At 73.4% G+C, this 56,557-nt stretch carries 48 protein-coding genes and 2 riboswitches (2 of these 50 only partly in view); of the genes, 29 read left to right on the top strand and 19 right to left on the bottom strand.

The features are described from left to right. Both IEZ07_RS23280 and IEZ07_RS23275 read left to right on the top strand, forming a co-directional pair. On the top strand, positions 1-80 hold the 3' end of the coding sequence (locus tag IEZ07_RS23280; RefSeq protein WP_191896664.1) for a response regulator. 622 nt of this gene lie to the left of the window's left edge; only the last 80 of its 702 coding nucleotides appear in the window; its start codon lies beyond the left edge, outside the window; it ends in the stop codon at positions 78-80. A gap of 67 nt (positions 81-147) precedes the next feature. Continuing rightward, on the top strand, positions 148-567 hold the full coding sequence (locus IEZ07_RS23275) for a hypothetical protein (protein WP_191896663.1): 420 nt from the start codon (positions 148-150) through the stop codon (positions 565-567). 82 nt (positions 568-649) lie between these two features. Here IEZ07_RS23275 and IEZ07_RS23270 read toward each other — a convergent pair whose 3' ends face one another. Then, positions 650-2,299 carry a methyl-accepting chemotaxis protein gene (locus IEZ07_RS23270; RefSeq protein WP_301549341.1) on the bottom strand — a complete coding sequence of 550 codons (1,650 nt, stop codon included), beginning with the start codon at positions 2,297-2,299 and terminating at the stop codon, positions 650-652. A gap of 203 nt (positions 2,300-2,502) precedes the next feature. Then, positions 2,503-4,233, bottom strand: coding sequence for a phosphomethylpyrimidine synthase ThiC (gene thiC / locus IEZ07_RS23265; protein WP_204054570.1), 1,731 nt, complete (start codon positions 4,231-4,233; stop codon positions 2,503-2,505). Further along, a riboswitch (TPP riboswitch) is annotated at positions 4,226-4,338 on the bottom strand. (Overlaps the previous gene by 8 nt.) Positions 4,339-4,640: 302 nt before the next feature. On the opposite strand from thiC, the gene clsA reads away from it, so the two are divergent. The 8 genes from clsA (at position 4,641) to IEZ07_RS23225 (ending at position 14,605) form a co-directional block, all read left to right on the top strand. Further along, a complete protein-coding gene (gene clsA, locus IEZ07_RS23260) occupies positions 4,641-5,231 on the top strand; it encodes a cardiolipin synthase ClsA (protein WP_191896661.1) in 591 nt (196 codons plus the stop codon). Positions 5,232-5,242: 11 nt separating this feature from the next. Continuing rightward, complete coding sequence (locus IEZ07_RS23255) at positions 5,243-7,744, top strand: mannose-1-phosphate guanyltransferase (RefSeq protein WP_191896660.1); 2,502 nt, start codon at positions 5,243-5,245, stop codon at positions 7,742-7,744. Between the two features lie 323 nt (positions 7,745-8,067). After that, entirely contained in the window at positions 8,068-8,580 is a 513-nt protein-coding gene (locus IEZ07_RS23250; RefSeq protein ID WP_068900670.1) for a double zinc ribbon and FHA domain-containing protein, read from the top strand. A 26-nt stretch (positions 8,581-8,606) separates the two neighbouring features. After that, positions 8,607-9,257: a transcriptional regulator FtsR gene (gene ftsR / locus IEZ07_RS23245; protein WP_239320497.1), complete on the top strand. Its 651-nt coding sequence runs from the start codon at positions 8,607-8,609 to the stop codon at positions 9,255-9,257. A 78-nt stretch (positions 9,258-9,335) separates the two neighbouring features. Further along, positions 9,336-9,815 (top strand): bifunctional nuclease family protein, encoded by a 480-nt coding sequence (locus tag IEZ07_RS23240; protein ID WP_153054485.1) that lies wholly within the window; start codon positions 9,336-9,338, stop codon positions 9,813-9,815. 144 nt (positions 9,816-9,959) lie between these two features. Continuing rightward, positions 9,960-10,580 (top strand): MerR family transcriptional regulator, encoded by a 621-nt coding sequence (locus IEZ07_RS23235; protein ID WP_068900674.1) that lies wholly within the window; start codon positions 9,960-9,962, stop codon positions 10,578-10,580. Positions 10,581-10,595: 15 nt separating this feature from the next. Then, a riboswitch (glycine riboswitch) is annotated at positions 10,596-10,688 on the top strand. Positions 10,689-10,849: 161 nt separating this feature from the next. Then, positions 10,850-13,705: an aminomethyl-transferring glycine dehydrogenase gene (gene gcvP / locus IEZ07_RS23230; protein ID WP_191896658.1), complete on the top strand. Its 2,856-nt coding sequence runs from the start codon at positions 10,850-10,852 to the stop codon at positions 13,703-13,705. Between the two features lie 114 nt (positions 13,706-13,819). After that, positions 13,820-14,605: a hypothetical protein gene (locus tag IEZ07_RS23225; protein ID WP_191896657.1), complete on the top strand. Its 786-nt coding sequence runs from the start codon at positions 13,820-13,822 to the stop codon at positions 14,603-14,605. A gap of 189 nt (positions 14,606-14,794) precedes the next feature. On the opposite strand, the gene IEZ07_RS23220 is transcribed toward IEZ07_RS23225, so the two are convergent. Further along, positions 14,795-15,172 carry a hypothetical protein gene (locus IEZ07_RS23220; RefSeq protein ID WP_196468160.1) on the bottom strand — a complete coding sequence of 126 codons (378 nt, stop codon included), beginning with the start codon at positions 15,170-15,172 and terminating at the stop codon, positions 14,795-14,797. Between the two features lie 81 nt (positions 15,173-15,253). Here IEZ07_RS23220 and IEZ07_RS23215 point away from each other — a divergent pair, with 81 nt between their 5' ends. Beyond that, a complete protein-coding gene (locus IEZ07_RS23215; RefSeq protein WP_191896656.1) occupies positions 15,254-15,856 on the top strand; it encodes an alpha/beta hydrolase family protein in 603 nt (200 codons plus the stop codon). Positions 15,857-15,948: 92 nt separating this feature from the next. On the opposite strand, the gene IEZ07_RS23210 is transcribed toward IEZ07_RS23215, so the two are convergent. Next, the gene (locus tag IEZ07_RS23210; protein ID WP_068900681.1) at positions 15,949-16,140 is read right to left on the bottom strand and encodes a DUF5999 family protein; all 192 of its coding nucleotides are present in this window, start codon (positions 16,138-16,140) and stop codon (positions 15,949-15,951) included. A 421-nt stretch (positions 16,141-16,561) separates the two neighbouring features. Further along, positions 16,562-17,155: a TetR/AcrR family transcriptional regulator C-terminal domain-containing protein gene (locus IEZ07_RS23205; protein ID WP_191896655.1), complete on the bottom strand. Its 594-nt coding sequence runs from the start codon at positions 17,153-17,155 to the stop codon at positions 16,562-16,564. Between the two features lie 307 nt (positions 17,156-17,462). Between IEZ07_RS23205 and IEZ07_RS23200 the strand changes: the two genes are divergently transcribed. Beyond that, complete coding sequence (locus tag IEZ07_RS23200) at positions 17,463-17,858, top strand: hypothetical protein (protein WP_231647512.1); 396 nt, start codon at positions 17,463-17,465, stop codon at positions 17,856-17,858. A 70-nt stretch (positions 17,859-17,928) separates the two neighbouring features. Here IEZ07_RS23200 and IEZ07_RS35885 read toward each other — a convergent pair whose 3' ends face one another. The 3 genes from IEZ07_RS35885 to IEZ07_RS23185 form a co-directional block, all read right to left on the bottom strand. Further along, positions 17,929-19,338, bottom strand: coding sequence for an RNA polymerase sigma factor (locus tag IEZ07_RS35885; protein WP_239320503.1), 1,410 nt, complete (start codon positions 19,336-19,338; stop codon positions 17,929-17,931). Between the two features lie 211 nt (positions 19,339-19,549). Further along, the gene (locus IEZ07_RS23190) at positions 19,550-19,933 is read right to left on the bottom strand and encodes a hypothetical protein (protein ID WP_191896654.1); all 384 of its coding nucleotides are present in this window, start codon (positions 19,931-19,933) and stop codon (positions 19,550-19,552) included. 49 nt (positions 19,934-19,982) lie between these two features. Beyond that, entirely contained in the window at positions 19,983-21,182 is a 1,200-nt protein-coding gene (locus IEZ07_RS23185; protein WP_191896653.1) for an AMP-binding protein, read from the bottom strand. A gap of 447 nt (positions 21,183-21,629) precedes the next feature. Here IEZ07_RS23185 and IEZ07_RS23180 point away from each other — a divergent pair, with 447 nt between their 5' ends. From IEZ07_RS23180 to IEZ07_RS23170, 3 genes are all read left to right on the top strand, one after another. Beyond that, positions 21,630-22,583, top strand: a complete 954-nt coding sequence (locus IEZ07_RS23180; protein WP_191896652.1) for an o-succinylbenzoate synthase — start codon at positions 21,630-21,632, stop codon at positions 22,581-22,583. Continuing rightward, complete coding sequence (menD, locus tag IEZ07_RS23175; RefSeq protein WP_191896651.1) at positions 22,580-24,241, top strand: 2-succinyl-5-enolpyruvyl-6-hydroxy-3-cyclohexene-1-carboxylic-acid synthase; 1,662 nt, start codon at positions 22,580-22,582, stop codon at positions 24,239-24,241. The genes IEZ07_RS23180 and menD overlap by 4 nt, the downstream gene beginning before the upstream one ends. Before the next feature lie 158 nt (positions 24,242-24,399). Further along, the gene (locus IEZ07_RS23170) at positions 24,400-26,919 is read left to right on the top strand and encodes an ATP-binding protein (RefSeq protein ID WP_191896650.1); all 2,520 of its coding nucleotides are present in this window, start codon (positions 24,400-24,402) and stop codon (positions 26,917-26,919) included. 12 nt (positions 26,920-26,931) lie between these two features. On the opposite strand, the gene IEZ07_RS23165 is transcribed toward IEZ07_RS23170, so the two are convergent. Continuing rightward, positions 26,932-27,429: an STAS domain-containing protein gene (locus IEZ07_RS23165; RefSeq protein ID WP_191896649.1), complete on the bottom strand. Its 498-nt coding sequence runs from the start codon at positions 27,427-27,429 to the stop codon at positions 26,932-26,934. 177 nt (positions 27,430-27,606) lie between these two features. Between IEZ07_RS23165 and IEZ07_RS23160 the strand changes: the two genes are divergently transcribed. Next, complete coding sequence (locus tag IEZ07_RS23160) at positions 27,607-27,930, top strand: helix-turn-helix transcriptional regulator (RefSeq protein WP_191896648.1); 324 nt, start codon at positions 27,607-27,609, stop codon at positions 27,928-27,930. 118 nt (positions 27,931-28,048) lie between these two features. After that, positions 28,049-30,688 carry an ATP-binding protein gene (locus IEZ07_RS23155; RefSeq protein WP_191896647.1) on the top strand — a complete coding sequence of 880 codons (2,640 nt, stop codon included), beginning with the start codon at positions 28,049-28,051 and terminating at the stop codon, positions 30,686-30,688. 80 nt (positions 30,689-30,768) lie between these two features. Here the strand turns inward: IEZ07_RS23155 and IEZ07_RS23150 are convergent, their stop codons facing one another. Further along, positions 30,769-31,503: a PIG-L deacetylase family protein gene (locus IEZ07_RS23150; protein ID WP_191896646.1), complete on the bottom strand. Its 735-nt coding sequence runs from the start codon at positions 31,501-31,503 to the stop codon at positions 30,769-30,771. Between the two features lie 249 nt (positions 31,504-31,752). Here IEZ07_RS23150 and IEZ07_RS23145 point away from each other — a divergent pair, with 249 nt between their 5' ends. The 3 genes from IEZ07_RS23145 (at position 31,753) to IEZ07_RS23135 (ending at position 35,721) form a co-directional block, all read left to right on the top strand. After that, the gene (locus IEZ07_RS23145; protein WP_191896645.1) at positions 31,753-34,098 is read left to right on the top strand and encodes a hypothetical protein; all 2,346 of its coding nucleotides are present in this window, start codon (positions 31,753-31,755) and stop codon (positions 34,096-34,098) included. Between the two features lie 27 nt (positions 34,099-34,125). Further along, positions 34,126-34,752 carry a YigZ family protein gene (locus tag IEZ07_RS23140; RefSeq protein ID WP_191896644.1) on the top strand — a complete coding sequence of 209 codons (627 nt, stop codon included), beginning with the start codon at positions 34,126-34,128 and terminating at the stop codon, positions 34,750-34,752. A gap of 330 nt (positions 34,753-35,082) precedes the next feature. After that, positions 35,083-35,721 (top strand): DedA family protein, encoded by a 639-nt coding sequence (locus IEZ07_RS23135; protein ID WP_191896643.1) that lies wholly within the window; start codon positions 35,083-35,085, stop codon positions 35,719-35,721. A 103-nt stretch (positions 35,722-35,824) separates the two neighbouring features. Here IEZ07_RS23135 and IEZ07_RS23130 read toward each other — a convergent pair whose 3' ends face one another. Beyond that, positions 35,825-37,054, bottom strand: a complete 1,230-nt coding sequence (locus IEZ07_RS23130) for an isochorismate synthase (protein ID WP_191896642.1) — start codon at positions 37,052-37,054, stop codon at positions 35,825-35,827. A gap of 187 nt (positions 37,055-37,241) precedes the next feature. On the opposite strand from IEZ07_RS23130, the gene IEZ07_RS23125 reads away from it, so the two are divergent. Beyond that, positions 37,242-38,120, top strand: a complete 879-nt coding sequence (locus IEZ07_RS23125; RefSeq protein WP_239320507.1) for an SGNH/GDSL hydrolase family protein — start codon at positions 37,242-37,244, stop codon at positions 38,118-38,120. An 82-nt stretch (positions 38,121-38,202) separates the two neighbouring features. Here the strand turns inward: IEZ07_RS23125 and IEZ07_RS23120 are convergent, their stop codons facing one another. Next, positions 38,203-39,000: an alpha/beta fold hydrolase gene (locus IEZ07_RS23120; protein WP_191896640.1), complete on the bottom strand. Its 798-nt coding sequence runs from the start codon at positions 38,998-39,000 to the stop codon at positions 38,203-38,205. A gap of 85 nt (positions 39,001-39,085) precedes the next feature. On the opposite strand from IEZ07_RS23120, the gene IEZ07_RS23115 reads away from it, so the two are divergent. Continuing rightward, the gene (locus IEZ07_RS23115) at positions 39,086-40,033 is read left to right on the top strand and encodes a helix-turn-helix transcriptional regulator (protein WP_191896639.1); all 948 of its coding nucleotides are present in this window, start codon (positions 39,086-39,088) and stop codon (positions 40,031-40,033) included. Between the two features lie 57 nt (positions 40,034-40,090). Here IEZ07_RS23115 and IEZ07_RS23110 read toward each other — a convergent pair whose 3' ends face one another. Then, positions 40,091-43,240, bottom strand: a complete 3,150-nt coding sequence (locus tag IEZ07_RS23110) for a S41 family peptidase (protein WP_191896638.1) — start codon at positions 43,238-43,240, stop codon at positions 40,091-40,093. A gap of 590 nt (positions 43,241-43,830) precedes the next feature. Between IEZ07_RS23110 and IEZ07_RS23105 the strand changes: the two genes are divergently transcribed. Then, complete coding sequence (locus IEZ07_RS23105) at positions 43,831-44,115, top strand: DUF3040 domain-containing protein (protein WP_068900719.1); 285 nt, start codon at positions 43,831-43,833, stop codon at positions 44,113-44,115. A 33-nt stretch (positions 44,116-44,148) separates the two neighbouring features. Here IEZ07_RS23105 and IEZ07_RS23100 read toward each other — a convergent pair whose 3' ends face one another. The 4 genes from IEZ07_RS23100 to IEZ07_RS23085 form a co-directional block, all read right to left on the bottom strand. After that, the gene (locus IEZ07_RS23100) at positions 44,149-45,789 is read right to left on the bottom strand and encodes a penicillin-binding transpeptidase domain-containing protein (RefSeq protein WP_191896637.1); all 1,641 of its coding nucleotides are present in this window, start codon (positions 45,787-45,789) and stop codon (positions 44,149-44,151) included. 72 nt (positions 45,790-45,861) lie between these two features. Next, on the bottom strand, positions 45,862-46,512 hold the full coding sequence (locus tag IEZ07_RS23095; RefSeq protein WP_191896636.1) for a lysophospholipid acyltransferase family protein: 651 nt from the start codon (positions 46,510-46,512) through the stop codon (positions 45,862-45,864). A 370-nt stretch (positions 46,513-46,882) separates the two neighbouring features. Continuing rightward, on the bottom strand, positions 46,883-49,309 hold the full coding sequence (locus IEZ07_RS23090; protein WP_191896635.1) for a PAS domain-containing sensor histidine kinase: 2,427 nt from the start codon (positions 49,307-49,309) through the stop codon (positions 46,883-46,885). 122 nt (positions 49,310-49,431) lie between these two features. Next, on the bottom strand, positions 49,432-50,409 hold the full coding sequence (locus IEZ07_RS23085; protein ID WP_191896634.1) for a tyrosine-type recombinase/integrase: 978 nt from the start codon (positions 50,407-50,409) through the stop codon (positions 49,432-49,434). Positions 50,410-50,520: 111 nt separating this feature from the next. Between IEZ07_RS23085 and IEZ07_RS23080 the strand changes: the two genes are divergently transcribed. From IEZ07_RS23080 to IEZ07_RS23065, 4 genes are all read left to right on the top strand, one after another. Then, positions 50,521-51,066 carry an MOSC domain-containing protein gene (locus tag IEZ07_RS23080; RefSeq protein ID WP_068900732.1) on the top strand — a complete coding sequence of 182 codons (546 nt, stop codon included), beginning with the start codon at positions 50,521-50,523 and terminating at the stop codon, positions 51,064-51,066. 63 nt (positions 51,067-51,129) lie between these two features. After that, positions 51,130-52,218 carry a winged helix DNA-binding domain-containing protein gene (locus IEZ07_RS23075; RefSeq protein ID WP_191896633.1) on the top strand — a complete coding sequence of 363 codons (1,089 nt, stop codon included), beginning with the start codon at positions 51,130-51,132 and terminating at the stop codon, positions 52,216-52,218. 149 nt (positions 52,219-52,367) lie between these two features. Next, positions 52,368-53,009, top strand: a complete 642-nt coding sequence (locus IEZ07_RS23070; RefSeq protein ID WP_191896632.1) for a LysE family translocator — start codon at positions 52,368-52,370, stop codon at positions 53,007-53,009. 150 nt (positions 53,010-53,159) lie between these two features. Beyond that, on the top strand, positions 53,160-53,987 hold the full coding sequence (locus IEZ07_RS23065; RefSeq protein WP_191896631.1) for an SGNH/GDSL hydrolase family protein: 828 nt from the start codon (positions 53,160-53,162) through the stop codon (positions 53,985-53,987). 84 nt (positions 53,988-54,071) lie between these two features. Here IEZ07_RS23065 and IEZ07_RS23060 read toward each other — a convergent pair whose 3' ends face one another. Further along, complete coding sequence (locus tag IEZ07_RS23060) at positions 54,072-55,010, bottom strand: helix-turn-helix transcriptional regulator (protein WP_191896630.1); 939 nt, start codon at positions 55,008-55,010, stop codon at positions 54,072-54,074. An 87-nt stretch (positions 55,011-55,097) separates the two neighbouring features. Here IEZ07_RS23060 and IEZ07_RS23055 point away from each other — a divergent pair, with 87 nt between their 5' ends. Next, positions 55,098-55,517, top strand: coding sequence for a VOC family protein (locus tag IEZ07_RS23055; protein ID WP_191896629.1), 420 nt, complete (start codon positions 55,098-55,100; stop codon positions 55,515-55,517). Beyond that, entirely contained in the window at positions 55,514-56,056 is a 543-nt protein-coding gene (locus IEZ07_RS23050) for a YdeI/OmpD-associated family protein (RefSeq protein WP_191896628.1), read from the top strand. Before IEZ07_RS23055 ends, IEZ07_RS23050 begins: the two co-directional genes overlap by 4 nt. Positions 56,057-56,058: 2 nt before the next feature. On the opposite strand, the gene IEZ07_RS23045 is transcribed toward IEZ07_RS23050, so the two are convergent. Further along, on the bottom strand, positions 56,059-56,557 hold the end of the coding sequence (locus IEZ07_RS23045) for a hypothetical protein (RefSeq protein WP_191896627.1). 989 nt of this gene lie beyond the right edge of the window; only the last 499 of its 1,488 coding nucleotides appear in the window; its start codon lies beyond the right edge, outside the window; it ends in the stop codon at positions 56,059-56,061.

The raw sequence follows: 56,557 nt of genomic DNA, 5'->3' as shown, positions 1-56,557 counted from the left end.
GGATCGGCCTGGTCGGCGCGGACTTCCGCCCGGTACGGAATCCTCCCCGCGGCGGATCGGCGGGTCCGCCCCCGGGCTGACGACGGGAGCGTCCTCTCGCGGCCACGATGTGCTGCCAGGCAACCACCGCGAGGAAGGACACCTCTCATGCAGGAGGTCATCACCCAGGGCTCCGCCGCCCAGACCCGCCCGGTCTCCACCGGCCTGCTGTACGGCCTGCGCGTCCTGGTCACCGCGCAGGCGGCCGGGCTGATCGTCGCGGCCTCGTTCGCCGGCCAGGCCGTGAACGGCGGGGCGGACCTGGCCGAGACCCACGTGATGGCGGGCATGGCCGTGCACCTGATCGCCCTGCTGCAGATCGTGGCGGCCGTGCTGGTCTGGCGGCCGGGCCGCGGCGCGGGCTGGCCCGCGCTGGCCAGCCTCGGCCTGTTCCTGATCGGCATGGGCCAGCACTTCAGCTGGGAGGCGCTCGGCACCCACGTGCCCAGCGGGCTCGCGCTGTTCGGGCTGACCGTGGCCGTGCTCGTCTGGGCCTGGTCGCCCCGCGCCGCCGTGCGCCGCTCCTGACCCTGCGGCCGGACTGCGGCCGGACTGCGGCCGGACCGCGACCGGGCTCGGCCGCCCATCCGTGGGCGGCCGGGCCCGGGTCTCAGTAGCGGAAGCCGGAGACCAGCGTGTGCAGCCGGGCCGACAGCCCGGCCAGCTCGGCCGCGGCCCGCTGGCTCTCGCTCACACCCTCGGCCGTCACGCGCGCCGCCCCGGCCAGCACCGAGATGTTGACCGCGATGTCCGCGCTGCCCTGCGCGGCCTCGGCCACGCTGCGGTTCATCTCCCCGGTGGTGGCGGTCTGCTCCTCCACCGCACCGGCGATCGTCAGCTGGTAGTCGTTGATCTTCCCGATGATGGCGGAGATCTCCGCGATGGCCGCGACCGCGCTCTCGGTGTCGGCCTGGATCGCCTCGACCCGCTTGGAGATGTCCTCGGTCGCCTTGGCCGTCTCCTGCGCCAGGTCCTTGACCTCGCCCGCCACGACCGCGAAGCCCTTGCCGGCGTCCCCGGCCCGCGCCGCCTCGATGGTGGCGTTGAGCGCGAGCAGGTTGGTCTGCTCGGCGATGCTCGTGATGGTCTTGATCACACTGCCGATCTCCGCCGACGAGGCGCCGAGCTTGGCGACGGTCTCGTTGGTGGAGGCGGCGACCTCCACCGCCTTCGAAGCGACCTTGGCGCCCTCGCCGGCGTTGTGCGCGATCTCCCGGATCGAGGCGCCCATCTCCTCGCTGCCGGCCGAGACGGTCTGCACGTTCTGCGAGACCTGGCCCGCGGCGGCGGCGACGTTGCCGGCCTGGGTGGAGGCCTCGTCCGCGCTGGCGGCGATGCGGTTGCTGACACCCGACAGCTCGGTCGAGCTGGCGGCCAGCGTGTCGGCGCTGGTGGCCAGCGCCTCGATGGCCTCGCGGATGGCCGTGTTGGCCTGGTTGACCGCCACCGCCATCTCGCCGACCTCGTCGCGGGAGGTCACCTCGACGGTCCGGGTCAGATCACCCTGGGCCATCGCGGAGAGGGTCTGCGACAGGTTCCGCAGCGTGCCGACCATCGTGCGGGCGATCAGCAGGGCCACGACCACGGAGAGCGCCAGGCCGACCGTGAGCAGCACGATGACCGAGACACGGGCGTCCTCGTAGCCGGCGTTGCCGGCGGCGACCATCGCCTCGCTCGCCTTCCGCTCGTTGTCCACCATCCTGTCCATCAGGACGTTGAGCTCCATGGAGGCCTCGCCGAGCCGGGTGGCGGCCGCGGCGGGGTCCATGTGCGATCCCGCGGGCAGGGGCTCACCGAACATCACCGCGTCACGCAGGACCTCGAACTCCTGCCACACCTCCTCGAAGGCGGTCAGGTCCTGCTGCAGGGGCCGGTACTCCGCGACGTCCGCCTTGTACGCCTCGAACGCGGCGGTCACCTGGTCGGTGTAGTCGTGCACCTGCCGGGTGCGCTCGGCCCGCTTCTCGGGGGCCCGCTCGACGACGGCGCCCACCGAGGTGTTGTACATGTCGGCCATCCGGGCGCGGACCTCGCCGAGGGCGGCCTGGTTGGTGTTGGCCCTTCCCATCGACCGCATGTCGTCGTTCATCGTCGACATGCGGCTCAGCGCGGTCACGCCGATCACGCCTGCCATGACGGCCACCAGCGCCACGGCGACGAGCATTTTGGTGCTGATGCGCAGGTCGGCGAAGCGGCCGCGCAGCGCGTTGCGGCGCACGGTCACCGCGGGGGGTCCGACTCGGTCAAGAGGGGGGTTCACGGCAGGTCCTTTCCAGCGCTGAACCGGGGGAGGGCTTACGACGATCCCGGACGGGGATGTCGCCGTTCCATCGGCGCAGGGGGAAGGGAACTGAGGAGAGCCGCGGGATGCGACGGAGGTCACCCGGACCGCCGTCCGCCGCGGAGCCCGGCGCACGCGGCCCCGCGGTCCGGCGGGTTCCGGACGGCGGGGCCGCGCGCCGGTCAGTCGGCCAGGGGCAGGTAGACGCGGTTGCCGTTCGCCGCGAACTCCTCGGCCTTGGCCCGCAGGCCGGCCTCGACGTCGTCGCCGGACAGGCCCGCGCCGCCGCCGTACGCGGCCGCGATGTCGTGGCTGATCCGCATCGAGCAGAACTTCGGCCCGCACATGGAGCAGAAGTGCGCGGTCTTGGCCGGGGCGGCGGGCAGGGTCTCGTCGTGGAAGGACCGGGCCGTGTCGGGATCCAGGGACAGGTCGAACTGGTCCTCCCAGCGGAACTCGAACCGCGCGTCGGACAGGGCGTCGTCCCAGGCCTGGGCCCCCGGGTGGCCCTTGGCGAGGTCGGCCGCGTGCGCCGCGATCTTGTAAGTGATCACGCCGGTCTTCACGTCGTCCCTGTCCGGCAGCCCCAGGTGCTCCTTGGGCGTGACGTAGCAGAGCATGGCGGTGCCGTACCAGCCGATCATCGCCGCGCCGATGGCGGAGGTGATGTGGTCGTAGCCGGGGGCGACGTCCGTGGTCAGCGGGCCGAGAGTGTAGAACGGCGCGTCGTCGCAGAGTTCGCGCTGCAGGTCGACGTTCTCCTTGATCTTGTGCATGGGTACGTGGCCGGGGCCTTCGACCATCACCTGGACGTCGTGCGCGTGGGCGATCTTCGTGAGCTCGCCGAGCGTGCGCAGCTCGGCGAACTGGGCCTCGTCGTTGGCGTCGGCGATCGACCCCGGGCGCAGGCCGTCGCCGAGCGAGAACGCCACGTCGTAGGCGGCCAGGATCTCGCAGATGTCGGCGAAGCGCTCGTACAGGAAGCTCTCGCGGTGGTGGGCCAGGCACCAGGCCGCCATGATCGAGCCGCCCCGGGAGACGATGCCGGTCCTGCGGCCCACGGTCAGCGGTACGTGGGCCAGCCGTACCCCGGCGTGCACGGTGAAGTAGTCCACGCCCTGCTCGCACTGCTCGACCAGGGTGTCGCGGTAGACCTCCCAGGACAGCTCCTCGGGGCGGCCGCCGACCTTCTCCAGCGCCTGGTAGAGGGGGACGGTCCCGATCGGCACCGGGGAGTTGCGGATGATCCACTCGCGGGTGGTGTGGATGTTACGGCCGGTGGACAGGTCCATCACGGTGTCGGCGCCCCACCGGGTCGCCCAGGTCATCTTGTCGACCTCCTCGGCGATGGTGGAGGCCACGGCCGAGTTGCCGATGTTGGCGTTGATCTTCACGAGGAAGTTGCGGCCGATGATCATCGGCTCGCTCTCCGGGTGGTTGACGTTGGCCGGGATGATCGCCCGTCCGGCGGCCACCTCGTCGCGGACGAACTCCGGGCTCACCCCCTCACGGACGGCGACGAACCGCATCTCCTCGGTGATCAGGCCGCGCCGGGCGTAGGCGAGCTGGGTCACCGGCGCCCCCGCCGCTCGCAGCGGCCGATGGCCGCCGCCGGTGAAGACGGTGTCCAGCGAGCGCAGGTCGCGCGACCGGGACTCGGGGTCCCGGTAGCCGTCGTCGCCCGGCTCGACCGGGCGGCCGCCGTATCGGACCACGTCGCCCCGGCCGGTGATCCACTCCTCGCGCAGGCGGGGCAGGCCGCGGGTGATGTCGACGGTCACCGCGGGGTCGGTGTAGGGGCCCGAGGTGTCGTACAGCGTGACGGACTCGCCGTTGGTCAGCCGGACCTCGCGCATGGGGACGCGGAGGTCACCGCAGTAGATCTTGGAACTGGTCGGGCGCGCGTCGGACATCGCGCAAACTCCCTTCGCCGGCATTACCCGGAGCAGGTTCTGGCGGTCGGCGGCCGTTCCAGCCGTCCTCTCAGCCCGGTTCTCCGGGCTCCCGCGTTGGTCGGCGAAACCATAACGCGATCTTCACGCCGATCGCCAGCCCGCACGGCGGTGAGGGATATGTCACTCCTCCGCTGGAGGGAACCGCTCCTGCCTCCCCGGGGGTCGGCCCGCGAGGGGGCTCCGGCGTCTGGACTGAGGAGCGCGCGCAGCCTGCGAGGGGGCTCCGGCGTCTGGACTGAGGAGCGCGCGCAGCGAAGCGAGCACGCGACGAGGGAAGACGGCGGTTACCGGCCCCCGAGCCGCGGCGCGCAGCGCCGCCATGGGCACAGTAGTGTCACCCTCAGGTACGGGGAGGGGACGAACGGGTGAATGCGGAAGTTTCGGGGACCGAGGACCGGATCTGGACGGTCCCCAACGCGCTGAGCCTGGCCAGGCTGCTGGGCGTGCCCGTCTTCCTCTGGCTCGTGCTCGGTCCCGAGGCCGACGGCTGGGCCGTCGCGCTGCTGATGCTCGCCGGGTTCTCCGACTGGCTCGACGGCAAGATCGCCCGAGCGTGGAACCAGACCAGCAGGCTCGGCAGGCTGCTGGACCCGCTGGCCGACCGGCTCTACATCCTGGCGACCCTGCTCGGCCTGGCGCTGCGCGACATCATCCCGTGGTGGCTGGCGCTCGTCATCCCGCTGCGGGACGTCATGCTGCTGGGCATCCCGCCGATCCTGCGCCGCCTGGGGTACGGCCCGGCGCTCCCGGTGCACTTCCTGGGCAAGGCCGCCACCGCCAACCTGCTCTACTCCTTCCCCCTCCTCTTCCTCGCCCACCACGACGCGTGGTACGCCGACCCCGCCCGGATCCTCGGCTGGGCGCTGGCCATCTGGGGCGTGGGGCTGTACTGGTGGTCGGGGGTGCTGTATTGGGTACAGGTGCGGCAACTTCTCAAAGGAGCTGGAACGCCTTAATGAGGTGATTCGTGAAGGCCGTCGTGATGGCGGGCGGGGAGGGGACACGGCTCCGGCCGATGACCGCCAACCAGCCCAAACCGCTGCTGCCCGTGGTCAACCGGCCGATCATGGAACACGTGCTGCGGCTGCTGAAGAGGCACGGGTTCACCGAGACCGTGGTGACCGTGCAGTTCCTGGCCGCCCTCGTCCGCACCTACTTCGGCGACGGCGACGAGCTCGGCATGGACCTGTACTACGCCACGGAGGAGACGCCGCTCGGCACGGCCGGCAGCGTCAAGAACGCCGCGGACGAGCTCCGCGACGACCGGTTCCTGGTCATCTCCGGTGACGCGCTCACCGACATCGACCTGACCGACATGGTGCGGTTCCACCGGGAGCAGGGCGCGCTGGTCACCATCGGGCTCAAGCGCGTGCCCAACCCGCTGGAGTTCGGCATCGTCATCGCCGACGAGCGGGGCCGGGTCGAGCGCTTCCTGGAGAAGCCCACCTGGGGCCAGGTCTTCTCCGACACGGTCAACACAGGCATCTACGTGATGGAGCCCGAGATCCTCGACGAGGTCGCGGCAGGGGAGCCGGTCGACTGGTCGGCGGACGTCTTCCCCCGCCTGCTGGCGCGCGGGGCCCCGATCTTCGGCTACGTGGCGGAGGGCTACTGGGAGGACGTCGGCACCCACGAGAGCTACCTGGCGGTCCAGGCCGACGTGCTCTCCGGCCGGGTGGCGGTGGACCTCGGCGCCTTCGAGCTCTCGCCCGGCGTCTGGGTGGCCGAGGGCGCCGTGGTGGACCCGGACGCCGTGCTCAAGGGCCCGCTGTACATCGGCGACTACGCCAAGGTCGAGGCCGGCGCCGAGCTGCGCGAGTACACCGTGCTGGGGAGCAACGCGGTGGTCCGCGAGGGCGCCTTCCTGCACCGGGCCGTGGTCCACGACAACGTCTACGTCGGCCCGGGGGTCCACCTGCGCGGCTGCGTCATCGGCAAGAACAGCGACCTGATGACGGGGGCCCGGATCGAGGAGAGCGCCGTCATCGGGGACGAGTGCGTCATCGAGGCCGAGGCCTACGTCTCCTCCGGCGTCAAGGTCTACCCGTTCAAGACCGTAGAGGCCGGGGCGGTGGTCAACACCAGCGTGATCTGGGAGTCCCGCGGCCAGCGCAGCCTGTTCGGTCCCCGGGGGGTCTCCGGGCTCGTCAACGTCGAGATCACCCCCGAGCTGTGCGTACGGCTGGCCAGCGCCTACGCCACGACGCTGCGTAAGGGCGCCTCGGTCGTCACCTCCCGCGACTCCTCGCGCGCGGCGCGGGCCCTGAAGCGGGCGGTGATCAGCGCCCTGAACGCCAGCGCCATCAACGTGCTGGACCTGGAGGCCACCCCGCTGCCCGTCTCCCGCTTCCACACGGCCAAGGAGAACGCCGTCGGCGGGATCGCGCTGCGCACCACCGCGGGCGACCCGCAGAGCGTGGACATCGTCTTCATGGACGACAGCGGCGCCGACCTGTCCCGGTCCGCGCAGCGGAAACTGGAACGGGTCTTCTCCCGCCAGGAGTTCCGCCGGGCCTTCCCCGGCGAGATCGCCGAGCTCGGCTTCCCTCCGCGGGCGGTCGAGGACTACACCCACGAGCTGCTGCGCCGGGTGGACATGACCGGCGTGCGCGACGCCGACATGAAGGTCGTGGTCGACTGCGCCGGAGGCACCTCCTCCCTGGTGCTGCCGAGCCTGCTGGGCAGGGCCGGGGTCGACGTGCTGACCGTCAACAACCGGCTGGACGAGGCCTCGCCCACCGAGACCTTCGCCGAGCGCCGCCGCGACCTGCAGCGCCTGGCGGAGCTGGTCGGCTCCTCCCGGGCGGCGTTCGGGGTGCGGTTCGACCCGGTGGGCGAGCGGGTCTCGCTGGTCAACGAGACGGGCCAGCTGATCAGTGAGGAGCGCGCCCTGCTGGTCGTACTGGACCTGGTCGCGGCCGAGCGGCGCGGCGGCCGGGTAGCGCTGCCGGTGACCACCACGCGGGTGGCCGAGCAGGTCTGCCGCTTCCACGGCGTGCAGGTCGAATGGACCTCCACCGCGCTCGACGCGCTCACCGCGGCCTCCCGCGCGCCGGACATGGTGTTCGCCGGGGACGGCCGCGGCGGGTTCATCGTGCCGGAGTTCGGCCCGGCGGTGGACGGGCTGGCGGTCTTCCTGCGCCTTCTCGGCCTGGTCGCCAGGACCCGGCTCTCGCTCAGCCAGATCGACGCCAGGATCCCCGTCGCCAGGCTGCTGCGCCGTACGGTGCCGACCCCCTGGGCGGCCAAGGGGGCGGTGATGCGCTCGGTCATCGAGGCGGCCGAGCGCCAGCGCATCGACACCACCGACGGCGTGCGGGTCGTCGGCGAGGACGGGAGCTGGACGCTGGTCCTGCCCGACCCCTCCGAGGCGGTCACCCACCTGTGGGCCGAGGGGTCCGACGCCGACTCCGCGCAGGTCCTGCTGGAGCACTGGGCCCGGATCGTGGAACGGGCGGCCGGCCCGTGAGCCGGGCGGCCCCGCCGGGCGGGCGGGGATCGAGAGCCTGCGGGGCGGAGGGAGCCCGGGACGGGAGAGGTCTGAGGGACGTGGGAGAACCCGGCAGGCGGCGCGACGCGCCCGGCTTGGCGAAGATATGGACCTTGGGCCTTCCCCGCCTGTAACTTTGTCCCCGACCGAACCCCCGGTCCAGTGCTCGCCTTGACCTTTGCGCCTCAGCGGCGTAAGTTGCGGCATTCGCAGTTTGAGCAAACACTTGAGAAGCGAAGAAGCGAGGCGCGCATCCCCGAGCACCGTTGCCGCGCCTTCGCGGTAGGAGGCCGAGCCGATCGATGCCGAGCGTCTACTGCACGCAGTGCGGTCATGCCAACCCCGAGGACGCGCGTTTCTGTTCTCGCTGCGGGTCGCCGCTGACCAGAGCCGAGACACCCGGAGACAGCACGTCGACGATCTCCCTCTCCGGGATCGAGGCCTACGAGGCGGAGACAGGGGAGGCGCTCCTCGCCGAGCGGCAGGCCGTCGAGCAGTTGCCCCCGGGCACGGCCCTGCTCGTCGTCCAGCGCGGTCCCAACGCCGGCAGTCGCTTCCTGCTGGACAGTGACCTCACCACCGTGGGCCGCCATCCGGAGAGCGACATCTTCCTGGACGACATCACCGTCTCGCGGCGCCACGTGGAGTTCTACCGGCGCGGCGGCGGCGTGTTCACCGTCCGCGACGTGGGCAGTCTCAACGGCACCTACGTCAACCGCGAGCGGATCGAGGAGGTCCCGCTCTACGGCGGTGACGAGGTGCAGATCGGCAAGTTCCGCCTGGTGTTCCTCACCCGCGGCGCCGCTGGAGGATGATGAGCCCGCAGGCCGCTCGTGCGCACATGAGCATCGGGGAGGTGCTCGCCCTGCTGCAGGGCGAGTTCCCCGACGTCAGCATCTCCAAGATCCGTTTCTTGGAGGGCGAGGGGTTGATCGAACCGGAGCGCAGTCCGTCCGGCTACCGCAAGTTTACCTACGCCGACGTCGAGCGGCTCCGCTACATCCTCAGCGAGCAGCGTGACCGCTACCTGCCGCTGCGTGTGATCAAGGACCGGCTGGAGGAGGCCGACCGCGAGGAGCGGCCCGTCGCCCGGCCGCGCGCCGTGCCCTCGGAGGCTCAGCCGGAGATCCGGCTGAGCCGCGAGGAGCTACTGGCCGCCGCCGAGATCGACGAGGAGACCCTGGCCGAGCTCGAGGACTACGGACTGCTGGCGGCCGTGGCCCGGCACTACGACGCCGAGGCGCTGGCCGTGGCCCGCAGCGTCGGCGCGTTGTCCGCCTTCGGGCTCCGGGCCCGCCACCTGAGGGCGGTCAGGGCCGCCGCCGAGCGGGAGGCCGGGCTCGTGGAACAGGCCGTCGCGCCGCTGCTGCGCCGTCGCGCGCCCGGTGCGATCGACCGGGCCGACGAGACCGCCAGGGAGATCTCCGGCCTGCTGCTGGAATTGCACGCCTCGCTGCTGCGTTCCGGTGTTCGTGGGGTCCTGGGCCGGTGAGGGCCTGACCGGGCGCCCGCGCCCCCGCGGGTGTTACGTTGAATGAAACGGTTGAACCCAGCGAAAACGGAGCAGCCCGTGTTGCAGATGGAGGTCGTGGGCGTCCGGGTCGAGATGCCCTCCAACCAGCCGATCGTCCTGCTGAAGGAGGCACACGGGGAGCGCTACCTGCCGATCTGGATCGGGATGACCGAGGCGACCGCGATCGCCATGGCGCAGGCCGAGGAGCCGCCGCCCCGGCCGCTCACGCACGACCTGTTCCGTGACGTCATCGACGCGCTCGGGGTCCGGCTGACCACGGTGAACATCGTCGCGCTCCGGGAGGGGATCTTCTTCGCGGACCTGGTGTTCTCCAACGGGGCCGAGGTGAGCGCCCGGCCGTCGGACTCCATCGCCCTGGCCCTGCGCACCGGTGCCCGCATCTTCGCCAGCGAGGACGTGGTCAGGGAGGCCGGAGTGATCATTCCTGAGGACCAGGAGGGGCAGGAGGACGAGGTGGAGAAGTTCAGGGAGTTCCTTGACCAGATCTCGCCGGAGGACTTCGGCCGTGCGGGGTAGGAATTTCGGTGCATTTACGCTTCACGACGCGCCGAGTGGGGTCGTTGACTGAGGCAGATCCCAGTCTTACGGTGCGAGTGAACCTGTGGCCGTGTACAAACCCCCAGATCAGGCCATGGGATGAGAGAAAGCCGGAGGTCCGCAGTGGCGGTCAGCAGCGGCGAAGGAAAGGCGGCCGGCCAGGATGATCCGGGGCGGCGCCGGTCGGCGCGCCAGCGCGCCGGAGAAGAAGGCCTGCTGTTCGACGGGCGACCGGTGAGCCCGCCCGCCGACGTCGGCTATCGAGGCCCCACGGCCTGCACCGCTGCCGGGATCACCTACCGGCAGCTGGACTACTGGGCGCGCACCGGCCTGGTGGAGCCCACCGTCAGGGCCGCCCACGGCTCCGGCACCCAGCGGCTGTACGGCTTCCGCGACATCCTGGTGCTCAAGGTCGTCAAACGCCTGCTCGACACGGGCGTCTCCCTGCAGCAGATCCGGATCGCCGTGCACCACCTGCGCTCCCGCGGGGCCGGCGACCTGGCCCAGATCACCCTGATGAGCGACGGGGCCAGCGTCTACGAGTGCACCTCGCCCGACGAGGTCATCGACCTGCTGCAGGGCGGCCAGGGCGTGTTCGGCATCGCGCTGGGCCGGGTCTGGCAGGAGGTGGAGGGCTCCCTGGCGGAGCTCCCCGGTGAGCGTGCGGAGAGCGACGAAGGCCCTTTAGGCGATCACCCCGGCGATGAGCTGGCCCGCCGTCGGCAGGCTCGGCGCACGGGGTAAAGTTGTTCTCGCTGACGACCCTGTGCGGGAGAGACCCCGACCATGATCGGGGCGCCGAAGGAGCAACCTCCCCGGAATCTCTCAGGCACCCTGTACCGCACGGACGAGGCAACTCTGGAAAGCAGGTGCGTCCGCCAGGCGCGTCTCACCGACGGTGAAAGCCTCCCCGTCAGGGGCAGGTGAAGCTCTCAGGTCGAGATGACAGAGGGGGAGATCCGGCCCGTACGCCCGCGCCCAGCGCCGGTCTCCACCGCCTCGGGAGGCTTTCCATGACCGACCTGTCACCCCTCAGCGAGCTCGCCCCCCCGCCGTTCGCCACCCGCCACATCGGGCCCGACGACGCCGACCAGACCCGCATGCTGGAGGCGGTCGGATTCGCCTCCGTCGCCGACCTGACCGCGGTGGCCGTGCCCGAGGTGATCCGCTCCGCGGACCGGCTGGAGCTGCCCTCGGCGGCGAGCGAGACCGAGGCGATCGGGGAGCTGCGTGCGCTGGCCGCCCGCAACACCGTGCTCACCTCGATGATCGGCCTCGGCTACCACGACACGGTCACCCCCGCGGTCATCCGCCGCAACCTGCTGGAGAACCCCGGCTGGTACACCGCGTACACCCCCTACCAGCCGGAGATCTCCCAGGGCCGGCTGGAGGCCCTGCTCAACTTCCAGACGGTCGTCTCCGACCTCACCGGCCTCGACATCGCCGGCGCCTCCCTGCTGGACGAGGCCACCGCCGCGGCCGAGGCGATGACCCTGGCCCGCCGCGCCGGCCGGGCGAAGTCGGACGTGTTCGTGGTCGACGCCGACGCGCTGCCGCAGACCAAGGCCGTGCTGCGCACCCGCGCCGAGCCGCTCGGCATCGAGCTGGTCGAGAGCGACCTGTCCGGGGAGCTCCCCGAGTGCTTCGGCGTCCTGGTGCAGTACCCCGGCGCGAGCGGCCGGATCCGCGACTTCCGCGCGGTCGCCGAGGCCGCCCGCGCCCGCGGCGCCCAGGTCGTGGCCGCCGCCGACCTGCTGGCGCTCACGGTGCTCACCCCGCCCGGCGAGCTCGGCGCCGACATCGCGATCGGCTCCTCCCAGCGGTTCGGCGTCCCGCTCGGCTTCGGCGGCCCGCACGCGGCCTACATGGCGGTCCGCGAGGGCCTCCAGCGGCAGATGCCCGGCCGGCTGGTCGGCGTCTCCCAGGACGCCGACGGGCATCCCGCCTACCGGCTCGCGCTGCAGACCCGCGAGCAGCACATCCGCCGGGAGAAGGCCACCAGCAACATCTGCACCGCGCAGGTGCTGCTCGCCGTGATCGCCGGCATGTACGCCGTCCACCACGGCCCCGACGGCCTGCGCCGGATCGCCCGGCGCGTGCACCGGCTCGCCGTGGTGCTCGCCGAGGGCCTGCGCCAGGGCGGCGTGGAGGTTGTGCACGACGTCTTCTTCGACACCGTGCTCGCCCGGGTGCCCGGCCGCGCGGAGCGGGTCGTCGCGACCGCCCGCGACAACGGGGTCAACCTCCGCCTGGTCGACGCCGACCACGTGGGCGTCAGCTGCGACGAGAAGACCGACCTGCTCCACCTGGAGCAGGTCCTGGCCGCCTTCGAGGTCAGCGGCGCGGTCCTGGCCGACCTGGACGCCGCCGCGCACGACGCGCTCCCCGCCGAGCTGCTGCGCACGAGCGACTACCTCACCCACCCGGTCTTCCACGCCCACCGCTCCGAGACCGCGCTCCTGCGCTACCTGCGCCGGCTCCAGGACAAGGACGTCGCGCTCGACCGGTCGATGATCCCGCTGGGCTCCTGCACCATGAAGCTCAACGCGACCACCGAGATGGAACCGATCACCTGGCCGGAGTTCGCCGGCCTGCACCCGTACGCCCCCGAGGACCAGGCCGAGGGCTACCTGGAGCTCATCAGGGAGCTGGAGCGCTGGCTGGCCGAGGTCACCGGCTACGACGCCGTGTCGATCCAGCCCAACGCCGGCTCCCAGGGCGAGTTCGCCGGCCTGCTGGCCATCCGCGCCTACCACCGGGCCCGGGGCGAGGCCGGTCGCGAGGTCTGCCTCATCCCGTCCTCGGCGCACGGCACCAACGCCGCCAGCGCCGTCATGGCGGGCATGAAGGTGGTCGTGGTCGCCTGCGACGACGACGGCAACGTCGACCTCGGCGACCTGGAGGCCAAGATCGAGGCGCACCGCGACCGGCTCGCCGCGATCATGGTCACCTACCCGTCCACGCACGGCGTGTACGAGGAGGGCATCACCCGGGTCTGCGAGCTGGTCCACGAGGCCGGCGGCCAGGTCTACGTCGACGGCGCCAACCTCAACGCCCTGGTCGGCCTGGCCAAGCCCGGCGAGTTCGGGGCCGACGTGTCCCACCTGAACCTGCACAAGACCTTCTGCATCCCGCACGGCGGCGGCGGCCCCGGCGTCGGCCCGGTCGCGGTCCGCGCCCACCTCGCCGACTACCTGCCCGGCCACCCGCTGCGCGAGGGTTCGGCGGTCGGCCCGGTCTCCGCCGCGCCGTACGGCTCGGCCGGCATCCTGCCGATCTCCTGGGCCTACATCCGGATGATGGGCGGCGAGGGCCTCAAGGCCGCGACCGAGCAGGCCATTCTGTCGGCCAACTACCTGGCCCGCCGGCTGGCCCCGCACTACCCGGTCCTGTACACCGGCCGGGGCGGGCTGGTCGCCCACGAGTGCATCGTCGACCTGCGCCAGATCACCAAGGAGACCGGCGTCACCGTCGACGACGTGGCCAAGCGCCTGGTCGACTACGGCTTCCACGCGCCGACCATGTCCTTCCCGGTGGCCGGGACGCTGATGATCGAGCCGACCGAGAGCGAGGACCTGGCCGAGCTCGACCGGTTCTGCGACGCGATGATCGCGATCCGGGAGGAGATCGGGAAGGTCGCCTCGGGGGCCTACGACCGGACCGACAACCCGCTGCGCAACGCGCCGCACACCGCCGACTGCGTCGCCGCCGACGAGTGGTCCCACGCCTACACCCGCACCGAGGCCGCCTACCCGGTGCCGTCGCTGCGCGAGGGCAAGTACTGGTCGCCGGTGCGCCGCATCGACCAGGCCTACGGCGACCGCAACCTCGTCTGCTCCTGCCCGCCGCTGGAGGCGTACGAGGACTGACCCGCCCGCCGTACGGCCCGCCCGCGGGACCGCACGGATCACCGCGTATGCGAAGACGCGGACGGCCCCGAGTCGTTAGGCTCGGGGCCGTTCCTTACCCGGGGAGGATCTTGAATGCCGGACGTCGACACACACCCCCTGGAGGTCGCGCGCAGGCTGGCCGAGGACGGCGACCTGGACGGCGCCGCCGCGATCTTCGCCGAGCTGGCCGCCGACGCCGACGGGCCCGACCGGGCCCAGGCGGCGGTGGGGCTGGCCGTGGTGCTCCAGGAGCGGGGGGACGTGCCGGGGGCCCGTGCCGCCGCGCGCACCGCGCTGGCGACGGGGCATCCGGAGTTCGCCGCGCAGGCGGCCTGCCTGCTCGCCGAGAGCTTCGAGAGCGAGGACATGACCGATCAGGCCAGGGCGGCCTGGCAGGCCGCCCTGGGGCTCGGGAACCCCGGCTACGCACCGCTGGCGCACATGGCCCTGGCCCGGCTGGCCGCGGACGAGCGGGAGGCGGAGGAGGCGCTGCGGGCCGCCCTGGCCACCGAGGACCCGGAGATCGCCTCCCGGGCGGCCCAGCGGCTGGCGGAGTTCCTCCTGGAGGAGGGGGAGGCCGGGGAGGCGGCCGACGTGCTCCTGGAGGCGCTGGCGGTGCCGGACGTGGCCGATCCGCCGCGGCTGCGGGTGCTGCTCGGCGTGGCGCACCTGGAACTGGCGTGCGCGGAGTTCGAGGGGGCTGTGGAGGAGGGCGGCGACGTCGAGACGAGCGCGCTGGCCATCGAGCTCCTGGCCCGGACGCTCCCGCTGCGGGGGCGCGACGAGGACGCCGGGCGGGTGTGGGACTACGGCCTCGGCCATGCCGACGAGCGGCTGGCCGCCCAGGTCCGGCTGCGCCGCGACCGCGACCTGCTGTAGCGCGTGGCGGTCCCGCCGCCACGGGTCCGCCCCCATGCGGGATGGAGCAGGAGCCGTGTCGCAGCCCCTGCTGAGAGCGGGCGGACCGCCACCGCTCGGGAGTCGGGCCGCCCGGCCCGGCGGCCGATCCACCCGCGGGAGCACCCCCTGCCGGGGGCGGCGCGGCCCCGGCAGGGGACGGCGGCCGGATCAGTAGTCGCGGTAGTCGCGGCGGCGCCAGCCGCCCAGCGCGTGGGCGAGGTTGACCGCGATGATGCCGCCCCAGGCGAGCAGCAGGCCGGCGACCCCGGCCTCGCCCGCGGCGATGCCGGTCAGCGGGATGCCGATGCCCAGTGAGCCCAGCGCGATCGTGGCCGACGAATCACCGCTCCTGCGCTGCTTCTTGGGGGGCGGTCCGTAGGGTGCGGAGCCTGTGGCATGCACCTCGGCCCGCACGCGGGCGGCGATGGTCGCGTCGAGCCGTTCGACGAACGACTCGACGAGCGCCGTTTCGTACTCGGGGCCCAGTTCGCGCCGGGCGTCGAGGGTGGCGCGCATGTCCTGGCGGATGTCGTGGTTTTCCTGCACGTTCCCAGTCTGCACCCTGCGCGGGGGCATGGCATCGGTCATCAGGACGAGATCCGCGGACGGCACCGGTAGCGTTCCCCCATGGAGATCGTGACGCCGCACGGCCCGGCGCGGGCCGAGATCGACCCGGTTCCGGCCCCCCGGTTCCTGCTGGTCCTCACGCACGGCTCGGCCGGGGGAGTGGACGCGCCGGACCTGCTGGCCGTACGGGACGCCGTGCTGGGGATCGGCGGCCTGGTCGCCCGGGTGACGCAGCCGTTCCGGTTGCGCGGTGCGCGCGCGCCGGGCTCGGCGGTCAAGCAGGACGAGGCGTGGGCGGCCGCGGTGGCGGAGGTCCGCCGGAGTCACCCCGGCCTGCCGCTGGTGCAGGGCGGGCGGAGCAACGGGGCCAGGGTGGCGTGCCGTACGGCGGGCGCGGTGGGGGCCGAGGCGGTCGTCGCACTGGCCTTCCCGCTGCACCCGCCGAGCAGGCCGGAGCGCTCCCGCGCGCAGGAACTGCGTGCCGCGGGCGTGGACGTGCTGGCGGTCAGCGGGGACCGGGACCCCTTCGGCGTGCCGGCGGCGGAGGACGTCGCACGCCTGGTCGTGCTGCCGGGTGAGGGACACGACCTGAAGAAGGACCCCGCCTTGGTGGGCGAGGCCGTGGCCGGGTGGCTCGACTCCAGGGCGCGGGCCCGGCGCTGATCGGGCAGGGCGCGGGCCCGGCGCTGATCAGACAGGGCGCGGGCCCGGCGCTGATCAGACAGGGCGCGGCCCGCCCCCGGTGACGCGGAGGTTCAGGAGACGCCGGCCAGGGGGCGGTGCGGCTCGATGACGGCACCGTCGGGCAGCAGCTCACCGGTGTCCTCGAACAGCACCACGCCGTTGCAGAGAAGGCTCCACCCCTGCTCGGGGTGGGCGACCACGGTGCGGGCGGCCTCGCGGCCCGGCCCATCGGCGGAAGGGCAGGACGGCTCGTGCGGGCACATCGGCGTGCCTCCAGATCTCTCGTGTCGGCTCGCCGGGATCGACGTCGGCGATCGGCGGGCACCGTCACCGATGGGACCCCGTTCCCACGTATGACGAGGGACGAGCGTTTGCGGTTGACATATGACGGTGCGCGCCTCGAACGGGGTGAGGCGCGCACACTGAACAGCTCAAGTGTGCGACGGGTCACACTCGCGCGACATAGTCAGTTAGGACCGTTTGAGGGCCATTGGAAGTGGCCCTTCGGCCCCAGTGGGGGCGTGACCTATGACACCGGTATGTGACCTATGACACAGCGTGCCGCATCACCCGATAACCGGCCAAGTGCGACACGCCGGAGATTATGTAAACGATCGGTTGCGAACCGGAGAACCGGCCGGAGCCGCCCCGCGTCCTGGGCCGTCCGCGCCGGTCCGGGAGGGGTCAGCTCCGGGTAAGGCCGGCCAGCAGGGCGTCGAGCCCTCGCTCGAAATCCGCGTCGGCCGCCGCGCTGCCGCCGCCCCTGGAGGGCGGCAGCCACGGCTCGGCGTCGTCCTCCGGACCGGCGGGCTCGGCCCAGCCCGACTGCTGGACCTCCACCGCCACCGCGCCGAAGACGTAGGCGCGCAGCGCCCGCACGGCCTGGGGCGCGTCCGGCAGTCCCGCCTCGGCCAGCTGTTCGGTCTGCTCCCGCACGGCCATCGCGGCCTGCCCCTTGGGCGGCTTGGTCAGGGCCAGGGCGAGCACTCCGGGGTGCTCCCGCAGCGCGGCGCGGCTCGCCCGGCACCACTCGCGCGCGGTCTCCCGCCAGTCGCCGCCCGGCTCCACGTGGACGGTGGTGACGTGCTCGGCCAGGGCGTCCATCAGCGCGTCCTTGCCGCGGGGCAGGTGGTGGTAGATGGCCATCGCCTCCACCTGGAGCGCGTCGCCCAGCCGCCGCATGGTCAGCCGCCGCAGCCCCTGGCTGTCGGCGATGTGCAGGGCCGCCTCGATGATGCGCTCCCTGGACAGGGGGATCGGTGGTCGCTTGGCTGGCATGGAGCCATCCTGCCACCAGCTGCCTTACTGTGTAAAGGAAATCACCGGTTCCGTCGGCGGCGTGTCCGCCGGGCCGGCACCGGGTCGGCACCGGGTCGGCACTGAGTCGGCACCGGGTCGGCACCGGGTCGGCACTGAGTCGGCACCGGGTCGGCACCGGGTCGGCACTGAGCCGCTTGCCGGTGCCGCATGGTGCGCCGCCGTCCCCTGAGTGCGTGGGCCCGCGGCGGACGGCGTAGGCTAACCGCTGTCACCAGCCGGGCAGTCAGCCGAGAGAGGGCAGAAGATGGCGTTTTTCCGACCGCGAGTGAGCCGGGAGGCGGAGGTTCGCTACCACGCTGACCAGGAGGTCGGGAAGAGCTTCCCCGAGCTTCTGCGGAAGGCCCGCTTGGCCGAGGCCGCGCTGCGCGAGGTGCAGGCCACCACGACCTCCTCCGCCGAGCGGCGGGCCGCCGCCCTGGTCCTGGACAAGGCCCTGACCGAGGCGCTGCGCGCCGCCGAGGCCAACCAGCGGGTGGCCTTCGGCGTCAGGTCCTACGACGACCGGCTCCGGCGCCGCAAGGGCCGGGCGACCCCCAGAGGAGCCGAGTGGACCACCGAGGTCGAGCGCCTGCGCACGCTGCGTGAGCGCAACCGCCTCGTCGACATGCCGCGCGACGTGCTCCCCGTCGGCACCGCCAACCGCGCGGGCACCACGCCCTGAGGTCCGGGCACCGGACGCGCCGAGCCCCGGTACGGCGGGACCGTATCGGGGCTCGGCGCGTCTGCGGGGCTCAGCTGGCCCAGTCGAGCAGCGGGCGGGTGTTGCTCGGGTGGCGCAGCTTGGACAGCGACTCCTTCTCCAGCTGGCGGATGCGCTCCCGGGTCAGGCCGAGGTGCTTGCCGATCTCGTCGAGGGTGTGGGGCTTGCCGTCGACGAGGCCGAAGCGCAGGGCCATGATGCGGGCCTCCCTGGGGGAGAGGTTGCCGAGCACGCCGCGCAGCTGCTCGCCCAGCAGCTGGCGGTCCACCACCTCGGAGGCCTCCGGGGAGTCGACGTCCTCGATGAGGTCGCCGATGGTGGTCTCGCCGTCCTCGCCGATGGTGGCGTTGAGGCTGAGCGGCTGGCGGCTGGTGCGCAGCAGCTCCTCGATCTGGTCGGGGGTCCTGTCCAGCTCGACCGCCAGCTCCTCGGGCGTGGGCTCGCGGCCCAGCCGCTGGTGCATGTCGCGCTCGACGCGGGAGAGCTTGGACAGCATCTCCAGCACGTGCACGGGCAGGCGGATGGTGCGGGCCGAGTCGGCGAAGCCGCGCTGGATGGCCTGCCTGATCCACCACATCGCGTAGGTGGAGAACTTGTAACCCTTGGTGTAGTCGAACTTCTCCACCGCGCGGATCAGGCCGAGGTTACCCTCCTGGACCACGTCGAGCAGGGCCATGCCGCGGTCGGTGTACTTCTTGGCGACGGAGACGACGAGCCGGAGGTTGGCCTCCAGCATGTGGTCCTTGGCGCGGCGGCCGTCCTCGGCGACCCACTCCAGGTCGTCGCGGACGTCGGCGGGCAGGCCGGGCTCGGACTCCAGCTTGGCCTCGGCGTACAGGCCGGCCTCGATCCGCTTGGCGAGCTCGACCTCCTGGGCGGCGGTGAGCAGCGTGCGGCGGCCGATCGACTTGAGGTAGGTGTGCACCGAGTCGCCCATGACCGACGACTGGTCGTCCAGGTCCGCCGCCGCCTGCTCCACCTCGGCCTCGAGCTCCGCCTCGTCAGGGGTGGTCCAGCCCTCCTCCGCCAGCTTCGCCTCGAGGTTCTCCGGCTCGTCGTCCGGCCCCGGCGCGGTCTTGTCGGACGGGGCGTCCTGCGGGGCGGCCGCGGCCTTCTTCCCGGCCTTCTCGGCGGTCCTGCCGCCGACGGCTCCGGCCGTGCGCGGAGAGACCTTGCGGGCCGCCGTCTTGCGGGCGGCGGTCTTGGCCGCGGCCTTCTTGGTGGCCGCGGCGAGCGTGGGCTCGTCCTCGGCGGCCAGGCTCACGCCCGCCTCGGTGAGCTCGCGCAGGATCGTGCGGCCCTCGGCCGGGCTGATGCCCGCGTCGGCGAAGGCATGGCGCAGCTCCGCGAGAGAAAGGTGACCCTGAACTCGCCCTCGGTCAAGGAGCTGCTCGAGGGTCGTCGGGGCCTCGGTCGAGGTCGCGGCGGCGGTTTGGGGCATGAGGACACCTCCTCCGTTACGGAGTCGTCTGTTTGCAGGTTGTGGGTGTGACACGTTGCGGGTGGGGCGGCCGGGGGACCGCTCAGCGCACCAGTACCAATAACCCCGCGGACGACCTTTCTGTTCCCGACTTGACGGGGAAAATATGATGGGATGGGCCGGTTTCAACCGGCCCATCCCATCGGAGTCCCGTCGCGCCGCCCGGAACCGCCTACCCGGCCGGGCCGGCCGGACCCTCGACAGGGCCTTCCGCGGGGCCCCCGAGGGGGCCCTCGACCACCGGCATCGGCATCGGCCGGGCCTCCTCCATCCGGTGCTCGGTCCAGTAGCGCGCGACCTTCTCGGGTTCGGGGTTGACCTCCTCGGAGACCACGAAGTCCTCCACCGGGCCGGTCGGCTCCGGCGAGGCGGGCGGGACCGGGGCGGCCGGCGGAGCCGATCCTGCGGGGACCGGCTCGTTCGGCTCGATCGCGGGCACGGGTCCGCCCGCCCGTCCGGCCCCGCCCGCGGAGGCGGCCGCCGCGACGGACACGCCGCCGGTGAGGACCACGGCGACGACTCCGGCGGAGACCCACGTCTTGCGGGTTGGCTTCATCGGGCTCGTCCTTCCTGCTCGCGTCATCTCTTCGACGTCGGGAGCACCCTCACGGTTCCCCTCGCAGCGCACGACGGAGCGCGGCCAGGTCCGGTTTGCCGTTGGGCAGGAGCGGTATCTCGGGCACGACGACCAGCTCGGCCGGGGCCGCGTGGGCGGGCAGCCGCTCCTTGACGAAGGCGCGCAGGCCGGCCAGCGACGGGGGAGCGGGGGAGACCACGACGGCGACCACCCGCTCGCCCCACTCGGGGTCCGGGCGGCCGACCACGGCGGCGTCGGCGACCGCCGGGTGCTCGGCCACGGCGGCCGCCACGGCCGCCGCGACGACCTTCTCCCCGCCGGTGTTGATCACGTCGTCGGCCCGGCCCAGCACCCGCAGCCGGCCGCCCTCCAGCGTGCCGAGGTCGGAGGTGACGAACCAGTCGCCGTCGCGGGCCGCGGAGGTCAGGTCGGGCCGGAGCCGGTAACCGGAGAAGAGGACGGGCCCGGCGATGCGGATCCGGCCGTCCGGGGAACCGCCGCCGATCCGCAGGTCCACACCGTCGAGGGGGCGGCCGTCGTAGACGCAGCCGCCGCAGGTCTCGCTCATGCCGTAGGTGGTGACGATCCGGGCGCCGGCCGCCCGGGCCTCGTCCAGCAGTCCCGGGGGAGCCGCCGCCCCGCCGAGCAGGATCGTCCGGAACGCCGACAGGTCCGCCGAGACGGCCAGGAGGCGGCGCAACTGGGTCGGGACCAGCGAGACGTGGGCGGCCCCGGAGGCGAGCACCGCCTCGGCGGAGAAGCCGTCGTGGACGACCGGCTCGGTCCCGCCCAGCAGGGACCTGACCAGCACCTGCAGGCCGGAGACGTGCGAGGGCGGCAGGCAGCAGAGCCACCGCTCACCGGGCCGGGCGCCCAGCCGCTCCAGGGAGGCCGAGGCCGAGGCGCGCAGTGCGGCGGCGGACAGCTGCACGCCTTTGGGGACCCCGGTGGTGCCGCTGGTGGCGATCACCACGGCCACCTCCGGGGGGACGGGCTCGCCCCCGGGCCGCCGTACGCCGTCCAGCCGGGCCGGGCGCAGGGCCTCCAGCGTCGCCCGCAGCGCGGGGCCGGGCAGGTTCGGCGGCAGGGGCAGGATCGCAGGGCCCGCGGGACCCGCGGGACCACTGTCGCCGAGCGCCGCGGCGACCGCGTGGAACAGCGCGGGCCCCGGCGGCAGGGTCACGGCGTGCAGCTCCCGGCCGCCTGCCCGCTTCGGAATCGAACGCATCAGCTGGAAATCCTGATCCAGGAGGGTGAACGGTGGAATTCCATCGACCCTTACCATGCTCGGATGTCCCGCCCGGCGGCGGGTCACCCCCTGACGGGGACCGCATTCGTCCCCGGCCCGCAGGCAGAGGCCCTGCGCGGACCTTCGGTAAGGTTAGTGCCGATGAGCCGGACGACGACCGAGGGGCCGGCGCGGGGGAAGGGGCGAGACGATCGTGACGGTCGGCTGGAGGCGGTCGGATGACCACGAGGACGTCGTCCGCGAGGCCGCTGAGGAGACCGTGAGGATCGCGGCCGACCGGCCGGAACGCCGTGGCGCCTCCAGGTCCGGTGCGCGGACCGCCCTGCGGCGGGGCCCGGCCGGCACGGGCGGGCGGGCCCGCGAGGGCCGCGACGTGTCCGGGGAGGAGCGGGCGCCCGGTTCCGGCGCGTTTCCGCGTCGGCCGTAATGGGCGCCAGAGGATCCGGGGCACCGGAGACGGCGGAGCTCCGGGCGTTCCGGATCCCGATGCGGACCCGCTTCCGCGGGCAGACCGCCCGTGAGGGCCTGCTGCTGAGGGGTCCGGCCGGGTGGGGGGAGTTCTCACCCTTCCCCGAGTACGGCCCGGCCGAGTGCGCCCGCTGGCGTGCCTGCGCCGAGGAGGCGGCCTTCACCGGCTGGCCCGCGCCGCTGCGCGACCGGATCCCGGTCAACGCCATCGTGCCCGCCGTCGGACCCGAGCAGGCCCGAGCGATGGTACGGCGGGCCCGCTGCGGCACGGTCAAGGTGAAAGTCGCCGAGCGGGGCCAGGCCTTCGCCGACGACCTGGCCAGGGTCGAGGCCGTGCGCGACGCGCTCGGCGCGGCGGGCCGGATCCGGGTGGACGCCAACGGCGCCTGGGACGTCGATGAGGCGGTGGCCCGGATCACCGGGCTGGACCGCCGCTTCGGCCTGGAGTACGCCGAGCAGCCCTGCGCGACCCTGGACGAGCTGGCCCGGGTCCGCAGGCGGGTCGAGGTGCCGATCGCGGCCGACGAGTCGATCCGGCGCGCGGAGGACCCGCTGAAGGTGCGGGCGGCGGAGGCGGCCGACATCGCGGTGGTGAAGGTGCAGCCGCTCGGCGGGGTGGCGGCCGCGCTGCGGGTGGTGGAGGCGTGCGGGCTGCCCGCCGTGGTCTCCAGCGCGGTGGAGACCTCCGTCGGCCTGGCCGCCGGGGTGGCGCTCGCCGCGGCCCTGCCCGACCTGCCCTACGCCTGCGGTCTGGGCACCCTGTCCCTGCTGGAGGGGGACGTGGTGGCCGAGCCGCTCGTCCCGGTCGACGGGACGCTCCCGGTACGGCGCCCCGAGGCGGATCCGGGAGCCCTGTCCCGCTACGAGATCGAGTCGCCCGCCTGGGTGCGGCGCCTGAAGGAGGCACGGTGAACCCCGCGACCGCGCTCGCGACCGTCCTGGTCGACGAGCTGGTGCGCTGCGGCCTCACGGACGTGGTGATCGCGCCCGGTTCGCGCTCCGCCCCGCTCGCCCTGGCCGCGCACGCCGACAGCCGGGTCCGGCTGCACGTGCGCATCGACGAGCGGTCGGCCTCCTTCCTGGCCCTGGGCCTGGCCCGGCGCGGCGAGCGCCCGGTGGCACTGGTCTGCACCTCGGGCACGGCGGCGGCCAACTTCCACCCGGCGGTCATGGAGGCGCACGAGTCGGGGGTGCCGCTGCTGGTGCTCACCGCCGATCGCCCGCCCGAACTGCGCGACACGGGCGCGAGCCAGACGGCCGACCAGCTCAAGCTGTACGGCACGGCGGTCCGCTGGTTCGCCGAGGTCGGCGTCCCCGAGGAACGGCCCGGCCAGGTCGCCTACTGGCGTTCCCTGGTGTGCCGCGCCTACCAGCGTTCGCTCGGCCCCGCCGATCCCGGCCCGGTCCACCTCAACCTGGCCTTCCGGGAGCCTCTGGTCCCCGACGGCGACGCCTCCTGGTGCGAGCCCCTGGACGGCGGCGCGGACGGGCCCTGGGTCCGCGCGCGGGTGGCGCCCCCGGGCGTCGCGCTGCACCTGCCGCAGACCCGCAGGGGCGCGCTGGTGGTCGGCGACGGCGCCGTGGGCACGCGCCGGTACGTCGCGGCGGCCGGCATGGCGGGCTGGCCGGTGCTGTCGGAGCCCAACGGCGGCGCCCGCTACGGCGACCACACGATGTCGGCCTACCACCACCTGCTGAGCACCCCGGAGTTCGCCGAGGCGCACCGCCCGGAGGTGGTGGTCACCCTCGGCCGCCCCAGCCTGTCGAAGTCCCTGCTCAGGTGGCTGGGTCAGGCCGGCGAGCACGTCGTGGTCGCCTCCGACCTGACCCGCTGGCCCGACCCGACCCGCTCGGCCACCCAGGTGGCGCAGGCGGTGGAGATCCCGATCGCGGCCGGCGACGACGCCTGGCTGCACTCCTGGCGCCGCGCCGACGCGGCGGCCCGGGCGGCGATCGACGGGGTGCTGGACGACTCGGGCCTCAGCGAGCCGCGCCTGGCGCGGGACCTGGCGGACCTGCTGCCCAACGGGTCGCTGCTGACGGTCGGCTCCTCCATGCCGATCCGCGACCTGGACCAGGCGATGCGGCCCAGGCGGGGGCTGCGGATCCTGTCCAACCGGGGCGTTGCCGGGATCGACGGGGTGGTGTCGACCGCGATGGGCGCGGCACTGGCCCACAACGGCCCGGCGTTCGCGCTGATGGGCGACCTGACGTTCCTGCACGACCAGAACGGGCTGGTCCTCGGCCCGCTGGAGCCCCGTCCCGACCTGTGCCTGGTCGTGGTGAACAACGACGGGGGCGGGATCTTCTCGCTGCTGCCCCAGGCCGCGTTCCGCGATCCGTTCGAGCGGGTCTTCGGCACCCGGCACGGCGTGGACCTGGCCTACACGGCCGCGGCCACCGGCACGCCGTACACCGCGGTGAGCGAGCCCGGGCAGCTGGACAAGGCGCTGCGCGGGCAGGGGGTGCGGATCGTGGAGGTGCGCACGGAGCGCGGGGCCAACGCGGCGCTGCACGTCACCATGCGGGAGGCGGCGAGCGCGGCGGTCCGCGCGGCCATGGCGGGGTGAGCCGGGGGCATCGCGGCGACGACGCCGGCCTCGCCCCGGGGAACGGGCTCATCGGCGGCAGACACTGACGGAACCGGCGTCGGCCCGGTGAGGTCGCCACTCATAAGCTGACAAAACACCTATAGAGGGGTACGAAACTCCTTTGGAGGTGAAAGGTGATGGGTACGGTCGACCGCTTCCGTGATCGGACCCGCCTGCAGGTCCTGCACACGACCGGCCTGCTGGAGGCGACGAACGTTCCGCTGCTGGACCGGGTGACCCGGCTGGCGGCCCGGTTGCTGGAGACGTCGGTGGCCATGGTGTCGCTGATCACCGCCGACCGCCAGGTCGTCATCAGCGCGGCCGGGCCCGCCGATCCGTGGAGGGCCCAGCACAATCCCCTGTCGCAGTCGCTGTGCCAGCACATCGTGGCCACCGGCGCGCCGCTGGTCGTGCCGGACGCCCGTACCGACGAGCGCTGGTGCGAGGTGGAGGCGGTGGGCGGCGGGCACCTGCTGTCCTATGCGGGGATGCCGCTGCACACCGAGGGCGACCGGGTGCTCGGCGCGGTCTGCGTGATCGACGACCGGCCCCGGCAGTGGAACGCGGAGCAGCTGGGCACGCTGGAGGACCTGGCCGCGATGGTGGAGGCGGAGATCGCCGTGCGGCTGGCGCACGCGCAGGCCGCGCTCGACCGCGTGCCGGAGGCGGCGCTGTCCTTCGACGCCGCCGGGGCGGTGATGGCGTGGAACGCCGCGGCCGAGCGCCTGTTCGGCTGGTCGCCCGCCGAGGCGCTCGGCCGCCCGGTCGAGGAACTGGTCTGCCCGCGACGGTTGCGCGCCGGTTGGGAGCAGGTCCTGCGCCGGGTGCGGGAAGAGGACGGACCGGCGGGGCGGCGCCTGGAGCTGACCGCGGTCGACCGGTCCGGGCGGGAGTTCCCCGCCGAGATGCTCGTGCGCACCGCCGCCGGCGGCGACGGGCTGCTGTACGACGCCCTGCTGCACGACATCACCGACCAGAAACGCCTCGGTGTGCTGCGCCGCGTTCAGCAGGCGGTGGTGCAGGTACTGGCCGAGGCCGTCTCCAGCAGGGAGGCCGCCGCCGGGGTGCTGGCCGCGGTCACCGGCGCGCTGGGCTGGACCTGCGGTGAGTACTGGCAGGTGCGGCCCGACGGGAGCGGTGTCACGCGTATCGCCTCCTGGGTGCGGCCCGGACGGGAGGCGGCGGTCTTCACCGGCGCCGAACCGCTCACCTTCGAGCGGGGGAGAGGACTGGCCGGGCTGGTGTGGGACAGCGGCCGCGCGATGTGGGTGGCCGACCTGTCCGCCGACGACCGCGACTTCGTCCGCAAGCACGAGGCGCTGCGGGCCGGTCTGCACGCCGCCATCGGCCTGCCCGTCCACAGCGGCGGCCAGACGGGAGGCGTGCTGGCCTTCTTCGCCGACACGGTCCAGGAGCCCGACGAGGACCTGGTCACCCTGCTGGACGGGATCTGCGCCCATGTGGGCCGGTACATGGAGCGCCGCCGCGCCGAGGAGCTCGCGCTGGAGCTGGCCGAGAGCCGCCGTTGGTTCGAGCAGATCATCGCCCAGCTCGACGACGACGTGTGGACGGTGGAGACCGGCCCGGACGGGGCGGCCCGCTGCCTGAACACCAGTCCCAACCTCGCCAAACTGCTCGGGGGACCGCCGCCCGGGGGCGTCGATCCAGCCGAGGCCGTCATGCGCCGGATCCATCCCGGCGATCTCCCGGCCATGGCCGCCTTCCGGTCCGCGGTCTCCTCCGGTCGCAGGGCGGAGATCGAATACCGCCTGGTCGGGCTGGACGGCGTCACCCGCTGGATCTGGATGCGGGGCATGCCACGCCGCGAAGGCGGCCGCCTGCTGGTCGACGGCATCTCCACCGACGTCACCGAACGCCGCCGGATCGCCGAGGAGCGCGAGCGCCTGCTGGCCGCCGAGCAGGAGCAGGTGCGCCGCCTGCGGGAACTGGACCGGATGAAGGACGAGCTGATGGCGCTGGTCACCCACGAGCTGCGCAACCCCATCGGCGCCGTCCGCGGCTACGCCGAGCTGCTGCTGGACGACGCGGACCTGACCGATGGGCAGCGCGCCTTCACCGAGGTCATCGACCGCAAGAGCGCTCACCTGCAACGTCTGGTCGACGACCTGCTCGAACTGGCCCGTCTGGAGGCCGGGCACATCGGCATCGACCCCCGACCCCTGGCGCTGACCGGCCTGCTGCGCGAGGCCGTCGACGACCACCGGCCCGCCGCCGAGGCCAAGCGGCTGACCGTCGGCGCCGAACTCGCCCAGGCTCTGCGCGTGCACGCCGACCCGGTGCGGTTGCGCCAGATGATCGACAACCTGCTGTCGAATGCGATCAAGTACACCCCTCCTGGTGGGAGGGTGACCGTCACCGCCCAGCCCGCGGCCGACAGCGCCTGCTCGGGTGGATCGGTCATGATCACGGTTGCCGACACCGGTATCGGCATCCCTCCCGAGCAGTACGGGCAGCTGTTCCACCGGTTCTTCCGCGCCTCCACCGCCAAAGACGCCGGAATCAAGGGAACCGGCCTGGGCCTGGCCGTGACCAAGGCGATCGTGACCGCGCACGGCGGCACCATCACCGCCTCCCCCGGCGGCGGTGGCGGCACCGTCTTCACGGTGTGCCTTCCCGTGGACCCGCCGGAGACCTGATGCCGCAGGCGGCTATGCCGCCGACTCGGCGAGCAGGTCTTCGGGCCACGTCATGCGGTCGCACAGACCGTCCCAGCCCAGCAGGGTCAGCAGCCGCTGCACATGAGGCGGCACATCGCCCAGGCGTACCCGGTGCGATGCCGGCCGTGCGCAGGTCAACAGGGCGCGCAGCCCGGAGACGTCGATGAAGCTCACCTGGCCGACGTCGATGACGGTGCCCGCATCGCACGCGCCGTGGCCGTTCAGGACACGCGCCAGCACGGCGCTGTTGCCGGCGTCGATCTGCCCGCTGAGCCGCAGCACATGACCGGACCGCCCGGCGTACCGGGCGACCCGGAGACGCTGATCGCTGTAGAGCGGCTGCTCCACCGGCGCGGACGCGCCGCCCTCCGGCCGCCCGCCATGGAGCGTCAGGTCGCCGTCCACCGGCGCCGTCCTCGACGGAGCCCCGGCAGCGGAACCGGTGCCGGCCGGCCTGGCATCCACCTCGACAACAGAGCGGTTCGTCATGACGCTCCTGCGATCCCTCGCTCGTCCGTGCGGTAGGGCTGATCGACCACTCCCGAAGGATAACCCCGAACTGGGTTACATGAAATATCCTTCGTATGAGATCGTGAGCAGAAAGAGACCACACGCGATCCGGTTCACGAGGTGAGCCTGTGGGCAGCGGACTTCTAGGGTGAGATCATGGGCAGCTCTGACACCAACCGGCCTTCCGCCCGATGGACGTTCCTCACCAACCACGCCCGGGTCCTGTTGATGATCGCGCAGGACCCGCAGATCCGCCTGCGCGATGTGGCCGCCGAGATCGGGATCACCGAACGGGCCGCGCAGGCGATCGTCGCCGACCTGGAGGAGGCCGGCTACCTCACCCGCACCCGGGTGGGGCGGCGCAACCACTACAGCATCGACGCCACCCGGCGCTTCCGGCATCCGGCGGAGGCGGATGTGCGCATCGACAGCCTGCTCAGCATCTTCACCCATCGGGATCGCCCCGCCGCGGCCCCGTGACGGAGCGTTCTCCGCGTCCTCCTGCGCGTCGGACCACCCGGAGTCCGGCACGGCTTCCCTGCGACCTGCCCGATGAAATCCCTCATATGGGTAGGAAAGGTGTGAGGGGTGGTGTGCCATGGGGGCGAGTGATCAAGATCGCATCGGCGACCCGGAACGGCTGCAGGCGCTGCACGCCACCGGTCTGCTCGACGCGCCGGAGGTGCCGGCGCTGGACCGGGTGACCCGGATGACGACCCGGCTGCTGGACGTGCCGGTCGCGATGGTGTCGCTGATCACCGAGGACCGGCAGGTCGTCGTCAGCACGGCGGGGGTGGCCGATCCGCAGGCGGTGCGGGAGAACCCCCTGGCGCGGTCGCTGTGCCGGCACGTCGTGGCCGACGACGCGCCTCTGGTGATCGACGACGCCCGCGGCGACGGGCGCTGGCACGATCTCGTGGAGAGCACCGGCGGGCGGCTGGCGGCCTATGCCGGGGTGCCGCTGAACACACCGGCCGCGCAGGTGATCGGTGTGCTGTGCGTCATCGACGCCACGGCCCGCACCTGGAGCCGCGAGCAGGTGCGGATCCTGGAGGACCTGGCCGCCCTGATCGAGCCCGAGATCGCGTTGCGGCTGACCCGCGCCGACGCCGCGCAGGGGGCCGCGGGCAGGCAGCAGGAGCGCACCTTCCTGCGCGCCCTGCTCGACAGCCTGGAAGTGTCGGTGATGGCCTGCGACGAGAACGGCAGACTGGTGATCAACAGGCCGCTGCGCGAGAGCCTGCACACCGACACCCCGCCCTCCGACGTGCACTCCTGGCTGCGCTCCTATCCGTTGTACGCCCCCGACGGGCGGACTCCGCTGGCGGTCGAGGAGATGCCGCTGGCCCGGGCGTGGGCCGGTGAATGCTTCCACGGCCGGCAGGTGGTGGCCGAGACCGATGCCGGGCCGCGCCGCTTCCTGGTCAACGGCCGGCCCATCGACACGCCGGAGGGGCACCGCCTGGGCGCTCTGGTCGCCGGCCACGACATCACCGACTCGTACCGCATCGGCCTGCTGCGCGAGGCCCAGCAAGCCGTCACCCGGGTGCTGGCCGACGCCGCCTCCAGCCAGGAGGCCGCCGCCGGCGTGGCCGCCGCGGTCACCGACGCGCTGGGGTGGGCCTACGGCGAGTACTGGCAGGTCGACGGGGACCAGAGGGCCATCACCAGGATCGGTAGCTGGAGCAGGCCCGGACGGGACCTGTCCGCCTTCACCGCAGACCATCCGGAGGTGTTCGTCCGGGGGGAGGAACTGCCGGGGCTGGCCTGGGAGCGCGGTGAGCCGGTCTGGATCGCGGACACGGCGGCCGACCCGGCCGGTACCCCCCGGGTGCGGGCAGGTCTGCGGGCCGGTCTGCGTTCGGCCGTGGCCCTGCCGGTGCGCAGCGGCGCGCAGGTCCTGGGCGTGCTGACCTTCGCCGGCGACCACCCCCGGCAACCTGACGACGATCTGGCCGACCTGCTGGACGGGGTGTGCGCCCATGTGGGCCGGTACATGGAGCGACGCCGCGCCGAGGAGCTCGCGCTGGAGCTGGCCGAGAGCCGCCGCCGGTTCGACCGGATCATCGACCAGCTCACCGACAAGGTCTGGACCGTCGAGGCCGCGCCCGACGGCACAGCCCGCCCGGTCTACGTCAACACCGAGCACACCACCGTCTTCGGCGGGCGGCTGCGCCTGTCGCCCGACGACGACTTCATCGCCGTCATGCTGCGTTTCGTCCATCCCGGAGACCGGGACGCCTTCCGCGCCTTCTGCGCCGAGCTCATCGCCGGGCGGCGGGCCGAGCTGGAGTACCGGCTCATCGGCCTGGACGGCGTCACCCGCTGGGTCTGGAGCCGGGGCGCGCCCCGCCGGGAGGGGGAGCGGCTGCTCATCGACGGCATCTCCACCGACGTCACCGACCGCCGCCAGATCACCGAGGAGCGCGAGCGCCTGCTCGTCCAGCAGCAGCAGCAGGTTCGCCGCCTGCGCCAGGTGGACGAGGTGAAGAACCAGTTCCTGCGCACCGTCAACCACGAACTGCGCACCCCGCTGACCTCGATACACAGCTACCTGCAACTGATCCGCGAGGGAGACCTGGACGCCGCGACCCAGGCACGCTTCCTGGAGGTCATCGACCGCAACAGCACCCGGCTGGGTCAGCTGCTGGACGAACTGCTGCTGATGGCCAGCCTGAACGCCGGAAACGCCGCCTTCACCCCGGCCGAGACCGATCTGGTGGCCTTGGCGCAGAACGCCGTGCAGGCGATCACCGCCCAGGGGCGCACCGAGCACCTGGCCGTGACCGTGCACGCCCCGGCACCGGTGATCGCCTGGGCCGATGCCGGACGCATCCGGCACGCGCTGGCCCACCTGCTGGACAACGCGGTCAAGTTCACCCCGCCCGGCGGCCGCATCGACGTCACCGTCACCGCCGGCCCGGCCCCGGCGATCGAGGTCGCCGACACCGGCACCGGCATCGACCCCCAGGACCTCGACCATGTCTCCGACGACTTCTACCGCGGCGGTACCGCCGAGCAGCGGGCGATCGGCGGCACCGGCGTGGGCTTGGCCCTGGTGCGGAGAATCGCCGACATGCACGGCGGGAACGTGCACATCGAGAGCGGTCCCGGCCACGGCACCCGGGTCCGCCTGACCCTGCCCGCCAAGGTGCCCGGCAAGGCCGCTCCCGCTGCCGCACGGCAGGCCCGCCGAAGGTCATCGCCTTCGTCCGGGCGGCCGCGGCGGCACCGCTGAGGCCGGGTACGGTCAGCCCTCCGGCGCCGGCCGTGCGGCGGGAAGCGGGCCCGGCCCGGTGAATCCCGCCTGACCCGGGATCAGCGGGGGAACAGCTCGAAGCAGACGGCGGGCCGGCCGCCGAAGCGGGCCGAGGCCTCCGAGGTGGCCTGGGAGACGAGCGCGCGGCAGTATTCCTCCGGCTTCCGGTCGGTGAGCGCCTCGATGTAGGTGCGGTGCGCCAGCAGGGAGCGGACGGCGCGTTCCAGGTGATCGCTCACGTCGACGGCGTGGGTCGGGTGGGGGGAGCCGTTCACGGCGACCCAGCGCACGCCGTTCCAGGGGGTGAAGCCCTCGGCGGCCAGCTCGGGGAAGATCCACCGGTTTCCCGCGTCGGCGGCGGCGTCCAGGACCGCCCGGCCCACGGCGCGGTGGTCGGGGGTGTTCCAGGAGGTGCGGCCGTCCCAGGTGTCGTGGTGGTTGACGGTGATCAGCAGCTCCGGCCGGCGGCGCCGGATCTCCCGGGTCAGCTCCCGCCGCAGGGCGGGGCCGTACTCGATCACTCCGTCGCGGTGGTCGAGGAAGTCGACCGAGGTGACGCCGACCACGGCGGCCCCGGCCCGCTGCTCGCTCTCCCGCAGGGCGGCGGCCTGGCCGGGGGACACCGTGTCGATGCCGGCCTCGCCCCTGGTGACCAGCAGATAGAAGACCTCGCGTCCCTCGCTGGTCCAGCGGGAGATCGCCGCCGCGGAGCCGTACTCCAGATCGTCGGGATGGGCGACGATCGCCAGCGCCCGGGTCCAGTCGCTGGGCATCGCTTCGAACTGCTCGGTCATCGGAGCCTCCCGCAGTGAATCTACATCGCGGAGGCGGCGGGCCGCTCCGGCGACGAGGGCCGAGCCCGGCGGATGCCCGCGCGAGGGGGGTACGTGATCGTTCGTGTACGGAACGCGATCTTTTGAATCGATCGCGGTCGACGGGCAACGGCTCATGGGTCACATGCATCTAATGGATGTATCTCCAGGAGTTCTTGGATTTCCGGTTTCGACCGCTGATGGGGCACGCGTCGCGCAGAGGGGGCGGGCTTGGACGAGCTGGGCCTGAAGCAACTGGTCTACCTGGTGACCGACTGGCGGGAGTGGCGGGTCGTCCCGGAGGACCAGGAGGGCGGGGCGGCCGGGAGCATGGTCGGCCGGATGCTCGACCCCGGGGCGGGCGTACCGGGCTCGACGTGGCTGGCGACGTCCGAGGGGGACGCCCTCGGCACGGTGGACTGGCTGCGGGGCGGTGAGGCCGCGGACGCGCTCGCCGCCTACCGCGCGAAGATCAACGCGCTGGCCCGGGGAGGGCCGCGGGCGGAGCACCCCCATGACGGGGACAGCCGCCTGTACGTGCTGCTCGACCCGGAGCGCGCCGACGCGCTCCTGCGGCCGGACCCCCGGGAGACGGCGGAGGCACCGCCGGAGCCGGATCGGGACCCCGTACGGCCCCGCTCCTTCTGGGTCCTGCTGGACGTGCGGTTCCTGTACTCCGGCAACCGGCCGATGATCCATCTGAGTTTCAGCTTCTGGGCCGTGGAGCCGCCGTGGCGGCCCACGCGGACCGGCGGACCGGCCGTCCGCCGGAACGGCGGCCTGTTCCTCGGGCGCGGCGGGGTCTCCGTCCCCGGACGGGACCTGGCGGAGGTCCGCAGGCTCCTCCAGAGCCGCGCTCCCGTGGTCCGCGCCCTCATCGACCGGCACTTCCGGTCCGTGGGGGCCCGCGCCTGGAACCGGGAGTACGGCGCGCCCGAGTTCTGGGTCGCGACGCCCGCCGCCTCCCACAAGCAGAACGCCGCCGGCTTCTGGGCCCAGCCGAATCTCATGACGGGGCTGGCCGGGGTGTTCCTCGGCTGCGGCCCGAAGGACAACGTCGTGGCGGCCGGGGTGCTCCGCGGCAAGGTCCTGGCGGAGGAGGAGCGCAGGAGCGAGGCGCTGACCCTGCGCCGCTTCCAGCGGGAGCTGGCCCGCCCCGTCTATCTCCTCCTGGCGGGGCCGGACAGCGTCGGCCGTGCGCGGGAGGCCGCGCTCCGGCACGTCATCGCAGCGCTGATCGAGGTCGAGGCGATGGCCGCCGACGGGACCCACCGGATCGGCACCAGGCTGGAGATCTGGCGCCGGCACGTGGAGGTCTACGACCACGCGGTGCGGAGCGCGGGGATGCTGTGGGACGGCGTGGCGCTCCACCTGCCGGTCCGGACGGGCAGGTCCCTGCAGCGGGCCCACCACGCGGTCGAGCTCATCCACCAGACCCTCCTGCAGGGCATGGCCGACCTGGCGACGCTCGTGGGGCACGTGGACGAGCAGGCGGGCAAGGCCGAGGCGCTTCCGCACGCGCTGGTCGACCGGGTGGAGGAGCGCTTCACTGAGGAACCCCTGCCCGCCGGCCGGGCCGGCGTCTGCGCGGCCCTCACCACGAGCCACCACATCCAGCGGCTCCGCCGCACCGCCCCGGCGGTGGCGGCGGACGCCAAGCGCGTCACCGAGCAGTACAAGGACCTGCTGCAGTCGATGGCGCACGCCTTCGACGAGCGCCGGGTCCGCGAACTGGAGGTGCTCCAGCGGGCGGAGTGGACGCTGAGCTGGGCCGTCGCGGGCTTCGCGGTCTTCGCCTTCCTGGACTTCGTCGCCGAGCTGGACAAGGTCCGGGGGGAGTGGATCTGGTGGGTCTCCGGAGCGATCGCCGCGGTCATGGCCGCCGTCATGGTGCGGATCGTCGCCTCCTCCCGACGGCTGCGCCGGATCGGCTCGGCCCGCTACCGCGGGCTGCACGACTCGCTGGTGTCCTTCCTGCGGGAGTCGTCCTCGCTGGAACTGGGCCGGTTCGCGACGGAGAACGCGGCCGGGGACGACGGCGGAGCGTGGGAGGAGCGCGACAGACGGCTGGCGGAGCGGTTCGCCGAGCTGTGGGACGGCTCCGCCGACGGGAGCCGCCGGGACGGGGACGCGCGCGGGAGCGGGACGGGCGGCGTCCGGCGGAGGTGGCGGCCCGGAAAGCCGCACGAGGCGGACCTGGAGGTGCTGACCGGGGAGATCGAGCAGTGGATCCCGCACATCTTGCTGCTGACCGAACGGGCGCGGATGCTCCAGAGCTACCGGTTGCCCCGGTTGACCCTCCTGTACCGCTACTGCGTCCGGCTGCCGTCGCGATGGCCGATGCAGGACCTCGTCCCGGTGCCCGACATCGAGTTCCGGCTGGTCATGGAGAACGCGGGCTACCGTCCCGGGGACGCGGACAGGATCGACCGGGCGGTCGCGGAGCGGGTCGGCGGGGTGGGGGAGAGGCGGGCCGCGCGGCACGCCGGGGCGCTGCTGCGGGGGGTGGAGGCCGAGCTGGCGTGCCTGCCTCCGGCGCAGAACGGAAGCTCGGCAAGTTACGAATCTACATTGTAAAGCCGGTGGGCTGGATACCCTGATTCAGTGGCCGAGCCGTACCTGACCCTGGAGGAACCCGTCGAGCACGAGATCGAGATCAAGCGGTCGCGGTTCATCTGCGCGATCGTCCCGGCCTCCTCGGAGGAGGAGGCGCGCGACTTCGTCGCCGGGCGCAGGGGGCTCCACCCCGACGCCACGCACAACTGCTCGGCCTACGTGATCGGCGACCGGCGGCTGCAGAAGGCCGACGACGACGGCGAGCCCGGCGGGACGGCGGGCACGCCGATGCTGGAGACCCTGCTGCGCCGGGGCCTCGGCGACGTGGCCACGGTGGTCACCCGCTACTTCGGCGGGGTCAAGCTGGGCGCGGGCGGGCTGGTCCGCGCGTACGGCGGGGCGGTCGGCAGGACACTGGACCTGGTCGTGCCGGTGGAGATGGTGCCGGCCAGGATCATGACCGTGACCGTGGACCACCTCCGCGCCGGGCGGTTGGAGAACGACCTGCGGATCTCGCCGTACGAGGTGCGCGGGGCGGTCTACGGCGCGCGGGTCGGCCTCGAGGTGGCGGTGCGGGAGTCGGAGCTGGGGATCTTCCCCGACTGGGTCGCCACCCTGACGGCGGGCCAGGCCGTCATCGAACCAGGTGAAACGGTGTATCTCCGGAAAGCCTGACGAGCGTTCCCCCTCCTCAGGGCCAGAGGAAGTGTGAGATGGGTCACATCAGCCCCGTGTGTGACGCGGCCGCCTCCGGCTCCGGCGGTCCGCCCCTCCTGCTGCGGAGCGGCTCCGGATCCGCTCGTCCTTGCCGTTCGCGCGGTCATCGCAACGCCCTGACGTGCGAAGACGCCAATGGACGGTGGCCGCCTCCGATGGACCGCCGGGCCGCCGCCGCCGGATGGCCGGATCTTGGGGTTTTCCACACCCTCCGGCTGAGGAGGCCGTCACTCCACAACGGTGCTCTGCCTCATGCATGGCATATCCAGGGTTCCCTAGCCTTGTCCCATGAGTTCAACGACTGTCGACGGAGTCGCCGGGTGGGCGATCAACCTTATGGAGGCCCTGGGAGCGCCCGGGGCCGGGATCGCGATCGCGCTCGAGAACCTGTTCCCGCCGCTGCCGAGCGAGGTGATCCTGCCGCTGGCGGGCTTCACCGCCAGCCAGGGGAACATGGGCCTGTTCGACGCCGTGCTCTGGACCACCCTGGGATCGGTGATCGGTGCGCTGGCGCTGTACGCGGTGGGCGCGCTGCTCGGCCGTGAGCGGGTGATCGCGATCGCCTCCAAGCTGCCGCTGGTCAGCGTCTCCGACATCGAGAAGACCGAGGCCTGGTTCGGTAGGCACGGCAAGAAGACGGTCTTCTTCGGGCGGATGATCCCCATCTTCCGCAGCCTCATCTCGATCCCGGCCGGCGTCGAGCGCATGCCGCTCTCGATCTTCACCCTGCTCACCCTGATGGGCAGCCTCATCTGGAACACGGCGTTCGTGATGGCGGGGTACGCACTCGGGGAGAACTACCACCTGGTCGAGCAGTACATGGGGATCGTCTCCAAGGCGGTGCTGGGCGTCGTCCTGCTGGCCGTCGTGATCTTCATCACGGTCCGGCTGAAGGACCGCGGCAAGGGCAAGCACCACGCCGGATGACGGCGGGGCGGTCGTGGCCGGGCCGCCGCGTCATCGGGCCGCCCGGGATGCCGCGTCATCAGGCCTCCCGGGGCCGCCGCGCGAGGGGCCGCCGAGCCTCCGCTCAGCCCTCCAGGGCGTACTGCATGACCCGGAACTTGGCCTGGGCCTCGGCGAGTTCGGCGGCCGGATCGGAGTCGCCCATGATGCCGCAGCCGGCGAAGAGCCGGGCGTGGGCGCCCTCGATCTGGGCGCAGCGCAGGGCGATGCCCCACTCGCCGTCGCCGCGGGAGTCGATCCAGCCGACCGGGCCGGCGTATCCGGCGCGGTCCATGCCCTCGAGCTCGCGGATGACCTGCAGGGCGGCCCGGGTGGGGGTGCCGCCGACGGCCGCCGTCGGGTGCAGGGCGGCGACCACGTCCAGGACCGACAGCCCGGCGGACAGGTGGCCGGTCACCGGGCTGGCGAGGTGCTGGACGTTGGGGAGCACGAGCAGCTCGGGCTCCTCCGGGATCTTCAGCTCGGCGCAGAGCGGGGCGAGGGTCCGGCGGACGGAGTCGATCGCGCAGGCGTGCTCGCGGCGGTCCTTGGCGGAGGCGAACAGGGCGGCCCCGCGTGCCGCGTCGTCGGCCGGGCCGGTGCCGCGGGGGGTGGTGCCGGCCAGGACGAGGGACTCGACGGTCTCGCCGGTGCGGCGGACCAGGAGCTCGGGGGTGGCGCCGACCAGTCCGGCGCAGGAGAAGGTGTAGCACTCGGGGAAGCGCCCGGCCAGGCGGGACAGGAGCACCCGCACGTCGATGGGGTGTTCGGCGACGGCGGTCAGGTCGCGGGCGAGCACGGCCTTCTCCAGGCGGCCGGACCGGATCCGGTGGGCGGCCTGCGCGACGGCGTGCTCCCATTCGGGAGCGGTGAGGCTGCCGTCCCCGTAGCTGATCCGGCCGGGGTCGCGGGGGGCGGTGATCTCGTCGAGGCGTCCCTCGCCGATGGTGGTGAGCCAGGCCCGGCCGTCACGGCGGGCGAGGACCGTCCGCGGGACGACGAGGACGGACCCCGGGGAGGCGGGGTCGAAGGTGAAGGAGCCGAAGGCGACGGGGCCGGAGCCGGGGGCGTGCGCCTCGTCGTCGACGTGGGCCCCGGCGAAGACGGACGAGAGCCAGTCGCGGGCCCAGTCGAAGCGTCCGGGGCCGGGCGGCACGCTCACCCGCGCGGCCTCCCCCCAGGCGACGAGGCCCTCGCCGTGCCGGATCCAGGCATGCGGGGCGGCGGCGGGAAGTCGCGTGAGCAGGTCGCCGGGGTCGGCGACGAGGGCGGTTCTCACCACGAGAGGACGGGTCGATCCGAGCGCGGCTCTCACCCCTGACACTCTATGCGGAAACTGAACGTGTTCGACGGCGGCCCCCCGGGGCAGGCACGGCCCCAGGGGTCTGTCAAGGGAACCAAGGGAGTCGGTCAACCGGGAGCGCCGTCCTGGCCTGCGGTGATACATCCGGGAGCAGATGTGAGCTCTCACCGGAGGTGCCATGGCGCGCAGGAGTGTGACCGTGTCCACAGCGACACCGACGGCGAAACTGACGGCGACACTGACGGCGACGGCGGTCCTGGCGGCCGGCTGGGCGGGAGCCGCCGGGGCTGAGGTGCGCCGGGCGGCCGTGCCGTGGCGGCCGGTGGTCATGGCGGCGCTGGGCGACTCCATCAGCGCCGGGTTCAACGTCTGCGGCTGGTACGTCTCCTGCACCTCGCGCTCGTGGGCGGCGGGGGACCACGCCGAGGTGCTCAGTCACTACCTGCGGCTGCTCGCCCGGGACGAGGCCGTCGAGGGGCACAACGTCAACCTCGCCGTCCCCGGTGCGACCAGCGCCGACCTGTCCGGGCAGATGACGCGGGCGGTCGCGCGGCGGGCCGACTACGTGACGGTCCTGATCGGGGCCCAGGACGCCTGCGTGCCGGAGGAGCGGAGGATGACGCCGGTCCCGGTCTACCGGGCCAGGGTGGCCGCCGCGCTGCGGCTGCTGAAGGAGCGGCGGCCGGGGGCGCGGGTGTTCCTGGCCAGCATCCCCGATCTGAAGCGGCTGTGGCGGGTGGGCAGGGGCAACGCGGCGGCCCGCGGTTTCTGGACGGTGGGCCGCATCTGCCCCACGATGCTGGCGCGCCCGGCCTCCACCGCCCCGGCCGACCGGGCGCGCCGCGACCGGGTGCGGGCGCGGGTCGCGGCCTACAACAGGGCGCTGGCGGACGTCTGCGCGGAGTACGGCCGGGCGTGCCGGTTCGACGGCGGGGCGGTGTTCCGCCATCCCTTCACGCTGGACCACGTCAGCGGATGGGACTTCTTCCACCCCAACGCCGCGGGGCAGCGGCTGATCGCCAAGACGACCTTCGCCGCGGCCCGCGGCTGGCTCGACGAGCCCGCCGGGCGACGCTGACCGGGCTCCGTCCGCTCCGGGCGGGACCCTGCCGCGGCGGGCACGGCCGGGCGGGGCCCGGCCGCCGTCGGCACGGCCGGGCTCACCCCTCCAGGGCCGCGAGGAGCGAGGCGGTCCGCTCGGGCTCGGAGAACATCGGCCAGTGGCCGGTGGGGAGCTCGGCGAAGCTCCACTCCGGCCCGGCCAGCGCCGCGAAGAACGGGTGGCCGGAGGAGATCATCGCGTGGACCTGCTCCATCGGGAACGAGCACGAGACGAGCGTCTTGGGCAGGTGGGCCGCCGCGCCGGTGAGCGCCAGCGGGGCGGTCATGGCGCCGTACGGCTGCGGCGTCGCGCGGGACGCGAACCAGGCGCGCTCGGTCTCGCCCAGGCCCTCCAGGCTGGCTCCGGTCTTCTCCAGCTCCTCCCAGGACGGCAGCGGATAGGCGGTGCCGCCCTGCTCGGCGACCCGCCGCTCGACGAAGGCCCGCTCCGCGGGCTCGTTCATGTCCGTCCAGGCCATGCCGTCGGCCATGGGGCCGCTGTCGAGGTAGACCACGCGGGCGATGCGCTCGGGGATCCGGTCGGCCGCCCCGGTGACGGGCCCGCCGCCGCCGCTGTGCGCGACGAGGACCACGTCGTGCAGGTCGGCGTAGACGATCGTGTTGACGATGTCCTGGACGTGGGTCTCCAGGTCGGTCTCCGCGGTGGCCAGGTGGACCCGGTCGCCGAGGCCGGTGAGAGTGACGGGGTGGACGCCGTGGCCCTCGGCGCGGAGCCGGGCGGCGACCTTCTCCCAGGCCCAGCCGCCGAGCCAGAAGCCGGGGACCAGGACGTAGGTCCGCCGGGCCGGCGTCTCGGCGGTGATGGGGGCGGGGGTGCCGGTGGTCGGCTGGCTCATGGGTTCTTCGTCCTTCCGTCGTCGTGTGCTTCCACCCTAGGATGGAATCCGGGCAGTTTCGGTCCTGATTCACGAGGTGTTTCCCATGACGGCCGCTCGGGTGCTGGCACTGCTCGAACTCCTGCAGGCCGCTCCCGGTCTGACCGGGCCGGAGCTGGCCGCCCGGCTGCAGGTCGACGAGCGCACGGTGCGCCGCTACGCGGTCCGGCTGGGCGATCTGGGCGTGCCGGTGGAGGCCGAGCGGGGGCGCTACGGCGGCTACCGGCTGCTGCCGGGCTACAAGCTGCCTCCGCTGATGCTCACCGACGACGAGGCGACGGCGGTGGTGCTGGGGCTGGTGGCCGGGCGGCGGACCGGCCTGGCGGTGGGGGAGGCGGCGACCGAGAGCGCGCTGGCCAAGATCCAGCGGGTGCTGCCGCGGGCGCTGCGCGAGCGCGTCGACGCGGTCGCGCAGACCCTGGACCACACCCGCGCCCCGGCGGCCACACCGGTCCCGAGGGCCGGGCCGCTGCTGGTGCTGGCCGACGCCGTCCGGCACGGGCGCACGGTACGGCTGGCCTACCGGTCGTGGCGGGGGGAGCCGTCGGAGCGGGAGCTGGACCCGTACGGCATCGTCTTCCACTCCGGGCGCTGGTACGTCGCGGGGCTCGATCACCGCAGCGGCGAGGTGCGCACCTTCCGGGTGGACCGGGTGGCGGGGGCCGAGGGCACCGGGCGGGGCTTCGAGGTCCCGGAGGGCTTCGACGCGGCCGGGCACGTGACGGGGTCGCTGTCGGCGGTGCCGTACCGGCACGAGGTGCGGGTGCTGCTGGCCACGACGCCGGAGGAGGCGCGCCGCCGGGTGCCGGCGGCGGCCGCGGCGCTGGAGGAGACGCCCGAGGGGGTGCTGCTGACGATGCGGGCCGAGCGGCTGGACGGGATGGCGCAGATGCTGGCCGGGCTCGGCTGGCCGTTCACGGTGCTCGAACCGGAGGCGCTGCGCGGGGAGGTGCGGGCGCTGGCCGCGCGGCTGGCGGAGTGGGCCGCGCCCTGACCTCCGTACGGTGGCCCGGTCGGCGGCGCCCCCGCCCGCGTGCGGCGCCCGGAGGAGTCAGCGGGGGGGCAGCGGGGGGATGGAGAGCCGGGGCCGGTCGGCGGGGTTGGGCGTGTGCGGCGGGTGGGCGGCCAGCCGCTCCAGCGCCACCCGGATCGCGGTGTCCAGCTGGGTGTCGATCCCCGCGGCGTAGTCCTGCGGGGTGATGTCCACCTCCAGGTCGGGGTCGGTGCCGTAGTTCTCCACCCGCCAGCCCACGTCGTCGAAGGCGAAGGAGAACTCCGGCTGGGTGGTGACGGTCCCGTCGGCCAGCTGGTGGCGGGGCCAGATGCCGATCACCCCGCCCCAGGTGCGCTTGCCGATCAGCGGGCCCAGGCCCAGCAGTTTGAAGGTGTGGCTGAAGATGTCGCCGTCGGAGCCCGCCCACTCGTTGGTGATCGCCACCATGGGCCCGCGGGGCGACTCCTCGGGATAGGGCTCGGGCACGCCCCAGCGGGGGTGGTTGTAGCCCAGGCGGCGCCGGGACAGCTTCTCCAGCAGCAGGGAGGAGACGTGGCCGCCGCCGTTGAAGCGGACGTCGACGATCAGGCCCTCCCGGTCGTATTCGGCCAGGAAGCCGCGGTGGAACTCGGCGTAGCCGTCCGGGCCCATGTCGGGGATGTGCAGGTAGCCGATCCGGCCGCCGGTGCGCTCGTGGCAGCGGGCGCGGTTGTCGCGGACCCAGTCGCGGTAACGGCCCGGCTGCTCGTCGGCGACGGCCCGCACGGTGACGGTCCGCGTCTCCTCGCCGCGGGCGACGGTGAGCTGGACCTCCTCGTCGGCCTGGTTGACCAGGTGCTCGGCGGGGCCGGTGGCGGCGTTGACGCTCTGGCCGTTGACGGCGAGGATCGCGTCGCCGGGCCGTACGTCCACGCCGAGGCGGTTGAGCGGGGAGGTGGCCCCGGGGTCCCAGCGGTCGCCGTCGACGATGCGGGTGATGCGGTGCAGGCCGCCGGTGAAGGACAGGTCGGCGCCGAGCTTGCCCTGGCGGTAGTGCGGGCGGGCGCGGTAGGCGCCGCCGCTCTCGTAGGCGTGGGAGGTGCCGAGCTCGCCGAGCAGCTCCCACAGCAGGTCGGAGAACTCCCCGCGGGTGGTGACCCGGTCCACCAGCGGCAGGTAGCGGCGGTAGACGCCCTCCCAGTCGATGCCGGCCATGTCCTCGGCCCAGAAGTGCTCGCGCTGCAGGCGCCAGGCCTCGCGGAACATCTGCCGCCATTCGGCTTCGGGGCAGACGGAGACCTTGACGCGGGACAGGTCGATCCAGCCGCTCTCGCGGTCCGGGCTCTCGTCGTCCTCGGGGGTCTCGCCGGCCTTGACGACGCGCAGCCGTGAGCCGGAGCGGTAGAGCAGGGTGGCGCCGTCGCGGCCGAGCTGGAACTCCGACACGTCCGTGACCAGGGTCTCGTGCTTCTGCTTGGCGAAGTCGTAGGCGCACAGGGTGCCGTCGGAGAAGGCGGCGTGCTCGTCGCCGAGGGCGCCCTCGACGGGGTAGGTGAGGTAGACGGCCTTGCCCTTGACCGCGGTGACGGCCTCGTAGCGGCACTCGGGGACGGGGAAGGCGACGATGCGGTCCTCCAGGCCGTCGGTGTCGACGGCGAACTCGACCTCCTCGTCCTCGTCCTCCTCGTCGGCGCCGGACAGGGGGCGGGGCTCGGGGACGAAGGGGGAGCCGGTGCCGGCGCGCAGGGCCAGGGCGTAGAGGCGGGAGCCGAGGGGGAAGCCCAGGTCGAAGCCGAGCTCGTCGTAGACGGGGTTGAAGACGCGCTGGCCGACGAAGTAGAGGTAGCGGCCGGCGGGGTCGAAGGCGGGGGAGGAGTCCCAGAGCACGGGCCGGGTGGCCGGGAAGGTCTCGCCGGTGGCTGCCCGGCACAGCCTGATCGCCATGGTCTGGGCGGTGTCGCGGAAGGCGTAGGCGAGCCAGCGGCCGTCGGGTGACCAGGCGGGGTCCTCGACGGCGCCGAACCGGCTGGAGTCGATCACGGTGGCCTCGGCGGGATCGGCGGCCAGGTCGACGAGGAGCAGTTCGTTGCGGTGGTTGGTGACGGCGACGGTGTCGGCCTTGGGGGAGACCTGCAGCGCGGTGATCCGGCCGGTGTCGAGGTGGTCGAGCCGCTGGGGACCGGCGCCGCCGTCGGCCGTGAGGACGGTCAGGGTCTCCCGGTCGCGGTCGTCGCTGGCGGCGGTGATCAGCCGCAGTCCGTCGTTGAGCCAGGTCAGCAGCCGGTAGCGGACGCCGTAGGGGGCGCCGTGCTGGCGGACGGGGCCTTCCCAGGCGGCGAAGGAGAACGCCTTGCCGCGGGTGGTGATCGCCAGGCCGCTGCCGTCGGGGCTGAGGGTGGCGCTGTCGAGGAAGTTCTCGGCGGCGACGAAGCGGCGGTTGCGCTGGGTGCGGGAGCTGCGCAGGCTGACCTCGACGCGGTGGGACTCCCCGTCGTCCAGCAGGTAGAGCTCGCCGCCGGCGTGGTAGACGAGCCGGCGGCCGTCGCCGGACAGGTTGCGGGCGTAGTAGTCGGTGTGGTCGGTGTGCCGGCGCAGGCCGGTGCCGTCGGCGGTGCAGGAGTAGACGTTGCCCACGCCCTCGTGGTCGGAGATGAAGTAGACGCGTCCCGAGGCCCAGCAGGGGGAGGCGAGGTTGCCGGGCAGGGCGATGAGCCGCCGGAAGACGCCGTCGCCGATCCACAGGTCGCCGACGGTGCCGCCGCGGTAGCGCTTCCACCGGGCGGGGTCGGCGGTGTTGCGGCCGATCACGATGTGCGGGCCGTAGGAGATGGAGTTGGCCGGGCCGTACGGCAGGCGTTCGGGGCCGCGGTGCGGCAGGACGCGGTGCAGCCATTTCTGGCCGTGGAAGGGCTGGCCGGCGTCACTGGCGTACAGGATCGCCCCGTCGGGGTCCCAGCCGGTGACGGTGGAGCGGGTGCCGTGGTAGGTGACGCGCCGGGCGGAGCCGCCGTCGGCGGGCATCACGTAGACCTCTTCCGGGCCCTCCTCCCGGCCGGCGAAGGCGATCCGGTCGCCGCCGGGGGAGAAGCGGGGATAGCCGGCTTCGGCGACCCCCGCGGTGAGGCGGAAGGCGCGGCCGCCGGCGGCCGGCACCATCCAGAGGTCGTCCTCGGCGGAGAACACGACGACGTCGCCGAAGACCGTCGGGAATCGCAGGTAGGCGGACATGGTGGCTCACTCCGTGGTCAGGTGGCTCGAGGACGTCTCCCGGTGCGGCCCGGACGTCTCCGGGCCGTCCGGCCGGATCCCATGTCCGTCGCCGAAGGGGACGTTCCGGGCGGTCCGGGGCGTCACGCGGTGTGACGCCGGGGCGTCCCGGAATCGTCCCCTGACGGTGTGGCGCTATTCGGCGCCCTCGGGGCGTTTGGCCTGCCGCTTGGCCTGCTTCGCCTCGCGTGTGGCCTTGATCGCGGCCTTCTTCTGCTTGCCCGAGGCCTTGGCGGGCTTCTTCTTCTCGACCATTCTCTCCCCCTGGTTTTTTGTACGGCGATGCAGCTGATCGCGTGCATCAAGCCTGTTCGTACCCTTTTCGGGGGTTGGCCATCCATCGGGAGGGGAGGGGCGGGTGATGTCTCCGGGTTCGTCCTCGATGTCCCCCGCGGGCTCCGGTGCGGGGCGGGAGCGGCTTCGGAAATCGTCTCCCGTTCCCGCGCGGCGAGCAGGCAAAGAAGAGGTAAATCGCAGCCCTCGGAACGGATAACGATCTTCATGATTGGGCAGAACGTCGGCACACGCCTTGCATTCCGGGGAGGTGCGGCATGGCCTGGTCGAAAGACGAGGAGCGAATGCTGCTGCAGATCGAGCGTCACCTCGTCGACGAGGACCCGCGGCTGGCCGCGCGGCTGGAGTCGTTCAACGAGCGCGTCCAGCGCAGGGAGGGCGGCCGCCGCCGGGGGGATCCCGGAGGCGGGGCGGGGCGGTTGCGCAGGCGCCCGCGCCGTTCGACGGTCGTCATCATGGTCAGCTGGTTGCTGATCGCGACCCTGATCGCGACGTTGCTGATCATGGTCCTGCGTCACGACGCCGCCGCGCTCCCGCTCTGAGCGGACGCGCGGGGCGGCCGGAGCGGGTGCGGGTCAGTCCAGGGCGCGCAGGAACGCCGCGGCCACGGGGGCCGCGTCCGTGCCGCCGCCCGCGCCCTCCTCGACGATCACGGCGAAGGCCAGGTCGCCCCTGAAGCCGATGAACCAGGCGTGGGTCTTCAGGTCGTCCTGCGGGCCGTACTCCGCGGTGCCGGTCTTGCCGCGGGTGCCCGCGGGCAGGCCCGCGCCCTCGGCGGTGCCCTTGGTGACCACGGCGGACATCATCCGGTGCATCGGGCCGACGACGCCTTCGGGCAGGGCCCGGGGCTCGAGCTTCTGCGGGGCCGACGGCACGAGGGTGGGCGGCCGCCAGGTGCCGTCGGCCAGCGCGGCGGCGACCGAGGCCATCATCAGCGGGCTGGCGGTGATGCGGCCCTGGCCGAAGGACTCGGCGGCCAGTTCGGCGTCGCTCTCGGCCCGGGGGAGCTTGCCGCCGTGCACCTCGGCGGTGCCGATGTCGAGCTGCTCGTTGAAGCCGAACAGCTCGGCGGCCCGCACCATCTCGTCGGCGCCCAGCCGCTCCTTGGCCAGCGGGGCGAAGGTGGTGTTGCAGGAGTGGGCGAAGGAGTCGGAGAAGGTCACCGAGCCGTAGGCGGCGTGGTGGGAGTTGCGGATCGGCAGCCCGCCGACGTTGACGTCCTTGGGGCAGGTGACCTTGTCGCCGGGGCCCACGCCGGCTTCGAGGAGCCCGACGGCGGTGACCGCCTTGAAGGTGGAGCCGGGCGGGTAGGCGCCGTTCAGGGCGCGGTTGAAGCCGCCCTTGTTGTTGACGACGGCGAGGATCTCGCCGGTCGATGGCTTGACCGCGACCATCGAGGCGGTCTTGTCGAGGTCGCGTACGGCTCCGGCCGCGGCGTCCTGGACCCGCAGGTCCAGGCTGGTCTCCAGGGGCTCGCCCTTCTCGCCCTCGATGGTGCCGACGGTCTTGGCGGTTCCGGCCGCGCCGCCGGTGCCGACGAGCTGGATCTGGGTGCTCGGGGTCCCGGCCAGGCGCTGCTGGAACCTCTCCTGCAGGCCGCCCCTTCCGACGGCCTGGCCGGTCCTGTAGGAGGAGCCGAGCTTCTTGACGTCCTTGTCGGTGGCCTTGTCGAGGAAGCCGACGAGCTGCTGGACCGAGCCGCCCACGTCGCCGCCGTCGATGCGCTCGCCGCCGGCGGCGGTGATGGCCGCCCGTTCGGGCCAGTCGGTCTTCAGCGCGAAGGAGGATCCGGCGGTGAGGTCGGGGTGGACCGCCCTGGGTGACCAGTCGACCTTCCAGTGCCGGTCGACGACCGCCAGGTCGATGGTCCCGGAGTAGCTCCACTCGCCGACGTTCTTCAGCCGGAGGGTGGCGGTGTAGGCGGCCTGGGCGGTGTCGTCGCCGGTCTCGCGGACCGAGTCGAGCCGGATCGCGGTGCTCTCCACCGCCCAGCCCTTGTGCATGTCGTCGTAGGCGCGGGCGAAGGCGGGATCGGCGGTGCCCAGCTCGGCCCGCATGGCGGCCTGGTCGCCCCGCTGCCAGGCCTGGGTGAAGCGCTGCGCGGTCTCCTGCGGGGTGCCGCGCGTGTGGAGGTACCACCAGGCTCCGCCGCCGGCGGCGCCCGCCACCAGCACGGTGGTCACCGTCGTGATCGCTATCGTCCTGCCGCGCGGCATCTGGCCACCCCCGTTCGCCGAAGCTCAGCGCACCACCCTAGCCTGACCAATCCGACATGTGCCGAAATATGATCAGCTGTCCTGGGTGCGGCGGGGGGCGTAGGCGGTCACGTACTCCTGCCCGGAGAGGCGCTGGATCTCGGCCATGATCTCGTCGGTCACCCTGCGGCGGTCGCGGGCGCTGCTCTCCGAGCCGGTGAACGTCATCGGCTCGCCGATCCGCACCCCGACCCGGCCCAGCCGCGGGACCGACGCACCGATCGGCAGCACCCTGTCGGTGCCGGACATGGCCACCGGGAGCACCGGCGCCCCGGTGGCCAGAGCCAGCCAGGCGACGCCGACCTTGCCGCGGTAGAGGCGGCCGTCGGGGGAGCGGGTGCCCTCGGGGTAGATGCCGAACAGGCCGCCGTCCTTGAGCACCCGGGCCGCGGCGTCGAGCATGTCCTGCGCGGCGGTGGGGCTCTGCCGGTCGATGGCGATCTGGCCGGTGGCCCGCATCCACGCGGCGGTGACGGGGTTGCCGGTGAAGTACTCCTGCTTGGCGACGAAACGCACCTGGCGGGGGACCACCAGGGGCAGGAAGGTCGAGTCGAGGATCGAGAGGTGGTTGGAGGCCAGGATGGCCGGCCCGGCGGCGGGCACGTGCTCCACCCCGGCGGCCGTGGTCGGCCAGAGCAGGTGCAGGAAGGGAGAGCTGACGGTCTTGGCCAGGCGGTAGAGCACGGACTCTCCTCACGGTACGGAAGAACACCACAGTAGGCGGTGGCCTGGTGACCGGCGGGTGTGGACATCCTCACAAGCCAAGCTTTGATGTTTGTAGCCCTGGTCCAAAGCCGAGGGCCCGAAAGGCGCAGAGGGGGCGCCGGGGACACAGAGGGGCGCCAGGGCAAAGAAAAGCGCCCCGCGGGCGCCGGAGCGCCCGCGGGGCGGAACGTTTAGTGCCGATGTGGCGGTCGCCTCCTCGGCGAGAGGCACAACACGGCTCCAGCCGAACGGTATTCCGTGAAGGCGGTAATTTGCGGCCCGGGGGACACAAACCACATCGGCACGATGACTCTAACGGACGCAGGGGGGTGGTTATTCCACTTCCCGGTTACCGGTGCGCCGGATGTGGCCGCCCGTGCGGTCCGGGCGGGGAGGACGCGGCGGGCAGGCGGACGGTGAAGACGGTGCCGCCGCCCTCCCGGGGCGCCGCGGCGGCGGTCCCGCCGTGCGCCTCGACGATCGCCCGGGTGACGGCGAGGCCCAGGCCGGTGCCCTTGATCCCGGTCTCCTGCGCGGTGGAGGCGCGGAAGAACCGGCCGAACAGCTGCGGGTACTCCTCCGCCGGGACGCCGATGCCGGTGTCGGCCACGGTGACGACGGCGGCCCGGTCCGCGTCGTCGCCGCCGAGGCCGACGGTGACGGCGCCGCCGTCGGGGGTGTACTTGACGGCGTTGGAGAGCAGGTTGTCGAGGACCTGGCGGAGCCGTACCGGGTCGGCGTGCACGGGCGGGTGCGGGGCCAGGTCGGTGACGACGGTCAGGTGCCTGGCCTCGGCGGCGGCCCGGTGGTCGTCGACGGCCTGGCGCACCAGCCGGGCCAGGGAGACCGGGCGCGGGTCGATGGCGATGTGCCCGGCGTCCAGGCGGGCCAGGTCCAGCAGGTCGTCGACCAGGTTCAGCAGATGGGCGCTGGTCCGGTCGATGACGTCGGCGAACATGCGCTGGGTGCCGGTCAGCCCCGGGGTGTCGACGAGCATCTCGACGTAGCCGCGGATCGCACCGACCGGGTTGCGCAGCTCGTGGCTGACCAGGGCGACCAGCTCGTCCTTCATCCGGTCGTGCTCCTCGGCCAGGCGGTGGCGCTCGGTCACGTCGGTGGAGATGCCGTCGGCGAACAGCCGGCCGTCCTCGCGGCGCGGCGTGCTGCGGATCCAGATCCACCGGACGGCGCCGTCCAGGCCGATGACGCGGCACTCGACCTGCGCCGGGATCCCGGTGTTGACCTTCTCGTCGAAGGCGGTGTAGGCGGGCAGGTCCTCGGGATGGACGTGGCGGCGCAGGAGGCCGGAGATGTCGGCGCCCTCCGGGACCCGGCCGCCGAACACCCCGGCGGCGTTCTGGCTCTGGTAGACCGAGCGGGCCCGGCCGTCGGGGGTGATCTCGATGGTCCAGACGTTGTCGTCGAGCTGGGAGACGACCTGGTCGAAGTGGCGGCGGCTGGCGGCCAGGGCCAGGGCCAGCTCCTCGGCCCGGCGGCGCTCCATGAAGCGGCCGACGTGCGCGCAGACGCCGTCGAGCAGGGCGACCAGATCGTCGTCGGGCTCCTGGACGGCTTCACTGCAGAAGACCAGCACCCCCAGCACCTGGTCACCGCTGCGGACCGGCAGGGCGATGGCCGAGCGCAGGCCCGCCTCCAGCGCCTCCCGCCTGCGCGGGAAGGGGCGGGGCTCGGTCCTCAGGTCGCTCATCCAGACCGTCCGGCCGGTGGCCCACACCCGCCCGGGCAGGCCCTGCCCGCGCCGGACCGCCTCCGCGGGGTCACCGGTGAAGGCCAGCCCGGGCCTGTGCCACGCACCGACGCGGACCAGGGCGCTCCGGTCGGGGTCGATCTGCCAGTACTCCCCGTAGGACCAGTCCAGCGCCCGGGTGACCGCGGTGAGCACGCGCGCGGCCGCCTGCTCGCTGCAGACCGCCTCGGCCAGCGCCTGCGCCACGGCGTGCTGGGCGTCGCGCAGCACCTGGGCGCGGTGCTGGTCGGTGATGTCGTGCAGGGCGGAGACCGCGCCCAGGCGGCGTCCGTCGGGAGTGGTGATGGGGCGGCCGTTGACCACGCAGCGGCGCGGTTCGGCCTCCGGCGGGCGGATCACCAGGTGCTGGCCGTCGACGTTCTCGCCGGCCCGGGCCCGGGCCAGCGGCGCCTGCTCGGGCGGGAGCGGGGTGCGTCCGTCCGGGGCGAACAGGTTCCGGTCCTGCGGCCAGTCACCGTCGCTCCCACCCGGCGGATCGCCCGGCACTCGGTGCAGCTCGCGCGCCGCTCGGTTGAACAGGGTGAGCCGGCCGTCCCCGTCGCAGGCCATCACGCCGACCTGGAGGCTGTCCAGCAGCGCCCGCAGGAACGTCCGCTCCTCCTCCAGCCGGCGCCGGGCCTCGCGGCGGTCGCTGATGTCGTGCACGAACGCGTGCAGCAGCGGCCCGCCGGGCCGGTCGTCGACCTGCAGGGCCATCTCGATGGGGAACTCCCGGCCCGCCCGGTCGGCGACGGTCAACTCCCGGCGGTGGTCGGGCAGGTCGGAGGCGCCGTGCTCGTGGAGGTGGGCCAGTCCCTCGTCGTACCGGCGGCGCAGCGAGGGCGGAGCGATCAGGGCGGTCACGCTCCGGCCCAGGGCCTCGGCCGCCGGCCAGCCGAACAGCCGCTCGGCCGCGGCGTTCCAGGCGCGTACGGTCCCGGCGGCGTCGAACGAGATGAAGGCGTCCCGGGCCCGTTCCAGGATCGCCTGCAGCGCCTGCGCGTCACCCAGATCTCCGACCGTCCCCATGGCTTCCGCCCTTCCCGGTTTCGCCCATATATGGCCTATATGTTCCCCTTGTCTTTTGTAACGGTATGCGCAAGAGCCGTCTCGCGCCGCAACGGGCGGGCGCCGGACGGGGACGGCCGCGGCTACAGGGGCTCGGCGGCCGGGAGGGTGATCCGGTCGACGGCCTCGCGGCGGCGCCGCTCGGGGCGGCGGTCGTAGCGGGCGGTGGTGGCGGGGGAGGAGTGGCCGACCAGCGCCTGGGTGGTGGCGAGGTCCACGCCCGCGTCGAGCAGCTCGCCGATGAAGGTGCGGCGGAAGTCGTGGGGGGTGCGCGGTGCGGCTCCGGCCTGGGCCAGCCGCCGGGCCAGGATGTCGGCGACGGCCTGGCCCGTCATGGACGCGGGCCCGCCGTCGCGGAAGCGCAGGAAACCCGCTCTGCCGATGGGACAGAACAGTGCTCCGGAGGCGCGGCCCCGCACGGCCAGCCAGCGCTCCAGCCGGCCGACGGCCTGGGAGGTGAGGTAGACCAGGCGCTCCTTGTCGCGCTTGCCGCGCACCCGCAGCGAGCGGGAGGCCGGGTCGTAGTCGCCGAGCGTCAGCCCGGCGATCTCGGCGCGGCGGCAGCCGGTGGAGTACAGCGCGGCGAGCAGGGCGGCGTCGCGGACGCCGGCGGGGGAGTCGTCGGCCTCGCAGGCGGCCAGGGCCGCGCCGACGACTTCGGCGGGGACGTGCTGGCCGGCGGGCAACCGGGTGTGTTCGACGGTCGGCAGGTCCGCGGCGCGCTGGTACTCCTCCGCGCTCATCCGCCCGAGCCGCCAGGCCTCCCGCAGCACCCTGCGCAGCGCGACGAGGTGCTTGTTGACGTAGGAGGGGGACCAGCCGCGCTCGGTCATCAGGGCGCGCAGGCGCACGGTGTGCTCGTAGCGCAGCAGGTGCCAGGGCTGGCCGGCCCCGGAGGCGGCCTCGTCGCCGGAGATGAGGACGGCCAGGCGGTCCAGGCAGCCGCGCATCGTGCGGCGGGACTCGGGGCTGGCGAGGGAGTCGAGGTAGACCCGGTAGGGGTCGCGCGCGGGTTCGACGGCGGGCCCGGTCGCTGCGGGGGGTACGGCTGGCAGGCTCATCGGGGGAGATCCTATCGCCATCTATTGATCTACAGCGTAAAGGCACCTGGACATCACAGAACAATCTTGGAGGACTTCACAGCGGCAAGGGGGCAGGGCAGGATCGGCCCCATGGGCAACGGAACGGTCGTGGCGGTGAGCCGCAGCGGCGAGCACCTCTTCAGCAAGCCGAACGAGGCGGGGATCCGCCTGCTGGCGGGCCTCGGGGTCGAGGGGGACGCGCACTGCGGCGTGACGGTGAAGCACCGTTCGCGGGTGGCGCAGGACCCGGCGCAGCCGAACCTGCGCCAGGTGCACCTGATCCACGCCGAGCTCCACGACGAGCTGGCGGCGGCGGGGTTCACGGTGGCGGCGGGGCAGCTGGGGGAGAACGTCACGACGCGCGGGGTCGACCTGCTCGCCCTGCCGGTGGGCGCGTTGCTGCGGCTGGGGGACGAGGCAGTGGTGGAGGTGACCGGCCTGCGCAACCCCTGCGCGCAGATCGACGGGTTCCGGCCGGGCCTGCTCCGCCAGGTGGTGGGCCGGGACGCGCAGGGCCGGGTGGTGCGCAAGGCGGGGATCATGGGCGTGGTGGTGGCCGGCGGCGTGGTGCGCTCCGGTGACGCGGTCGGGGTGGAGCTGCCGCCGCCGCCGCACCGCCCGCTGGACCGGGTCTAGACCGTATTGGAATAGATCGTTCCGATCCGATATGATCTCCGGCAGCCGATCGAGAGGAACCCCATGCCGGAGACGCTGAGCAGGCGGGCGCTCAACCGCGCGACGCTGGAGCGGCAGCTGCTGCTCTCCCGGGCGGACCTGCCCGCGCTGGACGCGGTCCGGCACCTGTACGGCATGCAGGCGCAGGCCCCGGCCCCGCCGTACGTCGGGCTGCGGAGCCGGCTGGAGGGGTTCGAGCCCGACGACCTGTCCGGGTTGCTGTACGACCGGAGGGTGGTGCGGCTGGCGCTGATGCGTTCCACCATCCACCTGGTGACGGCGGAGGACTGCCTGGCGCTGCGCGCCCTGCTGGCGCCGATGATGGAGCGGGGGCTGCGCGGGCGCAAGGGCCTGGCCGGCCTGGAGCCGTCGGAGGTCGGACGGGTGGGGCGGGAGCTGGTGGAGGAGCGTCCGCTGACCTTCCGGGAGCTGGGGGCGGCGCTGGCCGGGCGGTGGCCTGATCGTGATCCCGCCGACCTGGTGGCGGCGGTGCGGGAGACGGTGCCGCTGGTGCAGGTGCCGCCGCGGGGTGTGTGGGGGGTGGGCGGGCAGCCGGCGCACACGAGCGCTGAGGCGTGGCTGGGCCGCCCGCTGGACGGGGCGGCGGGACCGGCGGAGATGGTGCGGCGCTACCTGGCGGCCTACGGCCCGGCGTCGGTGATGGACGTGCAGCAGTGGTCGGGGATGACGAGGCTGGGGGAGGTCGTGCGGGGGATGGGCCTGCGGGTCTTCGCGACCGAGGACGGGACCGAGGTGGTGGACCTGCCGGAGGCGGTGCTGCCGGATCCGGAGGTGCCCGCCCCGGTGCGCTACCTGGCGGAGTTCGACAACATGCTGCTGTCCTTCTCGGCGCGGACGCGGACGCGGATCATGGCGGACGAGCACCGGGGGCGGGTGTTCACGGTGAACGGGATCATCAAGGCCACGGTGCTGGTGGACGGATTCGTGCGAGGGCTGTGGCGGGTGGCGTCCGGCCGGGACGAGGCGGTGCTGGAGGTGGAGCTGTTCGCGCCGGTGCCGGCCGCGCAGCGGGCGGAGCTGGAGGCGGAGGGCATGCGGATGCTGGAGCTGTTCGCTCCGTCGGTGCAGGTGCGGGGGGTGCGGTTCGTCTGATCGCCGGAGACCGGCCCGGCGGCGGATCTCCGGAACGGCTGACCGCCGGAGCCGGCTCGGCGGCAGGTCTCCGGAACGGTCCTCGGATTCAAGGCCATTGCCGCGGATTGGCCGTTCTCCGGGTCGCGCCGCCGGTCGATGATGGGCCCATGGTCTCTGCGGGCGGTGTGGCGGGCATGGCGGCGGTGGCTCTGGGGATGGTGCTGACCCCGGGCCCCAACATGGTCTATCTGGTGTCGCGGTCGGTGGCGCAGGGGCGGCGGGCGGGGCTCGTCTCACTGCTGGGGGTGGCGGCGGGCTTCGTGTTCTACCTGGTGGCGGCGGTGGCGGGGATCACCGCGGTGTTCGCCGTGGTGCCGGCCGCCTACACGGCGATCAAGCTGGCCGGGGCGGCGTACCTCCTCTGGCTGGCCTGGTGCACGGTGCGGCCGGGCGGGGGGTCGGTCTTCGCGTCGCGGGAGCTTCCGCCGGACCGGCCGGCGCGGCTGTTCGCCATGGGACTGGTCACCAGCCTGCTCAATCCGAAGATCGCAGTCATGTACGTGTCGCTGCTGCCGCAGTTCGTGGATCCGGCGCTGGGCGACGTGGCGGGACAGAGCCTGGTCCTGGGGCTCACGCAGATCGCGGTGGCGGTGACCGGCAACGGGGTGTTCGTGCTGACGGCGGGCTCGCTGGCGGCGTTCCTCGGCGGCCGGCCGCTGTGGGCGCGGGTGCAGCGCCGGCTGATGGGGACCGTGCTGGGCGGGCTGGCGGTGCACCTGGCGCTGGACCGCTCCCCGGCGGCCGGGTGAGGGGTTCCGCCGTCGCCCGCGGTCCGGCCCGGAGCCGGGAACGAATATTACTAACAGGTCAGTAACTTGTAATGTGAGCTTGTAAATCCGGTGGTGCGGGCGGACATTCTGAGCATCCAGCTGATCGGGGGAGGACCCCAGGAGGCCAGATTGAAGATTCCGCGCCGGGCACTCGTCCTTCTCACCGCACTGGCCGCCGCGCTCGCCCCGGGGGCGGTCGCCGCGGAGACCGCGCAGGCGTCGCGGGCCGTCACCTCGATGGCCTCGATGGGCGACTCCATCACGCGGGGGTTCAACGCCTGCGGCTTCTACGTCGACTGCCCGTCCAGGTCCTGGTCCACCGGTTCGAGCTCGTCGGTGCACAGCCACTACCGGCGGCTGCAGGAGGCCGGTGCCGACCCCGTCGCCCACAACGTCGGCCGCTCGGGGGCCAAGGTCGCCGATCTGCAGGGGCAGGCCGAGCGGGCCGTCGCCGCGGGGGCCGGGTACGTGACGGTCCTGATCGGGGCCAACGACGCCTGCACCTCGTCGGAGGCGGGGATGACGTCGGTGGCCGACTTCGAGGCGAGGTTCCGTACGGCGATGCGGACGCTCGCGGACGGCCTGCCGGAGGCGACGGTGCTCGTGGCGAGCATCCCCGACATCAGGCGGTTGTGGGAGGTCGGCAAGGGCAGTTCCTCGGCCCGGGCGGCGTGGGCGGCGCTGAACATCTGCCAGTCGATGCTGGCGCGGCCGCGCTCGACGGACCAGGCGGACGTGGAGCGGCGGGAGCGGGTGCGCCAGCGGGTGGCCGACTTCAACGCGGTGCTGGCGAGGGTCTGCGCCGAGCAGGCCGGCTGCCGGTACGACGGCGGGGCGGTGTTCGGCTACCCGTTCGAGCTGTCGCACATGAGCCGCTGGGACTACTTCCACCCCAACACCGCCGGGCAGCGGTTGCTGGCCGAGGTCACCTATCCGCTGGCGGGTCTTGAGGGGTGAGGCTCCGGCGGCGCCCGCCGTACGCGCCGAGGGGCGGGGCGGGCACCGCCGGCGGGCCGGACGGTGGACCGGTCGGCGGGGCGCTCAGCCGGCCGCCTCCCGGTAGCGGTCGGCGAGGGTGCGCAGGAGGTCGCGGAGTTCCGGCGGATCCAGGACGGTGAAGGGCACGCCGAGGGTGCCGAGGAAGGCGGCCACGTTGTGCAGGGACTCGCCGCCGGTCTCCAGCACGCCGTCGTCGTGCAGGAGGCCGGCGGTGGGCGGGAGGACCTCGGAGATCCGGTCCAGGGGGGCGTGCAGGCGGACGCGGGCCGGGTGCTTCCAGGCGGTGGAGGCGACGCCGCGGACGACGTGGGTGGCGGCGTCGTCGGGGGGAGTGCGGGGGGTGAAGCGGGGACCGTTGGGGGTGCGCAGGGTCATGCGGTCGGCGCGGAAGGTGCGCCAGTCGGCGCGGCCGGTGTCCCAGGCGAGCAGGTACCAGCGGCGGCCGGTGTAGACGAGGCGGTGGGGCTCGGCGGTGCGCGGGCCGGTGGCGCCGCCGTGGTCGCGGTAGTCGAAGCGCAGCCGCTCGTGGTCGCGGATGGCGGCTGCGACGGCGGTGAGCGTCGCGGCGTCGACGGTGGGGCCGCGGCCGGCCACCGAGACGGTGGCCGCGCCCACGGCGTCGATGCGGTGCCGTAGCCGGGAGGGGAGCATCTGCTGGAGTTTGGTCAGGGCCCGCAGCGAGGTCTCCTCCAGGCCGGTCACCGTGCCGGCGGCCGCGGCGTGCAGGCTGACGGCCACGGCCACGGCCTCCTCGTCGTCGAGGATGAGCGGGGGCAGGGCCGCGCCGGCGCCGAGCCGGTAGCCGCCCGCGGTGCCGGTGGCCGAGTGGATGCGGTAGCCGAGGATGCGCAGCCGCTCGATGTCGTTGCGCACGGTCCTGGTGGTGACGCCGAGCCGGTCGGCGAGCTCGGGGCCGGGCCAGTCGGGACGCGACTGCAGCAGGGCCAGCAGTCGCAGGAGCCGGACCGAGGTTTCCAACATCTTCTCAGTCTGCCAGGAGTTGAGGAAATGTACGTTCCGCAAGGGCTTCTAGTGTCCGGGGAAGAGAACAACGAGAGGGGCACTCAGATGCTGCGAGGACCGGCCACCGTCAACCTCTGGGCCGACGACCTGGAGGCGGCCAGGAAGTGGTACACCGAGCTGCTGGGCGTCGAGCCGTACTTCGAAAGGCCCGGCGGCGGGCGGCCGGCCGCCTACTACGAGTTCAGGATCGGCGACCGGCAGACCGAGGTCGGGCTCATCGACCGGCGCTACGCCCCGCCGGGCGCGGACGGCGCCGGTCCCGGGGGCCCCGGGGGGGTGGTGCTGCACTGGCACGTCGACGACGTGCAGGCGGCCCTGGACCGGCTGCTGGACATGGGAGCCGCGCCGTACATGCCGCTCACCGAGTACGGTCCCGGATTCGTCACCGCCTCGGTAGTCGACCCGTTCGGCAACGTGCTCGGCGTCATGTACAACCGGCACTACCTGGAGGTGCTGGGCCGATGATGCGTTTCGCGGACGCCGCGCAGTGGGAGTCGTGGCTGGCCGGCCACCACGCGACGGAGGGCGAGGCCTGGCTGGAGATCGCCAGGAAGGGGTCGGGCGAGGAGCTGATCACGATCGGGGAGGCGCTGGAGGTCGCGCTGTGCTACGGCTGGATCGACAGCCACCGCAGGTCCTGCGACGAGCGGCGCTTCCTGCAGCGGTACTCGCCGCGGCGCGGGGGCAGCGCCTGGTCCCGGGTGAACGTCGAGCGGGTGGAGGCGCTGACCGCGGCCGGGCGGATGCGCCCGCCCGGCCTGGCGGAGGTCGCCGCGGCCCGGGCGGACGGCCGCTGGGCGGCGGCCTACGCCGCCCAGCGGGAGGCGGTCGTCCCGCCCGATCTGGCCGAGGCGCTGGCGGCCCGCCCGGAGGCCGCCGCGCGGTTCGAGGCGCTCGGCAGGACCGGCCGCTACCGGGTGGTCCTGCCGCTGCTGAAGGCCAGGACCCCGGCCGGGCGGGCGGCCCGCCTGGAGCGGGCGGTGCTCGGCCTGCTGGACGGGTGACGTCAGTCGTCCCAGGCGGGGGAGAAGCGCGCCCGCCAGCCGCCGGGCAGCCTCACCGCACGCCAGCCGGCCGCGTAGCGGGGCGGAGCGGTGCCGCGGTAGACCAGCAGCAGCCGGTCGCCCGCCTCGAGGGCCCGCCGGACGGAGGCGGGCGGGGTGCGGGGGAAGTCGCGGACGAGTCCCCGCGAGCGGCAGCCCAGCAGGTAGCCGATCTGGACGCCGGACTGGCCGTAGACCGTGCACGGGGCCCGCACGCCCATGCGGCGCAGTTCCCCGGTGGCCAGCCGTACCCGTTCGCGGCCCTCGTAGGCGATGGCCGACATGCGGTGCGCGTAGGCGCCCTGGAGCGCGAGGTGGGCCAGCAGCCCGGCGGCGGTGAACGCGGCGGCGAGGGGGCGCAGCGGGGGGCGGCTGCGCCGTACCAGCGCGAGGGCGCCGGCCGCGACGGGCAGCGCCAGCAGCGCGTAGGCGGGCATGAGGAAGCGGGGGGCGGCGTAGCCC

This window comes from Planomonospora parontospora (assembly GCA_014647935.1).
In the GTDB taxonomy this organism is placed as follows: domain Bacteria; phylum Actinomycetota; class Actinomycetes; order Streptosporangiales; family Streptosporangiaceae; genus Planomonospora; species Planomonospora parontospora.
Note: the sequence above shows the minus strand (reverse complement) of the source record. Positions and strands in the feature narration are given on the sequence as shown.

Bases quoted from the DNA above. Each gene is read 5' to 3' on its own strand.
- IEZ07_RS23275 (WP_191896663.1), top strand. From the start codon at position 148: ATGCAGGAGGTCATCACCCAGGGCTCCGCCGCCCAGACCCGCCCGGTC.
- thiC (WP_204054570.1), bottom strand. From the start codon at position 4,233: ATGTCCGACGCGCGCCCGACCAGTTCCAAGATCTACTGCGGTGACCTC.
- IEZ07_RS23250 (WP_068900670.1), top strand. From the start codon at position 8,068: ATGCCGAGCGTCTACTGCACGCAGTGCGGTCATGCCAACCCCGAGGAC.
- ftsR (WP_239320497.1), top strand. From the start codon at position 8,607: ATGAGCATCGGGGAGGTGCTCGCCCTGCTGCAGGGCGAGTTCCCCGAC.
- gcvP (WP_191896658.1), top strand. From the start codon at position 10,850: ATGACCGACCTGTCACCCCTCAGCGAGCTCGCCCCCCCGCCGTTCGCC.
- IEZ07_RS23225 (WP_191896657.1), top strand. From the start codon at position 13,820: ATGCCGGACGTCGACACACACCCCCTGGAGGTCGCGCGCAGGCTGGCC.
- IEZ07_RS23215 (WP_191896656.1), top strand. From the start codon at position 15,254: ATGGAGATCGTGACGCCGCACGGCCCGGCGCGGGCCGAGATCGACCCG.
- IEZ07_RS23210 (WP_068900681.1), bottom strand. From the start codon at position 16,140: ATGTGCCCGCACGAGCCGTCCTGCCCTTCCGCCGATGGGCCGGGCCGC.
- IEZ07_RS23205 (WP_191896655.1), bottom strand. From the start codon at position 17,155: ATGCCAGCCAAGCGACCACCGATCCCCCTGTCCAGGGAGCGCATCATC.
- IEZ07_RS35885 (WP_239320503.1), bottom strand. From the start codon at position 19,338: ATGCCCCAAACCGCCGCCGCGACCTCGACCGAGGCCCCGACGACCCTC.
- IEZ07_RS23190 (WP_191896654.1), bottom strand. From the start codon at position 19,933: ATGAAGCCAACCCGCAAGACGTGGGTCTCCGCCGGAGTCGTCGCCGTG.
- IEZ07_RS23185 (WP_191896653.1), bottom strand. From the start codon at position 21,182: ATGCGTTCGATTCCGAAGCGGGCAGGCGGCCGGGAGCTGCACGCCGTG.
- IEZ07_RS23180 (WP_191896652.1), top strand. From the start codon at position 21,630: ATGGGCGCCAGAGGATCCGGGGCACCGGAGACGGCGGAGCTCCGGGCG.
- IEZ07_RS23170 (WP_191896650.1), top strand. From the start codon at position 24,400: ATGGGTACGGTCGACCGCTTCCGTGATCGGACCCGCCTGCAGGTCCTG.
- IEZ07_RS23165 (WP_191896649.1), bottom strand. From the start codon at position 27,429: ATGACGAACCGCTCTGTTGTCGAGGTGGATGCCAGGCCGGCCGGCACC.
- IEZ07_RS23160 (WP_191896648.1), top strand. From the start codon at position 27,607: ATGGGCAGCTCTGACACCAACCGGCCTTCCGCCCGATGGACGTTCCTC.
- IEZ07_RS23155 (WP_191896647.1), top strand. From the start codon at position 28,049: ATGGGGGCGAGTGATCAAGATCGCATCGGCGACCCGGAACGGCTGCAG.
- IEZ07_RS23150 (WP_191896646.1), bottom strand. From the start codon at position 31,503: ATGACCGAGCAGTTCGAAGCGATGCCCAGCGACTGGACCCGGGCGCTG.
- IEZ07_RS23135 (WP_191896643.1), top strand. From the start codon at position 35,083: ATGAGTTCAACGACTGTCGACGGAGTCGCCGGGTGGGCGATCAACCTT.
- IEZ07_RS23120 (WP_191896640.1), bottom strand. From the start codon at position 39,000: ATGAGCCAGCCGACCACCGGCACCCCCGCCCCCATCACCGCCGAGACG.
- IEZ07_RS23115 (WP_191896639.1), top strand. From the start codon at position 39,086: ATGACGGCCGCTCGGGTGCTGGCACTGCTCGAACTCCTGCAGGCCGCT.
- IEZ07_RS23110 (WP_191896638.1), bottom strand. From the start codon at position 43,240: ATGTCCGCCTACCTGCGATTCCCGACGGTCTTCGGCGACGTCGTCGTG.
- IEZ07_RS23105 (WP_068900719.1), top strand. From the start codon at position 43,831: ATGGCCTGGTCGAAAGACGAGGAGCGAATGCTGCTGCAGATCGAGCGT.
- IEZ07_RS23100 (WP_191896637.1), bottom strand. From the start codon at position 45,789: ATGCCGCGCGGCAGGACGATAGCGATCACGACGGTGACCACCGTGCTG.
- IEZ07_RS23090 (WP_191896635.1), bottom strand. From the start codon at position 49,309: ATGGGGACGGTCGGAGATCTGGGTGACGCGCAGGCGCTGCAGGCGATC.
- IEZ07_RS23085 (WP_191896634.1), bottom strand. From the start codon at position 50,409: ATGAGCCTGCCAGCCGTACCCCCCGCAGCGACCGGGCCCGCCGTCGAA.
- IEZ07_RS23080 (WP_068900732.1), top strand. From the start codon at position 50,521: ATGGGCAACGGAACGGTCGTGGCGGTGAGCCGCAGCGGCGAGCACCTC.
- IEZ07_RS23075 (WP_191896633.1), top strand. From the start codon at position 51,130: ATGCCGGAGACGCTGAGCAGGCGGGCGCTCAACCGCGCGACGCTGGAG.
- IEZ07_RS23070 (WP_191896632.1), top strand. From the start codon at position 52,368: ATGGTCTCTGCGGGCGGTGTGGCGGGCATGGCGGCGGTGGCTCTGGGG.
- IEZ07_RS23060 (WP_191896630.1), bottom strand. From the start codon at position 55,010: ATGTTGGAAACCTCGGTCCGGCTCCTGCGACTGCTGGCCCTGCTGCAG.
- IEZ07_RS23055 (WP_191896629.1), top strand. From the start codon at position 55,098: ATGCTGCGAGGACCGGCCACCGTCAACCTCTGGGCCGACGACCTGGAG.
- IEZ07_RS23050 (WP_191896628.1), top strand. From the start codon at position 55,514: ATGATGCGTTTCGCGGACGCCGCGCAGTGGGAGTCGTGGCTGGCCGGC.